The organism is Ewingella sp. S1.OA.A_B6, from assembly GCF_049889095.1.
In the GTDB taxonomy this organism is placed as follows: Bacteria; Pseudomonadota; Gammaproteobacteria; order Enterobacterales; family Enterobacteriaceae; genus Ewingella.
In genome coordinates this window covers 627,774-683,157 of the sequence record NZ_JBLJFK010000001.1, presented here as the reverse complement: position 1 = coordinate 683,157, position 55,384 = coordinate 627,774, and the positions used below count along the sequence as shown (strand labels likewise).

Genomic DNA, 55,384 nt, shown 5'->3' with positions numbered 1-55,384 from the left:
CGGGCGCTGTTGAAGTCGAATCACTGGAAGATTTGTTTGAAGGCGCGCAAAAAGCGCTGACGGCCGAAGGCTATCTGCATGTATTCCCACAGGTGTATGACAGTGAGGGTTTTTTTGTAGCGCGGCTACGTAAAACAGCATCGATAGAGCGCCTGCCAACCCCAGGCTATAAAGTCGGTAGGTTTCCCTTCTCTCCAATGTCGCGTAAAGACAGCGCTGAAGTTATTGTCGCTGCCAAAGCGTCGGGTATTGTCTGGCCAGAAAAAACCATGCTGCTGTGGCAACGGGATAAAGAGCTGTGGTTGTTTCCCGCCATGCTCGAACCGTTATTTGGGAAAGTGCGCTTTTCCCGGATTGGCATAAAACTGGCGGAACGTTTTTCCAAAGGTTTCCGCTGGCAACATGAAGCCATCGTGGTGTTCGCATCCACAGCGGGCAGTAATCATTTCGCGATTGATGATGAGCTGGCGCAGGCATGGTTCCGTGGAGTCGATATCTATCCGCCGCAAATGCCGGAGACCGATGAATGCACCGTCGTCTGGCAACAGCAACCGATTGGGCTGGCGAAACGTATTGGTAGCAGAATCAAGAACAGCTTGCCGCGCGAGCTGGTCAGAGACGGCGCTGTTCGCCCGCAAAGTCAGAGTACTGACTGATCTACACACTCTTAATGACAAAATGTATGATAACCACTGTGAATATTTCCTAATAAATATTCACAGGTTCATTTTATCTATAGATATTCTACGCTGATCACGTAAATAATATTTTATGCTGACAATTCATCATATTCCTCTATAAACGCTGCCATCCAGACTCGAATTACTACTAGGAATAATCCTAAGCAGACATGTATTATTGCGTACATGAATGCAACGTTGGGAATTAAAGCATATAACACGTTGTTGAGTATCGTCTTGCCAGTCGGAGAAGTATCATGTTGGATGACATTCAGTACCCCTCACCGGAGAGTGACCTACTTCGAGAAGTGGCCAGTCTACGGGATATCATCGATAATAATTCTGACTGGATTTGGGAAATTGATGCACAGGGACGCTACGTCTTTTCGTCCAATAAATGTCTTGAATTTCTTGGCGTTCCACCAGAACAGGTGCTCGGGAAAACCGCTTTAGATTTCATGCCAGCAGATGAAGCTGAGCGTGTTAGCGCACAGTTTGCCGCTATTATTGAGCGACGAGCTCCATTTGGCGGATTGCTCAATCGAAGCCTTCGTGCGGATGGAACTGAGATCATTATCGAAAGCAGCGGTATACCGCTTTTTGGTCCTGACGGTGAATTTCGGGGTTACCGGGGCATTGACCGTAATCTGTCCAATCTCGACCAAGCCCCCGGCCAGCGTCTTTTCCAGTTGGAGACCATTTACTCCAATGCCCCGGTGGGATTGTGTTTTATCGATCTGCGCATGTGCTATGTCACTGTTAACGATGCAATGGCCAACATTATTGGCTTGCAGCCTTATGAAACTATTGGCCGTAAAGTCAGCGCATTTCTGCCCGGCCTCTCTCCCCTGCTCGCGAATGCACTCGAGCTGGCGCAGCGAAACCAAGCGACACCAGACAAAGAGTTTTCACTCCCGGATAATAGTCAGACTTTCTTCGTACGTATTAAAACAGCTTTTGATGCGCAAAATCAGCTGACGGGTTTATCTGTGGCAATGACTGACATTACCAGTCTGAAACGCATGGAGCGTGCATTGCGTGAAAGCCAGGAACACTACCGCAATATGGTTGAGCTGAACCCGCAGATCCCATGGACAGCGGATGCAAAAGGCATGCTCAATGATGTCAGTTCACGCTTTCAACGAATTACTGGCATGACCCGCCAGGATATTCTGGGTGATAAATGGATCCAGAGTATGCACATGGAAGACAAACGTAGTGCAGTTCAAACCTGGCAACAGTGCTTAAAAACCGGTGCCCCGCTGGATATTGAGGTGCGTTTTTGTCATGTCGATCGTGGCTGGAATTGGATGCGTATTCGCGCGGCAGCAAGTTACGCACCTGATGGCTCGATTCAACGCTGGTATGGTACTGCAGAAGATGTACACGAGCGGAAACTGCTGGAATTAAAACTGGTTAAGGCCAACCGCCGTCTCGAGATCCAGGCTCGTACCGACTCACTGACCAAATTGCCCAATCGCCGCGAATTTAAAAAAGTGCTCAACCATGAGTACATGCGCGCAAAGCGTAACCATTCACCATTATCTATCATAATGATTGATATAGATTATTTTAAACATTTTAACGACCACTACGGTCATCTGTCAGGGGATGCCTGTTTGCGTCTGGTTGCCAGAACGCTGCGCAGGGCTCTCAAGCGCAATACCGATATCGTCACGAGATTCGGTGGGGAAGAATTTGCGGCAATCCTGCCAGATACCGATCAAGAAGGAGCCTGGATAGTTGCGCGCCATATCATGGAGTCGATCGAGAGTCTGGGCATCAAGCACAGCTTTAGCGAATTCAACATGGTCACTATTAGCCAGGGGATCGCAACCTACTCACCCGCACATGATCCGGAACTTGCCGATCAGTCAGACATCGTCAGTGCTGCCGACGAAGCGCTGTATCTGTCGAAAAATCATGGGCGTAATCAGATCAATGCTATGCCGGTCTCTGCCCGTCACAATCAGCTATAGCATTCACCTTGTCCTTAATTACATGAAAACTATCAACTGCGATGAGATATTGACGTCAAAAAATGGACCATTGCCTGTGGTTGATCGCGAGCACACAGGCAAGGTGGGTCAGAAGGTTTCGAGTAGAACAAACTTCATTAACAGCAGCGGCATATTGGGGGAGAACATCTCATACTCTTCAAAGAACCGCTGATGTTCTGTGCGCCATGACGCAAGGGTTCTGTCGCCTTCCCCCTCTTCCCATGCATGTTGTTCAGTGACCAAATCAAACGGCACCTGTTTCACTTCTGTCAATTTTACCGCACAAACTGGATTGTTACGACCATCGACCACGACGAAAATTTCGCCAGGTTCAGGCTCACCTTCGTCATCAAGATTAGCGCACGTTGCCGTTTTAGTACCGTCAATAACGCATTTGGCAAGCTCATCCGCTTGCGCCTCGTTGTCTCCAAAAGACCAACGCTCTGTGGCTCTGTACTTTTGCGGGATTTGAGGGATCATGATTTATCCTTTTAATTAATCGGTATTTATTATTTGCTAACTGCCTGGGGAGTTGAACAGTGCTCAGGCATTTTCTGTGGCCATTGACGGGTACTTCCTACTCCATACAATACCTGAATACCGCACTCGTTATCGACACGTGCCAGTGGCTTACCTGTCGTATCAATTAACATCGACGTGTTGTCGGTTGAAACAACACTGACATTGCTGTCAAAAGGCGATACCGCATTGAATACTGGAGGAACAACGAAACTTCCCTGCGCATTAATAAATCCGTAACGATTATCTACTTCAGCAAAAGCCAGCCCATCAGACAGCAAGCCCAGATCCGAATAGTTAACATTTGGCACGATATTACCTTGCGCATCGATCCAAACCTTAGAGGCATCATCACGTGTCAATACCGCACGCCCGTTGATCATCTGACTGCCTTTACCTTGAACGGATAATACCGGCTTACCCGTGGCATCGACATAACGGGTCGTCGCGACATCGTCCTGCGGATCATAGGAAATTGACATTTCACTGGCAAGTGGCAAGTACCATTGACCTGGCGGCATGGAAGCTATACGTACACCCTTGCCATCAATTAACTCAGTGCCCTGCCCGGTAGCCCGTAATGCACGGTCTTTTGCAAAAGCGGAGCTTTGAACCGCAATAACCGGTGCGATTTGCCAGGTACCCTGCGCCGACAAATAGCCTTCCTGCGGCTGACGTGACAGTTTTATCCAGTCGCCCACGGCACTAATTTTGGTCTGTTGCTCATGGAGCTGGATGTTACCCTGGGGGTCCAGTAACCAGGACTGACCACCCGCTGACGTCGCCAGAATACGGCCATCGTTGAATTGCGTCACATGAAGACCGGCGGTAGAAGCAATGCGCAGTTTGGCATCCGTTCCAATAACTTCGGCCAATACTGAAGACTCAGGCGCATCTGCAACAGCGGGTTGCGTCAGTAACCAAAGTACTCCATTGATACGTTTAACTCTGCCGTATTTAATCTCTACCTGTGTTTTGCCAGTCTGATCAACAATTCCCCATAAATTATTGGGAAGTTGAACATCGGCCTGAGCACCAGAATAGAGTCCGACTGACTGATAGACTGGCTGGGAGATGACTTTTTGAGCCACTACATCATAAATCCCCCACAGCGCGCCTTCTGTCGCCGTTTCGCGATAGCGGAACCAGCCATGTCCCAACGATTTGAATTCGAAGGCATCAGGTAAATTATAATGCTTACCGCTGATATCAATAGCGGTGAGCTTGCCATTCAGATAATCGAGCGCATAGCCCTGCACAAACGGAGAGATATTATCTTCAGTCAGTGGAATAAGAATTTTACCCTGTTCATCCACCACGCCGGTACCCTGCGCGGTTTTAACGATGTAATGATTTTTCACACCGTCGTCAGACTCATCACTGTCGGCCGCAGGCTGAATGTCCAGCCACTTGTTGTCAAGCTGAAGGCTACCCTCAGCGCGAACAAAACCCGCCCCTGATTTTGACGTTGAGTCAGTCGGACGAACCAAAGCCACGGGCAAAGACGCTGGCGCATCTGCGACAGCATTTTTCACCGGGTCAATGCGATAACCTTCAAGCATTGTCATGCTTTTCTGAGTGAGTAGCGCTTTACCGTTTTGATCAACAATATTGACCGTGATCCCCTGAGAATTGCGCAACCACAAACGCCCGTCGATCACTTCAGCATCAGCGACCTGAGCAAGCCAGCCTACAGCTTGGGCACCACCAATCACTCCACCTGATGGCGAAACAATAGCGTTAACTTTTTGCTGGTCGCCTTTTGTCGTGATCAGAAAACGGCCTGTGTCCTGCTGAAAAGCCTGACTGCCAGCAGGCAAAGATAAGGGTTGTTTGCGCCCCGGTACATAGACTACGACCTGCTCTTTTGATTTCTTATCAAGTGCGTAATCTCCCTGATAACCTAATGCGCTCGCGGTTTCGACGTCGAACAGTGCAACCACCGCACCGTTGTTATCGAGCAATTTCAACGCATCCTCGCTTTTAGCCAACCAGAACTGCGGGGTGACGGCTTTAACTGACTCGTATTTTTGTGGGTCAAGAGAACCATCGGCACGAATAAGGGTAATTCCATCTTCAGTGGTTGCTAAAGCGAGTTGATGGTTATGTTCGTCAAGCAAAATACGCTTGAACTGCGGAGCTACACGCCAGGCCAGGTTTTGATCTGCAATGCCATAACCTTTGTCCGCATCACGGGCGATGAATAGCCCACTATTTCCGAAAGGTTGCAAGATTTCCATTTTGTCACTGGCGACGTGACGCGCGCCATCTGGCGAGAGCAAAACGGTTTTGTGATCCAGCCTGAGAAGCGCTGGCTCCCCATCGCTTAACGTCGCGGAATCGACCAGTTCATCTAGCGGCTCGCCGGCCTGTACACCTTTACGATCGATAATTTGTACTTTGCCATTTTGTTTCACGACGGCGAGGCCAGACTGCGTAAAATTCTGCACCTCATCGAAAGTCGGTTGGATAAGCCAGTTGCCGGTAGGATCGATGTAACCCCACTTATCCTTCTGTCTTGCCGCTGCAGCACCGAAGTGGTAGTCGCCCACTGCGTCAAAGATAGGCTTAATCACCAGTTGGCCTTGAGCATCCAGGAAACCCCAGCGATGTCCGCTCAAGCCCTTTTCTGCGGCTACCTCATCAACCGTACGACTGGCATCAGGTAATAACACCGCAGCGCGACCTTCATGCACGTTACGAATGCATAGGTTCTGCATCAGTGGCAATGCCTGCATGGTTTGCTGCTCATCTGATTTCTGCTGCAAAGGGGCAAAACATTCGGTGGCTTGCTCTGCAAGGGCAGGTTGCGCTATTGCCAGTAGCGCCATGGCGCTACCAGAACGCAGGGCCAACACTATTGCGTGCTGCAACGAAACGTTTTTTTTTGGTTTGGTCATTGCGATCCACCATTAGCACAGGTGACGGGCTTGGCTGGCCAGAACTGATGGCCTTTCGTGTCAGCGATAATCCGCTGGTTGCAGCGAACCTGCAGTTGCACTACCACGCCGCCGTTGGTGTTCAGCAGTTGTGCCTGACCTTTCATGCCTGCCCAGACGCGCTTTTCACTGAAATCGCCCGCCCATTCGAAGGCAGGAACCATAGCAAAGCGTCCGCCAAGATTGATGAAGCCATAGTTCGAACCGTAAGTGGATTGCTTCACGGCTTTTGCCAGACCATCTTTAACCGGGCCAACTTTATCAAAATAAGGGCCGATGATTTTTTTACCACTGGCGTCAATGAATCCATAAAGCCCCTTGCTATCGCGTAAGGGTACGGTGCCTTCGCTGGCATTGTTCACTTGCAAACTGTCAGCTCCGGCATAACGCTGCATTTCGTGCCCAGCATTGTCAAAAAGGATCGTCTCACCCGTATTGGTATCGTTGAGCACCAGACGTGCCATTGAAGTCAGAGGTTCTGCGTTCTCAAATCCCACCAGAGGCTCGCCGCCCGCAGAATCAATGAGCGTTACATGACTGTCACTTACTGCGCTAGCCCAACCAAGAGGTTGTACAAAATTCAGCGCCGCTGAATAAAGAGGTTGTATCTGCCACTCCCCCTTAGCATCAATAGCGCCAAAGCGTGGGCCAAACCCGAGCAATACCCACTCACCGTCGATATCGGTAGAGGAAGGCACGATAGCTTTACTGACAGCAGCACGACCGTCATTGTCGATCAGGGCAACACCACCGTCTGCCGGTTGCACCAGCCAATGTTCCTTTCCGACATTCATTGGTTTATTAAGCAAATCTGTTGCGACTTTCTGACCATTCACCGCATTGAACAGGCTGAAATGATTGGCTCCGCCATCATGTTCACCGGGCTGTTCGTTATCCGCCATGATGAACATTGAATCACCAATATACTGCGGTTTACCATTCAGCCCCGTATCTGGCGCAATTGCCCATTTGCCACTCAGCCCAACAACTCCCCAGCCGTTATCGGCCTTAGCGAGTGCATAACCTTCGTGGAAATCTTCAAGTTCATTAAATTGAGGCGCTGCCAGGATGCTTTTACTTTGAATGTCCCACAAGCCCCAGCGACGATCCTTGCCATCACCTTGCACCGTCAGCAAAATTCCCGCGCTGATGCGCTGGCTGCCCTGCAAGATGGGTGCAGGTACATCAATCAGGTTACCAGCACGGTCAATAAGGTGTTTTTCCTCAGCATTTTTGTCACCGCTGAACGCCCAGGTGTACTCTCCGTCAAATGGCGTGATTCGGTTAAACGTAGGTTGAATGACCCATTTACCACTGGCATCAATAGCGCCCATTTGGTTATTTTCAGTGTGAACCAATAACGGAGTTTGATGAAGATCGCTGTCAAAAGTCGCCCATTGAGGGTCGGAGAGCACTTCACCATGAGAGGTCAATATTGCAGCAGGATTTTTGTTGTCATTGGGCTTGAGAAGCGCCCAGGGCAAGTTGTGTGAAGCATCACCGTCTTCTGCAAGAGGTGTGACACTGTTTTCACCCAGCATTGTGGTGCCAATAGGTTGCACCTGATAGTCACGTAATGCACTCAATGTAGGGGCAGCCAATAAAGCAACGCCGTTATTATCATAAATCTGGATAACCTGTGCCGACTTCCCATCGGTTTGCATCACCCAAAGCCACGGGCCTTGCTGCAAGAGCTGAGGTTTATTGGCCTTAACATTGATGATCTGATTCTGCGGGCCAATCAGGTTGACACCCTTCGCTCCTTTGGTGATCGTCCAGTCACCCCAGACGAAGGACTCCCCGGACTGATCGGCCGTAATATCTTTCAGCTTTTCAAGTTTATTATCCAGTAATTGCAGGGCATTATTAGAGTCTGCCACCAGCCAACTCCCAGACTTAAGCGCAGAGACAGATTTGTATTGCTCTTTGCTCAGCGCAACGCCCTGCTTGTCGAAGAAGCCCCACTCTGTTTTGCCTTTTACTGCGATCGTGTCGCCATTTAATAAAGGAACATTGCGGGTTTTTAACGTCATGGGATCAATAGCCCATTCGCCATTCTGATCAAGGAAGCCCCAGTCACCACTGTCTGCACCATCACGCTTTTGCGCAGGGATCAGGCCTGACTGAGGTTTACCCAACCCCATGACGTCATCAGGTAGCGCCAATGACCTGCCGGTTTCGGCATTCCATAACGCCGGGGATACCTGAACCTGAACACTGGCTAAAGGCTGGCCTTTAACAAACCCCTCACTGTTGAGATAGGCGGCAAAAGGCAGGGTTTTAACCACCGCACCTTTACGGTCAATCAATGCAAGGCGGCCATCGGTAACCACTAATGCAGTACCCTGAGCGTTAAAATCTGTCGCATGGGTAAAGCGCGGTTCTATCGCCCAGTGGCCTTTTTTATCTAAATAACCGAACTGTTCATCTTTTCGTGCAACAGCCAAATCATTCGCAAAACCGCGAACGTCACGATAGGCGGGTTGGATAGCCATATGACCCGTAGGATCAACATATCCCCATAGTCCCGTGGCATCTTGTGCTGAGCCCATTAATACCGGTGCCAACCCTTGCTGAAAAGGCATCTGGCAGTTTTCAGCCGTTTTGGCGTTGATGCATGCACGCAGCCACGCATCTTCTGCGTGAGCCGGTAAACTAAATGTAGCATTCAGAACTAGCGCTAAGGCGCTAAAATTTCTGAGATGTTTAAATGTGTCGGAGTAAGTCATCCGATTCCCTTATGGCCTGATGATGAGAAAGTTTAGCGCACAAACTCTGATGATATCCGCTGAAGCCGCGTTAAACGGTAGAATTCCGATAATAATCAAGTTCAATGACACTGATACGCTACTGCATACAGGGTGTCAGCTTGTGAGAGAAAAAGCAGCTAATTTATTGACCTGTAACTAATGAGTACACTCTATAACGACACTTTTGCGTAAAAACTCCACGTTAATTTTTACATTACTTGCTGCACACCTTTTTTGTTACTGAAAGGTTCAATTTTCTGGGCTGCTAATCGTGTGTAAAGACACAGGATGCTGGCGCGGCCTTCCCACTCTGGACGGTGCTCTCGCCCCACTAAAAGTGCTGTTTAACGGCAAAAACCAAACCAGCGCATCCCAAAATGAAAATGATTGGCATGGGCTACGTTGTAATCAGGTCCAATAGAATTGCCAAAATAGGAACAACTCTCTTTAAAAATGGCGCGTATATAACTCCCACGAGGTTTTTGTTCTTTCCAACCTTTGAGTACCGTTACGTCAGTGCCATCAGCAAGATGAAAACCAGCAACATCCAAAGCCTCAGCGGTGGCGTGTTCACTTAACTTTCCTTCAGCGCGGTTATATAGGTTACGGCACACATAACTGCCAAGGTGATCGATACGGATCAGATCGGACCCCAGTTGAGCCTGTGCCTGAGGTTTTACCACCTGAGAAATAAACATCGCGCTGCTTAATGCAAGTCTGCAACTGGCCAGAAAACTGGAACTTAATGCAACGGAGCCAAATCTCTGTACGCGTACAGGCGAAGAGAGTGGGCAGGTTCCGCCCGTATCACCGATGGTAATAAACGAGATAGCCCCCGCGTCTCTGGCTCTTTCGAGCGCAGCAAAACAGGCTTGAGGGTTTTTATCCAGACGCCGCAGTTTAAATTGGGTGATGAAATTCGGCGGATCGCTTATCAACAATGGAGAAAATGGATTGTACTGAGGCGGTAAAATACGGCTAATCCATGGGGCGGAGTAAAGCAAAACAACCAATAAAATGAGAGTAACGATAATGAATCGCATAAGCGCCAGCCTTATCACCGTAAGGTTCCATCACTTACAGCTGTCAATTTCAGAGGATAATTATCAGCTTAGTATAGTAGTCAAGTGTTGGAGCATTCCCGCACAGATTTTACAACTGTACGGCTGAGCCACCCCTACACTGCACTTAGTCGTTTTAATATACAGAGAAGCAATGTTGCGTGCTGCTGTCGATAAAACCCTCTTTGGTACGAGCTATTTTCAGAAAGATAGCGATCTCATCCTGTTAACAACCAAAGTTTCGAGTTATTGAATTAAGCAACGCTGTCAGCTGTAATTTATTTATTCTATTAACTCAGAAACAGCTCAAGATAAAATCTCAAGCGCCGATGTTAGTAATTAGAATGAGATGTAAAACAATCTACTTACATACTTTACAAATTGTTTCGCATGCTCATCAATTTTATTGCAAGGCATTTTTTCCATTTCTGACATCAAGGGTTTATAAAATGAGATTTATAAGAAACATTAAAATAAGAACGGCGCTCATACTCATTCTCATTACGTTTTCTTTATTATGGGCTGGGGCATCAGGCTTTGCCTTATATTCACTTAAGGAGTTAAAACAAGAGCTCGGGGTGACCAATGTTCAACAACAAAATGGCGACATCATCAATGGTGCCAATGCACAATACTACCGTGTGGTGACAGCGCTGGAGCGCGCCATAGTTGGTTTTGGAAAAAATGACAGTGGTATTTACGACCTTGAAATGAAGGCAACACTTATCGAGATAGAGAGTCTTAAAATTGGACTCAGCCAATTTAAAGCGATTGACCATGGAAACCTCGACTCAACAACCGTGGATGACATTTATAACAGTTCTTTTACTCTCTACAACAATTCCGTGTTACCGATGTTCAAAGCAGCAACAGAAAAAAATATAAATGATTTTGATAAAATAAAAACCGATAAATACCTTCCTCTTAGACGCGACTTTAGTGCTGCAATAGATAAATACAACGCAAAAATAGCATCCCTAAATAGTGAAGCAAATATGAGAATTAACCAGTGGGTGGCATGGTGCCAGTATATTCTCATTAGTGCGCTATCAATCAGTGTGCTGATCATGCTGGTGACCGACCGCTATTTAGCAAACTTTCTCGTTAAGCCGTTGAACATAGTGAAGGCTTATCTTGAATCCCTCGCAGTAGGCGTGCTTGACAATAAGATTATTGACCAAGGTAAAAACTGTGTTGGGCAGTTAATCCCGTATATCGACAAAATGCAGGGGAACTGGGCCAAAACTGTGCATGAAATCCGCAACAGTGCAGATTCAATTTATAAAGGTTCTAGTGAGATATCGATCGGCAATACCGATCTGTCCTCCAGGACGGAAGAACAGGCGTCAGCACTGGAAGAGACAGCCGCCAGTATGGAAGAACTCGGTTCAACCGTGCGTCAGAATGCCGATAATGCCAGTCAGGCAAGCACACTGGCAGACCAGGCGACTCGGGAAGCGCAACAGGGAGGGAGCATTGTCAACGGCGTCATCGCCACCATGACCAAAATTACCAGCAGCTCACATAAAATCGTCGATATCATTGGCGTCATCGACAGTATTGCGTTTCAAACCAATATTCTTGCCTTAAACGCCGCCGTCGAAGCGGCACGTGCCGGAGAGCAAGGCCGCGGGTTTGCCGTCGTTGCCAGCGAAGTAAGAAGTTTGGCGCAACGCAGCGCACAGGCCGCAAAAGAGATTGGCGTACTGATTAATGAATCGGTAGAAAACATTAAATCGGGATCTGAGCAGGTGACGAACGCAGGTGATGCGATGGAAAAAATCGTCAGTTCAGTCAGCCATGTCAATGACATTATGAGTGAGATAGCGGCGGCATCGACTGAACAAAGCAAAGGGATCAGCCAGATTGGTACTGCAGTGGTTCAAATGGACAGCGTGACGCAGCAAAATGCCGCATTAGTACAAGAATCTGCGGCCGCCGCTGCCTCGCTGGAAGAGCAGGCCCGTCAACTCACAGAAATTGTCTCTGTGTTTAAAATCGAAGGAAAGGAACCGCAATCTTCAACCGGTCCCCTTCTCCGGCCGAATACGCGGTCCAATAGCACCGAGTTAGTCAAACAACAGGGCGGATGGACGAAGTTTTAATATTGCAGCCTCTCTCAGCCTGTCTGAGAGAGGCGCATGACATCCGTTGTTAGTAAGCGCCCTCCTCTTCATCAATGTTTTGACTGCATATTATTGGAAATACTGACAAGGAAGTGATAATGCTTATGAAGAACATCCAGGGCATTGATTTTATTACATTGGCTGGATTAATAGTGAAATTGATAAACACCACTTCCAATGTTAATAAATTAGCCAATATTAAATATTTTATCTCGAGTGGGATTCAGATCGGTAACAGGTGGTGGAGTTGGTGCATAGCGATTACTGATAAAAACATCTACAATCTTTGAACCGTTTCCCACTTGGTGGCATCATTTCAAATGACCTTTGCGCAACATAACTATCTATGTCCTCACACAAAATTCTTTTTTTTCACGAAGTTCTCTCATTGCAGCTTGCTCAAATGACTCGTCTGGTTCAAGCCCGCCACCGGGGTGTTGCCCAGTAATACTTCCCTAAAAGCGCATCTGCATTATGGGTAAAGCGAAAAAGCAATATTTGATTGGACTGATCAATTATCAATAACCCTGATGCTGCTCTTGTTCGCATAATCGCCCTCGCTGATTGGTTTGGTAAGCAAACCCGCCGCATTGAACATGAACTATACCGTGTAAACCGTGTAAGATTTTTAGCTAAAAAAAAGACCGAATACTTATTCAGTCTTTTATAATCAATGAGTTACATGATTATTTGGCTGTATTTTGGCGACAAGAAAACAAGGGTAGTAAAGTTATTCTTGTTTTTCGACTCAGACTTTTGGACGTGTAAACATTACAAACAAACCAAGAATGATATCGCCGATGACCCAGAGACCGAAAAGCATCACCATTCCGATTCCTGTCCCCACAGCTGCGCCCGCATGCTCTGCTCCTGATAGTTTATCCATATTTTCCGTAGCAGTATTATAACCACCGACGATCCAGATAAGCATCAAAATATTGAATGCTATAAAGACGAATTTGATCAATTTTCCAAAAAAACTACGCTTAGGTTTTCTCAACTGAACAGCACAAGCGGGGCATTTAATTGCACTATCGCTAACTTTTGCCGAACATTCTGGACAACTAATTAAGGCCATATAAAGTATCCTTTTAAATTGATTTTATAGAATTAAATCTAAATAAAAATTCCGGTTCTGATAATGAACCATTAATAGTTATGCTTTTTTCTTTAACTGTATCCTGACTGGATGGAAAAAATGCACCTGAGAACATAACCTTCTGTCCGACACTCATATTCAACAACGCATTGTATAATTCGGAACCCTTATCAATTAGCGTATCATCTTGCATATCAGAAAACGTATTATTCCAGGTTGCAAGTGTGAGATTTGGCGAAAGTTTAATTACTAAAATACCATTGCCATCTGTATTCGTATCGAGTTTAGAGATTGTCCCAATCCAGTTTGTGGCCTTTGTCAGCCCAATGTTTCCGAGTTGAATTTTCCTTTCGTCTCTCAATACGGATTTTTGAAGTTCATTTTTTACCGAACCGTATTTATCCCTTATCATCTCAGAAAGTGATATTAGTCTAATTTCAGCCTCTGGAGGTTCTGGAATAGATAATTTCTGAGCAACACTGGAAACAGAACCGGATGACTCCTTAGAATGATTATCGTAAGATGAAATAAACAAAAGTAGAAAAAATGCCAGCAGACCTATAGAAAAATATATTTTCCCTCTCGATCTCTTTAATTTACAGCCACACTTAGAGCAGAAATTTAAATTCTTGTTGTTTATAGTGCCACATGATTCACATTTAATAAAAAGACTATCACTATTCATATTGTCTGGAATTCCCTTAATCCAACACATTGAATCAAAAAAAATGATATTTAAGAATTATCTTATTGTACGTAAATGTATGGAAATGTCAATTTCTTTGGATTGATGCTAACTCCATGATTATAATATAGATGATAACATTCGTCACATCTATTTTCCTTGTTAATGGGACGGAGATCATCATATAACTCCCGTCTAACCACATGTTTTTAATCAGCTAACATAGTTGCCCATTGGTAAGGGTCAAGTAACTCACCTGTTGTTCTAATTATAATGTCGCCTTCAATTCGATTAAGAATAAACGTCCTTAACTGCCTGGAAAGATGACAATAACCCTCTAAGTAATGACCATCGTAACTTTTGATATCAACATCTCTAAACGTCTCTTCTCCTTTAGAGTTAACATAGTGAAAAGCAACTTTAGTTAACTCAGTATCAGTGAATTTACTTGTAAACTTAGTCTCTCGATAAGTTCTTTTTTTAGTTATTTCACCTTCAAACTCAAAGCTTTTAAGTGCTTCTCTGTGTTCGCGAAAGATATCATCATTTGAGGATGTTTTTTTAGTATTCTGATGGTTTGAATAAGCAATAATAGCAATGCCTATCACTAGTATAATTATGCTGATACTTGATGCTTCAGGTGTAGTTGCTGCACTACCGACTCCAGCGAAAAACCAACCGGCTAAAATAGATTTCCATAGTTTTTTAGTTTTGCTTTGGTTTTTTGAGCAAATACTGCTAATTGCCCAAGCAGCAACAATAAGGGAAACAATAATAATAGCTTCCATGCTTTTTCCTTCTAAAAGTTATATTCCATTGTCACAACGATTTTTCCAGAGGCTGTGACTTCATTAATCCCGCAAGTAAAGGTTAAGCCTTTACTTGTGACATTGATCTTTTTGCCAGGTAAGAGAACGACATCATAGATATCATATTTACCATCTATCCCAAGAATCCACCGACCATTGCTGATATCAGTAGTACCAAAGTCAGCGATCCAAGAACCAGAGTTACTATGAACGAAAACGGGTTTGACTACTTCATGTGGTATAAAATCCACATCTGATTCCCAATCGCCAGAATTTTCTATAGTGCCAGCATTTAAACATTTCTTGGGAATTAATATATTACTGTTATTTCGTGGAACTTTTGCTCCCTTCCCTGTCGCAAGCCACGCCAATGAAACGCCAGTATCGAGTGAGCATGCTATCACCACATCACCAGGAAAAAATTCTCTGCGTATCCATGTACTGATCGTGGCAGCTGATATCAATAGATAATCACTTAGTTCCTTTTGAGTCTTAAATCTGTATGCATCCATAATCCTTTGCAGGACAGGGCGTCCACCAGTTGAAAGCATAATTTCGATTAGTGCTTTGCCCTTCACCCGACTCACTGATCTATCTAAACATGACGGTTCGGCATTAATACTTTCATTTGCAAACACGCCATTCACTAGCCATTGAACATCTGCTCCTGTATCCAGTGCGCACTGAACCAGAACGTTGCCAGGAACTTGCCCACGCTGCATCCAACTTGCAACATTGCTTTTAGCAATACCAAGCTTATCACTCAGTTCTTTTTGCATAGTAAAGCCATATGCAGAAAGGATTCTTTCTAGCACATCAGCAGCTACGGCATTTTCTAAACGCATTTTTTTTACCAACAAATCGCCAAAAGAGATTTACAGTTCAAATAAAGCGATCTAAAGTGCCTACACACCACATGTAACACCATAGAACTCAAACGACTGAATAGGGATTTTGCTTTATGTCTCGCCGGAATGCAATTAGCACAAAACTAAAGAAAAGAGCTGCTTCTAAACAGTTCATAGGTTCATTAATTTCTCAGCTACTACCCGCCTTAGAGTCAGCCATTTCTGCAACTATTGTTAACACGGTAAGTTTGCAACTGACCACTCTGGCAACATCTCCGACTATATCGAAGAAAGATTTCGCTTCTATCAATGGAATCAGCGGTGCGGTTCTCGAAAAGTGGATCGCCAATGGTGTTGTCCTGCTCGCCCCTACCCCATCAAGTACTGTTACCCAGAACCGTATATCCAGAGAAACGGGTCAAAAGCAAACTATCGTAATGGAGCGTCACGGTAATGCGTTGATCAATCTCGAAGCATGGCGCGAGAAAAACCGTCAGCAAGCCATCAAGTGCCGCTACATAAAGCCTTGAGCCAGATTATTCAAACGAGCAGAGACTAACAATGTTTGATTATCGCGTTTCTAAACAAAATCACTTTGACGAAGCCTGTAAGGCATTTGTGAATCGTCACAATATCGCTGAACTGGCGGCTGATATGGGAACTAAACCCCAAATCCTGCGGAATAAGTTCAACCCGGAGCAACCTCACAAACTGACCTGTGAAGAAGTGCTGCTGATCACTGACCTGACAGAAGACGCTGCCCTGCTCGACGGCATGCTGGCACAGATTAACTGCCTGCCATCAGTGCCTGTGAACGAGCTGGCAACCTTAAACCTTTCAACCTACGCACTTCAGGCAACCGCCGCCGTGGGTTCTATTGCAGCAGATGCCGTTCGCGGCGGTAATGTCACCTCACAGCGTCGGATGTCGTTACTTGATGGCGTGAATGCTGGGATCCGACACCTTTCCCTGATCGGCTTGATTGTTCAGGGCCGCGTTCAGGCTTCACCGGCACTTGCTTCCGCCGTTGGCACTATAGCCAGCATCACCACTAACGGGATGGTGTAACCATGGCTATCTCTATCGCTCCGCTGTTAAAGCAACAATCGCCGGCGCGTCATTTCGGCCATGGCTGGATTGAATTACCGAGTGGTAAGTGCTGGAACCCCGCACCGCGTCAGGCTGCTTTTAGCTCCGCGCCAACTCCAGCGAAAAGAAAGCCGCTATTTAAGCGCTTATTTAGTTGAGGTCCCCATGTTATTAGCAAACGAAAAGCAAAGAGAAATCGGAATTAAACATCTTTCTCGTATTAAAGAAATGTTTCCGTTCCGAAAGAATGCAGCGCAGGAAGCATTTGACGCCAGTCCGCCGCATATGCGTAAAACGATTTGCTTCCATGCTGGTTTAAAAACTCGTCATGTTGAAATGAAGTTCTCGGAATTGACATACGCCGAACGTAAGCAAGTGGTTGCCGCACTGAATTCTTTAATTGACCTTGCTGACTCACTGCCAAGATTTATCAGTGAAGATGATTGCGCATTAAATACTAGTCACTAATAGAAATTAATTTAATAGGCGTTCAACTCGCCGGGCATTCTTTTGCCTAAAAACAGGAATATCACAATGAATTTAAGCCAGCAGAAAGCAACGGATATTGCCGTTGACCGAGCAAAGTCCGGTAGTGAACACACCGCCGCCGTTCTTATCCTTTTGAACAACGCACGTGACGATCAGCGCCGCAATGATGCAGAAGTCTTTTCCAACCGTCTTGAAGTACTGGCGTCTTATGTCGTTAAGCATGACATGACCACCGCCGAAGCGGTTGAAGCACTGCGAGTTGAAGCAGAGCGCATTCGTAATGCAGCCGGAGAAATTCACTGATGCCGGATTTACTCGATTCAATTACCGAGCGCCAGGCTGAAATCCTTGATGCTCAAATCAACGCCGCCCGCCAGTCAGTGACCGGCGTCTCTGCAATGTTCTGCATCGACTGTGACCGCCCTATCCCCGAAACCCGCCGCGCTGCTTTGCCGGGCGTTGAATTATGCGTGACCTGTAAGGAATTGCAGGAACAAAGAGATCGGCTTTATCGGAGGCGCGCATGATTGCTTTCTACGTTCTGGTGGGTGTTTTGGCCGTTATCGCCAGCGGTTTCCTCGCTGCGGATATCAGTGATGCAGATTTTAAAAAACGGCCTGAAAACCGTAATTACGATTAAGGGATCAACGTGAGAACTATTTTAAAATGGGCGGGTTCTAAATCCCGGGTGATGGAAACCCTTAAGCAGCATCTGCCAGCCGGTGATCGACTGGTTGAGCCGTTTGCTGGTTCTTGTGCGGTAATGATAAATAATGATTATCCGGCCTATTTAGTCGCAGATATCAATTTGGATTTGATTAATCTGTATAAGCAAATTGCAAAAGATGTCGACGCAGTAATTGGATTAGCGAAAGCTTTCTTCACGGACCACAACACTGATGTGCAATATTATAAAATCCGCGATGCATTTAACTCCAGGTTCGGTGACCAATTAATTAGAAGTACGATGTTCCTCTATTTAAATCGTCACTGTTTTAACGGACTGTGCCGTTATAACCAGTCTGGCGGCTTTAACGTTCCCTATGGCAAGTATAAAGCGCCATATTTTCCCGAAGATGAGATCCGTGCTTTTGCAGTGAAGGCAAAGCGCGCCACTTTCGTTTGCTGCTCGTTCGAAGAAACTTTGCGCATGGTTGTCCCCGGCGATGTGGTGTATTGCGATCCGCCCTATTTATCTGGCACGAAAGAAAAGAACTTCACCAATTATCACACCGCTGGTTTCAATGATGACGATCAGTGTCGCCTTGCCTTACTTCTTCAACGTCTGTCAGAAAGAAGCTATCCGGTCATCGCGTCAAATGCTGACGTGCCTGCTGCCCGTTCGATTTACAGCGCTTTCAACATCACTGAGCTGAGTGCGCGGCGTTCCGTTGGTGCTTCCGCCGGCTGCGCGAAATCGGCCCCTGAGATCATCGCCAAAATCACACCAAAGCAACCGCAGTATCTGCCGCCCGATCCCGCTGTCGACTCTCTGCTGATGGCTGGTTTTCCTGAGCGTGAAGAGGAAACAGTATGATGACGATCGACAGCCGCTGTTTTGCATGGGGAACGCTGAACGCTATTACTGTTTCAGGCGGTAAGGACTCACTGGCTCAGTGGCTTTTAGCACGCGAAGCAGGCGTGTTGTATATGACCGTTTTTGCCGACACTGGTCATGAACACCCTCAGACGCTTGAATACTTATCTTATCTTGAGAGCAAGCTGGGAACGGTGAAAAGAGTTAAAGCCGACTTCACTGAACGCATGACTAATAAGCGAAAGTTTATTTCAGAAAAATGGCCTGAATCCCTTACTACTGAATGTGGCTTTACCGCGAAGCAGGCTGAGAAAATTATCCAGACTGCTCTTAAAACACTTCACCCAACAGGCATACCATTTCTGGATTTGTGCATGTGGAAAGGGCGCTTCCCTTCCACAAAGGGCCGTTTTTGTTCTACGGAATTAAAGAGTGCGCCGGTCCGCGATCAGTTTATAAATCCATTGCTCACTAAATTTGATCAGGTTGTCACATGGCAGGGCGTGCGCGCACAGGAATCACCGCAGCGCGCTCTGTTGAGTGAGTGGGAATCTGGTTTTGATCTCGGTAAAGGTTTAAATATTTATCGCCCAATTCTCAATTGGACGCATGACGAAGTATTTGCACTGGCGAAACGGCACGGTATTAAACCCAATCCGCTTTATGAGCAAGGTTGTCATCGTGTTGGTTGTATGCCTTGCGTCAATGTTGTTAAGGCCGAGTTGGGACAAATCTTTAAGCGTTGGCCTGATGAGGTTAAGCGCCTTTCTGAATGGGAAGGAATCGTTGCAGCCTGTTCGCGTCGTGGGAATGCTGTTTTCTTCCATTCTGGGCATGACCCTAAAAAGGCAACGAAAAACAGCGCTGAAATTAGCCTTTCGTCTCATGGAATAAAAACCTATAGAGATTGGGCGCTAACAACTCGCGGGGGCAACCAATTCGATTTACTCATGGCTTCGACAGATCAATCTGTCTGTAACAGCGTTTATGCTGGCGTTTGCGAATGATGTTTGCTGTTACCGAATGGGCTTACCCCTGGAACGCACCACGCCCGGCAATTGCCGGGCAGTATGAAAGACCGCTTACCCGTGACGAATTCCGTCAGGGGCAAGTCGTTTTAGATAAAGTAAAAACGCTATCCCACGATCTCTATGAAACCTTCACCAGTCGCCATAAGTACCTGCTGAAAGAAAAAGGTCTGCACGCCGCAAACAAATACCTCGTTTTCACGCTGGGCCGCAATATCCTGCCGCGCGTTGATTCCGTAAATGCCGCCCATGCTATGGATCTGAATGCGTCGCTGCGTTTTGTCTCAGAGTCCGATACCTATCACCGTTTGCCGAATCTGAAAGATAAAGGCTTGCGCATACTGGCGCAGGACATTGCCGCGCAGCTCAAGGCCATTTATGAAACGCGCTGCGATGAGCTGCTCGCAGAAAACGACGGTGACAGCGCCGTGCTGTTTGAAAACGACACCCAGGCTGAGCTTTATGGTCAGCTTGCCGGCATGGCCCGCGCTTTCAATGTTTTCCCGATGCACTGGCAGAAATACCGCAAAGGTGGTCTTGATGCCCGTTCAGCCATCGCCAGCCTGTCGCGCCTGGTTAATCCCGACTGCTGGGTCCGCCAGTTAAAAGCACAGCGCACCCGCTGGCGCGAAGCGTTACTGATCGCTATCGGCAACGTTAATCGCAGTAAATCCCCCTATGCCAGTAAGCAGGCAATCCGCGAAGTGAAAGCGCGCCGCCAGTCAAATATCGACTACCTCAAAAGCTGCGATATTGAAAACGTCGAAACCGGTGAGCGTTTCAGCCTGATCGATAAGGTGATGGCGAGCATTTCAAACCCTGAGATCCGCCGTATGGAACTCATGAGCACAATTGCCGGGATTGAAGGCTATGCGGCACAGGCCGGTGATGTGGGTATGTTTATCACTATCACCACGCCTTCAAAATTTCACCCAACCCGGACCGTCGGCAAAGGCAAAGATAAACGGGTGCAGTTCAACCGGACGTGGGACAAAGAAGTCTATACGCCGAAAGATGGACAGCGCTATCTGTGCAATGTGTGGAGCAAGATCCGCACCGCGTTTAAAGATGATGGCCTGCAGGTTTACGGCATGCGCGTTGTTGAGCCTCACCACGATGCGACGCCGCACTGGCACATGATGCTTTTCACCAAGCCTGCCCAGCGCTTACGCGTGATCGACATCATGCGTAAGCGCGCCATGAAGGAAGACGGCGACGAACGTGGGGCAGCAAAGAATCGCTTTGACTGTAAGCACATGAACCGTGGCGGCGCGGCGGGTTACATCGCTAAATACATTGCGAAGAATATCGATGGCTACGCACTGGAAGGCGAGCGCGACCACGAAACCGGCGAGCTGCTTACCGACTCTGCTGCTGCGGTTACCGCATGGGCCGCTACGTGGCGTATACCGCAATTTCACCCGATTGGCTTACCCACGATGGGCGCGTATCGCGAGTGCCGACGCATTCGGTCTATTAGCTTGGCTGACACGTTTGACGACGAAGTTGAAGCCGTGCGTGCCGCTGCTGATGCCGGTGATTTTGCTTCCTACATTGCCGCACAGGGTGGCGCTAACGTTTCGCGTGAAGACCAGACCGTGCGTGTCGCGCGTCGCGTTGCTGATGAGCTGAATGCGTATGATGAAGACGTGCAAAAGGTCGTGGGTATTTTCGCGCCTCACCTCGGCGATGCTAACGTTTATGAAACCCGCACAACTCAATGGAGGATCGTGGCGTCTGCCGTTGACGTTAATTCTTTGACTTTAAAAAGCGCCTCTGGCGCGCCTCGGAGTCCTGTCAATAACTGTGGGTTGGCCGGAAGTCCTGCCGGGACAAATCGGCAGAAAAGCCAAAATAACCGGCCTGAATCACACACAGTGACCGCCGAAAACGATACGGGATCGGCGATTGACTGGAACGACATAGCCGCCGTGAGGGCGATTGTGGCGCGTATCCGTCAAGACAACCCACGGATTAGCAAAGCGCAGCGAGGTTATGACCCAACCAAGGCCCGCGATATAGCTCCGTCAGCCAGATTGACGCCCTCAGAACGTGCCAGGTTGCCGATGATATCGAGTGAATTAGCAAAAAACGGCATTGTCGCGGAACGCTGGGAGCTGGAAGCGTTAACGCGCGGTGCTCGTATGAGGTTCGGTGATATCAATATGCACTTTAAGGCACTGGAGGATTGGGCGGAATTCAACTAGTTTGGAGAGGTGAGAGACGGCGGAATGAAAATGTAGGAAAGAGTTCTCCCTCGTAATATATCCCGGTGAAAGGCGCCAACTCAACGAGGAGGCGCCCCAGGAAGACTTACCTGTACTGCAGATATCAAAGTTCTATCGGGAGAGAGTGGCGATAATGTGCCAAAGAAAGTTAATAATGTTATTCGCCCTTCTCTTACAGGCTGAGAAGGGCTGCAACATTAAAATTTTTCCCATCCGCCCTGTTCTTTGACTAACGCGATGCTATTGGACCGCGTATTCGGCCGGAGAAGGGGACCGGTTGAAGATTGCGGTTCCTTTCCTTCGATTTTAAACACAGAGACAATTTCCGTGAGTTGACGGGCCTGTTCTTCCAGCGAGGCAGCGGCGGCCGCAGATTCTTGCACTAATGCGGCATTTTGCTGCGTCACGCTGTCCATTTGAACCACTGCGGTACCAATCTGGCTGATCCCTTTGCTTTGTTCAGTCGATGCCGCCGCTATCTCACTCATAATGTCATTGACATGGCTGACTGAACTGACGATTTTTTCCATCGCATCACCTGCGTTCGTCACCTGCTCAGATCCCGATTTAATGTTTTCTACCGATTCCTTAATCAGTACGCTAATCTCTTTTGCGGCCTGTGCGCTGCGCTGCGCCAAACTTCTTACTTCGCTGGCAACGACGGCAAACCCGCGGCCTTGCTCTCCGGCACGTGCCGCTTCGACGGCGGCGTTTAAGGCAAGAATGTTGGTTTGAAACGCAATACTGTCGATGACGCCAATGATATCGACGATTTTATGTGAGCTGCTGGTAATTTTGGTCATGGTGGCGATGACGCCGTTGACAATGCTCCCTCCCTGTTGTGCTTCCCGAGTCGCCTGGTCTGCCAGTGTGCTTGCCTGACTGGCATTATCGGCATTCTGCCGCACGGTTGAACCGAGTTCTTCCATACTGGCGGCTGTCTCTTCCAGTGCTGACGCCTGTTCTTCCGTCCTGGAGGACAGGTCGGTATTGCCGATCGATATCTCACTAGAACCTTTATAAATTGAATCTGCACTGTTGCGGATTTCATGGACAGTTTTGGCCCAGTTCCCCTGCATTTTGTCGATATACGGGATTAACTGCCCAACACAGTTTTTACCTTGGTCAATAATCTTATTGTCGAGCACGCCTACTGCGAGGGATTCAAGATAAGCCTTCACTATGTTCAACGGCTTAACGAGAAAGTTAGCTAAATAACGGTCGGTCGCCAGCATGATCAGCAGACTGATTGATAGCGCACTAATGAGAATATACTGACACCATGCCACCCACTGGTTAATCCTAAAATTTGCTTCACTATTTAGTGAGGTTATCTTTGCGTTGTATTTGTCTATTGCAACACTAAAGTCACTCCTAAGAGGAAGATATTTATCGGCTTTTATTTTATCAAAATCATTTATATTCTTTTCTGTTGCTGATTTAAACATCGGTAATACAGCATTATTGTAGAGAGTAAATGAACTGTTATAAATATCATCCACGGTCGCTGAGTCGAGGTTTCCATGATCAATCGCTTTAAATTGGCTGAGTCCATTTTTAAGACTGTCTAATTCGATAAGCGTTGCCTTCATTTCAAGGTCGTAAACTCCACTATCATTTCTTTCTAAGCCAGTCATAGCACGTTCAAGCGCTGTCACCGCAAGGTAGTATTGCGCATTGGCGCCATTGATGATGTCGCCATTTTGTTGTTGAACATTGGTCACCCCAAGCTCTTGTTTTAACTCCTTAAGTGAATATAAGGCAAAGCCTGATGCCCCAGCCCATAATAAAGAAAACGTAATGAGAATGAGTATGAGCGCCGTTCTTATTTTAATGTTTCTTATAAAACTCATTTTATTATCCCTTAATGTAAAAATGACAACGATTCTTTGTAATACAATTGATGAGCATGTGAAACAATTTGTAAAACATGTAATTTAAATATTTTACATCTCACTCTAATTAGTAACATCGGCCATTGAGATTTTATCTTGAGTTGTTTCCGAGTTGATAGAATAAATAAATAACTGATGATTTAGTTGCTTTATTGAATAAATAAGATTAGATAGAATATTTCCCCGGCCAGCCACTTAGTCAGGCAACTTGCGTACTTTCTGGCATGCCTGCCAGCGTAATTTATCTAATGCACGGAGCACCGCCATCGCTTCTCCAACCTGAGCATCGTAGTCACACAGCGTTAGATAAACACCGAACACCGGATATAGGCTGTTTTCAATTTCCGGCATACATTGCTCCCCGCAAAAACTGATTCGCCGCCGGCTGATTTCGGTCGGCGTACTCTCCTCAGGCCAGTAAATTACTCCGCGCTGAGTGAGGCGGAGCAGCTTTCCGTAAAGAGAAACCAGAGATAATCAATAGCACAACGAAATTATGAACCAACAAAATGGAGTGGCGCTGCTCAGTCAGCCAGATTGACGCCTGCAGAACGTGCCAGGTGCAGATGATATCCAGTGAATTAGCAAAACATGGTATTGCCCCGGAACGCTGGGAGTTGGAAGCCTTAACGCGTGGGGCAAAATCACCTTTGGTGATGTCGTCATTCATCTCCCACCACTTCAGGGCTGGGCCGATTTCTATGGGGATCAGCCGCATTAAAGTCCTCATTCGAGAGATTGCTCAAATAATAACAGTCAGTTTTTTATGGAAATTGTGAAGAAGTTTTTATACTATACTGTATAAATAAACAGTGCATTGGAGTGGGTGATGGAATCCTCGCATAAGCTCAAGATAGCTTTGATTAAAATCCGGCTTATGGCTGATATCTCGCAGTCAGCTCAGTGCAAGAAAGATGAGTACGCACTGGTGATGGAAATGATCTCTGACCTGGCTGATAACGTGCTGGATGAAGACGGTGCGCCCTCTCTCCACTTCGCCGTTTATGACGATGATGAATAGCCTGGCACAACTGATGTTCCTGCCAATGCCTTATGCATGCATAGAGTCCATAATTTCGCTTGGTGATCGCCCCGCCATTTACTATCTTCAACACAGCACTTGATGAGAGTACACTGAATCGCGCAATTGCATTAAAGCGATCTACGAAGCAGGAAGGCGTGGCGAGGATAGCATTACGTAGGGTATGGCAACGTGTCTATGGAATATATCTTGACTTAATAGATGAGTAATATTTAATTAATTTTTCTACATTCTTTTGGTAATTTAATTACGAAAAACATCATAAAAACCTAATAAAAGGATTATGTATGGCCCAGAAAATTGGTACTATGGGGGAAAGTTATTCAACTTCTTATGCGCCTCTGAAAATATAAATTGTAATAAATCCGAAGAAGACATGGCTGGCTGGGACTACATATTAGACTTCCCGTTTGAAAGTGGTTGCGCTAGTTCTGATACAGCACAGGGACCAATTGAAAGTAAAGTACAAATTAAATCCACAACTAAAAACAGAAGATTTTCTCCAGTAAAATTATCGAATCTCTTAAGATTCTGTAAATCCCCTCTACCAACATTTTTCCTTTTCATGGAATTTGGTACAAGCAAAAATCCTCAAGATTTATTTTTAGTGCATTTTGATAACGCACTAATCAAGGAATCATTAACCAAAATCAGACAAGCTGAACAAGGAGGGGGCAAGAAAAAACTTAATAATTCATCCATGAGAATTAGCTATAATGACAGCCATAAACTTAACAGTATCTCAGGATTAGATTTAAAAAAAATGATTGAGAAATACATTCCTAAAGGTATGAGCGATTATTCTCTAGAAAAAATAAAATTTACTGAAAGTGTTGGCTTCGAATCAGGATCTGGAGTGATTAAGTTTTCAACGGCAGATGAAAAATCAGTTATTGGCATGATTGAAGCATGTTTAGGTTATGATAAAGAAGTTGAAGTTATCGACGTAATAATTAATGAGGAAAGATTTGGGATTGAACTAGCATCACCTTTACACAAAGCACCAAAAGCAACTTTAAAAATTTCACCCACTGATAGTTCGATGAGTGTGAACGTTAAATTTAGAGAGGATAAATATAGTGCTTCAATTGATTTCCCTGCAAAAATATATATACCCCCAATACCCAACCTGCCAGAAAAATTTTTTAGAATTCGTCTTAAGACAGCATTTTTGGATATAATGATTGGTATGGGTGAAAGAGCCTCGACCTATCAATTAACTATGGGGCCAGAAAAACATTTACTTCAAGACTTATACAACCAAGCAAAACTTTTAAGTTGGATATGTATCGAAAAAAGAGAAATATTAGTAGATATCCAATTAGAAAACAAACCTGAAGTTAGCGCTACCTTTCTTATTACTCCAACTAAAGATGGCGAACCTTCAGGCAGCGACGAATGGAGGAATGAAGTTGATAATATAGAAAGAATAGTCTGGATTGCATCAAAAATTAAAATTAGCAGTAATTTGAGAATTAGCATCAGTGAAGCTCATGCAAATAGAGAGCATGTGTTAAAGTTTTATTATTTGTATCACACAAGACTTGATGAGATTATTTTTAAATTTTCAGTAGACGGCGGATATAAAGAATTGGATGCCAAAAAAAAGCATAGCACAACATACACTTTCGGGCTTAAGTTAGGAGGAGTCCTTATGGTGACAATCGTAACCCTACAAGGTTTTGCAAAAGAAGTAGAAAGCAATGGCTACAGTTTAGTTATTGATAAGAAAATAATTGAGAAAGAACTAGTATGTTTCGATGATGAAACGGAATTCAAAGAACACATAAAAAATGAAGTTTATTTGATTAATAAAAAATATCACGATCTGGATTTTTTAATTGTAAATAACCAATCCAACTGAAATTTAATTAATGGTCTATAAAAGAGATTGTTTCCCCACCTAACCAGTAGTTAACCGCCATACTCTCTCTTCCAGCAGAATCAACCCATTTCTCATAAATAACTGCGCCGCATTATCATGATCGCCATCATCTGCGGCGGAACACGGTGTGCGCTCACTAGATCACCACAGCTGGACTTCTTGATGTTGAAGAAATCATCCTTGGCTGCGACCTCGCTCAGAAGCAAAATCTGAATCTCGTCTTTCTTCCCGTTCTGCGTAGTGTAAGGCCCATGAATTTGATCAGGTGATGGCGATGATTTCAGACCTTCCAGATGATAATTTTGACGCAAATTATCCCTCCCCCACTGACTCAGCAAACAATGAAACAGGAAATATTTGCTCTGCATGCATAACCCGCATGCTTTTGCATGATCCAAAAAGAACACGTAACGCCACAAAGCCCGCTCTGGCAGGGCTTTCGATGGAACGTGTTAGTGCATTAAAACCGATCACTAAAGTCACAGCGGGCAGGCGGGTAACATTGCGCGCAGGGCACCTTTACTTGAGGAGACCGTTGAGCCTATGACTCAAGTTGATGTGTCAGGGTCATATAAGTTAATTTGTTAGAGAGCTATCTATTCTATGTAGATTCAGAGGGGGCGGAAAGTGTGGTTTGCTTTTAGCTTCGATTGAAGCCAGTATTGACAGACCCAAGTTGGCTGATTTCAACAAGGAGATTAAATGGTCTTTAAAACTGATAGTGGTGGGTTTGCATTCAAATGTGATGATGCGAAATTTTCCATATCTGCAAGCACATGGAGTACGCGACTATCGCAGATTGGGACGGCGGAAGGAACTATACGCATAGTAACTAACAAACTTTCCAATATAGGATACATTGAAAAAATATTAGATAAGCGGCCTTATGACATTCATATAATTGCGCATACGGATGCTAGGGAGAACGCAGTTCATTTAAAAAAAATATTCCCTGAAATAAAAATTGCCCTACACAATAAAATTAATGCCAAGGTGGTTTTTATTGAGCCTAATATCATATGGCTAGCAAGCTCGGATTTTGGTGAAAGCAAAATGATTGAATCTGCCATTGGTCTACACTCTCTTGATGCACACCAGCAAGGCATAGAAAATTACTTCGAAAAGCTTTGGTACGATGCAGAAGAGTTATGAATGCAAATAAATTCAATGCACTTCAGTAATCCATGCTCAAAGTTTAGTATCTTCTTAAGCTACCTTCGAGCATGAAGGCAGCTGGTTTCATATTTAATCTTGTGTAGTTAATTCGTAAGGCTTGAACCGGATCACCTCTTTGCCTATCCAGTCATTCAGCTCTTTGATTCTTTCCTGTAACGGCGTCAGTTCATTCCTGACGAACACCTGCGCCGCCTTCTGCACATCACCAAACCCTCCTGCATTATCTGGAATGATCCCCATCATCTGCGGCGGAACGCGGTGCGCGCTCAGCAGGTCGTCGCGCGTGGCTTTCTTGATGTTAAAGAAATCATCTTTGGTCGCCACTTCGCTGAGCGGGATGATCTGAATGCCGTCCTTCTTACCGTTCGGCGCGTACATAAACAGGTTGCGAAAATTCCCCAGCCCTTTGGTATCGCGCATCGCTTTGCGCATCTGCTCAATGTCGCTGCTGCTCTGCGCGGCGTCGGTCATATACATGATGTAGCCCGCGTGCGCACCGTTCTGGTAGTACTTGCGGCGGAACAGCGTCGCGGCCTCATTGAGCCACGCCGAGTTAAGCGCGCTCAGGTATTCCGGCAGGCCGTACAGCTCCTGATTGATATCCGGCTCGATAAGGTGGAACACGCTACCGGCCGTAAACTCATGAGCCTCTTTCCAGTACTGCACAAACCAGTACTTATCCTGCTCAACGCCCCGCCGCGTATATTTGGCCGGGCTGCACGCCAGGCGGATTGGCTCGCCTAAATGGTTGGGGATCTGCTCTAAGAACGCATTGCCAAAGATAATATAGTCCAGGGCGAACCGGCTGAACTCCTGCTGTGACAGCAACGGATGCGGCACGAAGGTGGACGCCAGAATGTTACGCTTAACGAACATCGGTGAACTGTGATGCACCGCCGCCCGCGCGCTGCGCGCCAGCCCTTCAAAGCTGATCGGCGGCTCATACCAGCGCCCGTTACCGGTGCTCTCGATGTAGTCCAGAATTTCACGGCGGTCTAAAACGGGGGTCGGTTCGCCAAAGCTGAACGCCTCGGCCCCGGCCTGCTGTGCCGGTGCGGCAGCGGGGGCTGACTTGCGAAATTTGCGCTTACTCATAATTAGTAAAACTCCAGAATATTGGGACTGTGTCCGCCGTTGGCAGCGGTCAGCGGTTCGTTTAACAGGGCGTGCATGGTGGCCCACGCGACGTCGGCGTGGCTGGCCTCTTCGCTGCGGCTGGCCTCGTAGGTCGAGCGGTTGCCGCTGGCGGTCATGGTCTTGCGGATCGCCATAAAGCTGGCGGTGATATCGGTGTGGCCGGTGTCGTACTCCAGCCGCCCGGATGAAATGGTGTCTTTGGCTTTCAGCACCATCGCCGTCTTCACTTCGGGCGTGTAGCGAATTTCTCGCGCCGCCGGGAAGAACTGCTGCACTAACTGGAACACGCCCTGACCGATGCCGGTCGCATCAATCCCGATGTACTCGACCACGTAGCGGGCCGTCAGGGCTTTGATGCTCTCCGCCTGGGCGGCGAAGTCCATGCCCTTCCACTGGTGGCGCTCCAGTATGCGGAACTTGCCGCCCGGCACGGCGGGCGGTGCCAGAACGACACAACCGGCGCTGTCACCGGTGTGCGACGGGTCATAACCAATCCAGACGGGACGAAAACCAAACGGGCGGATCAGATACGGGTCGAAGTCCTCCCACTCCTCCAGGCTGTCCACCATGCAGCCCTGCAGCTCGGCGAACGGGAAGACGGACGCCTTATCGTCAACAAATTCGCACATCAGCAGGTTGTCGTATTCCGCCGGGCCGTACTCCATCGCTAACTGGTCAAGGTCGAACAGGTCACAGCCGCCGGTCAGTGCGTCTTCTACCGTGACAATCTGCCGCCACTGCCCGTCGGCGCACAGCGCGCCTTTCGCCAGGTGGCTGTGCGACAGGTCAAGGTCAATGCGGTCGGACTTGCTGCGTCGGCCCTTGTTGAACAGCTCGCCCGACCAGAACGGATAGGCGCTGTGCGCCAGGCTGGACGGCGTTGAAAAGTAGGTGCTGCGCCATTTCTTGTGCAGCGACATGCCGGACGCCACTTTGCGCAGCTCCTGAAACTTCGGGATCCAAAAGTATTCGTCCAGATACAGGTTGCCGGTGTAGCTCTGCGCGGTGCGCACGTTGGTGCCTAAGAAAATCAGCCGTGCGCCGTTCGGCAGCACAATCGGGTCGCCTTTCAAATCGACGTCAACCTGCCGGGCAAAGTCGATAATGTAGTTTTTGAACACGTGCGCCTGCGCCTTGCTGGCGGACAGGAATATCTGATTACGCCCGGTGGTCAGCGCGTCGATCATCGCTTCGCGGGCAAAGTAGAAGGTTGCGCCAATCTGGCGCGATTTGAGGATGTTACGAATGCGGTGCTGCATCCCGGCGCGGTGCCAGCCGCGTTGATATTCGAAGGACTCACCCATGAAAATATCGCCGAGCTTGCCGATAGCCTCGTCGCTAAACACGTTCTTCTCCGGCGCTTTCCTGTCCCCTTTGTTGCGGTTGGCCACGTTCGGATTCAGGTCGGCTTCGCTGCCGGTCAGGCTGTAGCGGTTAACCCGCGCCAGCCGTTCAATCTGTCGGCCCAGCAGGTCGATTTCTTTGTAGTCACTTCCTCCTTTCACGTCTTTCAGTACGAGCTGGATCAGCCGCGCTTCCATGCTGGCTTCCACGCGGGAAATGGGCGCAATGGCCTCCCATTTATCGCGCGTTTTCCAGCTCTGCACGGTGGGCGTTTTCTGGTTCAGCGTTTCCCCAATCTGGCGCACAGAAAAACCCTGCCAGTAAAGCAGTGCCGCCTGTCGCCGTGGGTCGCTGAGTATGGTGCTGTTGGTTGTGATCATGCCGCCACGTTACCGACTGACCTGCCTTTCTTCGCGCTGTCCCCGTTGTGCCATCGAGCATCAAGCCGCGCCCGCTGGCGGCTGGCCGTCACTCTGGTGACACTGGCCCTCTCGAAACATCCACCGACCGGAGTCAGAAAGATGGCAACAAAAGCAAAGCGTTTTCGTATCTGCGTGGAGGGCGCGACCACCGACGGCCGCGCCATCACGCGTGAATGGATCTCGCAAATGGCATCGGGTTATGACCCGAAAGTGTACGGTGCGCGAATTAATCTGGAGCACATCAAAAGCGTATTGCCGGAAAGTTCATTCCGCGCTTATGGCGACGTAACGGCCTGCTACGCCGAAGAAATTACCGAAGGCGCACTGGCGGGGAAACTGGCGCTGTTTGCGGAAATCGACCCGACGCCGGATCTGGTCGCTATGAATAAAGCCCGTCAGAAGGTGTACACCTCCGTGGAGGTTAACCCGAAGTTTGCCAACACCGGCGCGGCCTATCTGGTCGGTCTGGCGGTAACGGACAGCCCGGCCAGCCTTGGCACGGAGTACCTCAAATTTAGCGCCACCGCCGAGCAGAACCCCCTGGCTAACCGCAAGCTGTCGCCGGAAAACCTGTTTACCGCCGCCGAAGAAACGCTGATCGAGTTCGAAGAAATCGACACCCGCCCCTCTCTGGTTGACCGCATTAAACAGACCTTCTCCCGCAAGCAGGTCAGCGACGACGCCCGCTTTACCGAGGTTCACGACGCCGTAACAGAAGTCGCCGAACACGCGCAGACCGGTCTGGAAGCGCAGGACCTCAAGCTTTCCGCGCTGGAAACCACGCTGAATAAACGCCTCGACGCACTGGAAACGTCCACAGCAAAAGACAGCGCCGCATTCAGCGCGCTGAAAAACAAGCTGGAAAAAACCCAGCCGTTGAGCTTCACGCAGCGCCCTGCGGCCAGCGGCAACGGTGGCAAAGACGCCGTGATGACCGACTGCTGATCGCCTTCACCGGTTGACTATCCCCTTAGATTTTAGGAAAAAAAATGCGCCAGACTACCCGAATTAAATTTAATGCCTACATGTGCCGCGTCGCCGAACTGAGCGGCGTGGACGTGGGTGACCTGAACAAGAAATTCAGCGTTGAGCCGTCCGTCACCCAGACCCTGATGACCCGCGTGCAGGAGTCCTCCGAGTTCCTGCAGAAAATCAACATCGTCCCGGTTGAGGAAATGAAGGGCGAGAAAGTCGGCGTGGGCGTGGCGGGGACTATCGCCAGCACGGCCGACACCAGCGGCACCGGCGAGCGCCAGACCGCAGATTTCTCCAGCCTGACGTCTGACAACTACGAGTGTCAGCAGGTGAACTATGATTTCCACTTCCGTTACGCGCAGCTTGACCTGTGGGCGCGCTATCAGGACTTCCAGACCCGCCTGCGTGATTCCATCATCAAACGCCAGGCGCTGGACCGCATCATGATCGGCTTCAACGGCGTGAAGCGCGCCGCCACGTCTGACCGCGCTAAAAACCCACTGTTGCAGGACGTGGGCGTGGGCTGGTTGCAGAAATACCGTGAGAACGCCCCGGCCCGCGTGATGATCAATATCACCGACAAAGACACGGGCGCGGTCATTTCAGAAAAAATCCGCATCGGTGAAAACGGCGACTATGCCAACCTCGACGCGCTGGTGATGGACGCCACCAACAACCTGATCGACCCGATTTATCAGGACGACACCGATCTGGTGGTGATTTGCGGCCGTCAGATGCTGGCGGATAAGTATTTCCCTATCGTCAATCAGGCGCAGCCGAACACCGAAACGCTGGCAGCGGATTTGATCATCAGCCAGAAGCGTCTCGGCAACCTGCCCGCCGTGCGCGTGCCGAGCTTCCCGGCCAACGCCATCATGATCACCCGCCTGGACAACCTGTCTATCTACTGGCAGGACGGCACGCACCGCCGCCACATTGACGAAGTGCCGAAGCGTGACCGCGTGGAAAACTACGAATCCATTAACGAGGATTACGTGGTGGAAGATTACGCCTGCGGCTGTCTGGTGGAGAACATCCAGATCGGCACATTTGAAGCACCGGCAAAACCGGAAGCCGATAAGGAGTAAGTCATGGTCAGCCCTGCCCGTAGTCACTTTTTGCGGCAGTCAGCTATCGAGGCCGCGCAGCAGGATACCCACCTGCTGCGCCATGCGACCGGCTATGAACTGCAACTCAGAAAGCTCAATGAAGATAAAGCCCGGCTAAAACAGGTCAAGTCGAACGAAACCAAAGCCGCGCTAAAACGCAGCATGCTGCCGGATTATGTCCCCTGGGTGTCCGGTGTTCTGGCCGAGGGTAACGGCGCGCAGGACGCCATTCTCATGACCGTCATGGTCTGGCGTCTGGATGCCGGTGATATTCCCGGCGCGCTGGATATCGCGCGTTACGCCCTCAAGCATAAGCTTGCCACGCCTGACGACTTCACCCGCCCGGCGGGCTATTTGCTGGCGGAGGAAGTCACGCTGATCGCCCTGCGCGACATGGCTGCAGGCGAGACGGTCGAGATTGAGCCGCTGCTGAACACGCTGGAACTGACTGACGGTGAAGATATGCCGGACCTTGTGCGCGCTAAGTTGCACAAGGTGATCGGCACAGTCTACCGCGCAACGGGCAGGGCTGGCCTCGCGTTGCAACACATGAAACGCGCCATGCAGTTGGATATCAACAGCGGCGTCAAAAAAGCCATTGAGCAGTTGGAACGCGACATTAAAAAAGCGTCCATCGGCTAACAGAATGCGCCCCGCGCAGGGCGGCACGCCAGCCGCGACAGGTCAGTGACCGGGTTCAACGCTGGCGTCCACCGCCCCCCATTTAGAGGTATTTATGTCACTCGTTATTAGCGAGCCAAACCCGCCGGCAGCGGCGGAACCCACGATCGGTAATTCCTTTTTCTGGCCCGCCATCAGCCCCGCCGACCTGCGCGACACGCTGCGACTCGAAGGCACCGTCACGCCGAAGCGGCTGCGCGCGGTGGCCGTGCGTGCCATGACCGAGGTTAACGCCGAACTGCATGACTACCGCGCCGCACAAATGGCCTGCGGATTTAACACCCTGGCTGACGTCCCCGCCGACGACATTGACGGTGAAAGCGTGAAAACCGGTGCCTACTTTAACGCCGTGGCCTCCATGACGGCGGCGAATCTGGCGGAGCGCTATCCCGGTAACGACACCACCGACAAGGGCAGTCAAAAGGCCGAAATTGTAGAGCGCACCGTGGATGAACTGTGGCGCGATGCCCGTAATGCTATCCACGACGTCGCCGGTGTGGCGCACGCCATCATCGGGCTTATCTGATGCAGGTATTCGCCCAACAGGGCGACACCGTGGACGCGCTGTGTTGGCGGCACTACGGGCGCACGGCCTCGGTGGTTGAGCAGGTTTACGCGGCTAACGTTGGGTTAGCCGATTTAGGGGCCGAGCTGCCCCACGGTTACGCGGTTGAACTGCCGGACGTGGCGCAGGCCACGGTCAGTGAAACCGTCTCACTTTGGGAGTGATGGCCATGGAGCGCATCAGCACGTTTCTCTGCTACTGCATTGCGGCTTTTTTGGCGTGGCTGGGCGGACTCTCGCCGCAGGATATTGCCTTCCTGGTCGGCGCAGTCATGGGCGTCTGCACCTTTTTTGTGAACTGGTACTACCGTCGCAAGACGTTTCGCCTGTTGCAAAACATGGGAATAGACCGGGGGATGAATGACGCCATCAATCGTTAAGCGCTGCCTGGTGGCCGTGATACTCGGCCTCGTTGCGCTGCTGCCACAAACCACCGGGCTACATACATCGGAACAGGGATTGCGTCTGATCGCCGACTTTGAAGGGTGCCGCCTGTCAGCCTATCAGTGCAGCGCGAATGTCTGGACGATTGGCATTGGTCACACCGAGGGCGTCACCGCCAGGACTCAGATCACCGAGTATCAGGCGGCGGTTAATCTGGTGGCGGACGTTCAGCGCGTTGAGCGCGGGATCGCCCGCTGCATGGCGATTAGCATGCCGCAGGCAGTGTATGACGCCGTGGTGTCCTTCGCCTTTAACGTTGGCATAAAAGCCGCGTGTGACTCAACGCTGGCGTTTTTTATCAACAAAGGCGAATGGCGTAAAGCCTGCGAGCAGTTGCCGCGCTGGGTGTTTGTGAAAGGCGTGCGCTCTGCCGGGCTGGAACGCCGCCGCGCCAATGAGCGGGCTTACTGCCTGAAAGGGGCCTGATATGCGCGTGCTGATGGGGATTATGGCGGCATTACTGATCGCGGCCTTTGCGGCGGTCGGTGTTCAGCGGTATCAGTTGACCAGCCTGAAAGCAGATATTGCCGCTAATGAACGGGTGATAGGCACGCTGTCGGCGGGTATTGAAAGCCGGGATCGGGCCATCACCCGGATGAAATCGGAAGCCGACGAACTTGAACAACAAAGCCGCAGCCTGCGCGACGCGCTGACCGGTGCGGGGCAGCAGGCGCGGGAACAGGAATACGGCATACAGAGGTTACTCAATGAAAATAAAGTGCTGCGTGACTGGTTTGCTGCTGCTTTGCCTGACGATGTTATCCGGCTGCAACAGCGCCCGGCCTTTGCCACCCCCGGAGATTATTTACGTTGGCTGTCCCGCCGTCAGCAGTTGCCCGATCCCGGCCAGTCAGCCCAAAACTAACGGCGACTTAAGCAGTGATGTCAGAAATCTGGAGGCCGCACTGGTGGCCTGTGGCCTCCAGATTGAAACGGTTAAACAATGCCAGGAGAAACACCGTGCTAAAACCTTTGCAGTTACGCGACTATCTGACGGCCCGCGTGCCAGTACTCAAAACCAGCCCTGAGCAGCTCCGCGTTTTTATTGATCATGCTCGTATCGTGTCGACGCTTGCCACCTCGCTGTCGTTCGAATATCAGTATCAGCTCAACCTGCTGATCACCGACTTCACCCAGGACGCCGACCTGCTGATCGTGCCGACTCTGGCATGGCTGCGTGAGCATCAGCCGGACATTATGGCGACAGCGGCAAAGCAGCAGGAGGGCTTTACCTTCCGTGCGGATATGAACAATGACAATAGTTTTGATATCAGCATCAATTTGCAGCTGACCGAGATGGTTATCGTTAAGCAGGAAGGCGGCGCGCTGCGGGTGACTCACCGGCCAGAGCCACTGTTACCGGCAGACATCGACAGGCCCCGCGAACTGTATTTACAAGGCAAGCTGGTGAGTGCGTGGGATGAGTGAGCTAACCGCGTTCGACAGTCGGCTGGCAGCGCTGATCGCCGCTCTGTCCCCGCAAAGCCGTAAAGCCATGGCGGCGACCATAGCGAAGCGCCTGCGCAAAAACCAACAGGAGCGGATAAAGCGGCAGGTTGGCCCGGACGGTCAACCCTATACGCCGCGCCTGGCGCAGCCGTTGCGCCGTAAGAAAGGCCGTATTAAGCGGGAAATGTTCAGCAAGCTGCGTACCAATAAATACATGAAGGCCAAAGGCACCGGTAATGACGCGGTGGTGGAGTTCACCGGCCAAGTTCAGCGCATGGCAAAGGTGCATCATTACGGCCTGCGTGATCGGCCCTCGCTCAAGGCGGGAGAGATGAAGTATGAAGCGCGTCCGTTGTTGGGGCTGGATGCGGAAGATTTGAAAATTGTGGAAGATGAAATGCTAATTTGTATTAGCACAGGCTTGACCTGACACAACTACCGCACAGAGCCAAACCTAATCTGATAGGTAGCTCGGTGCCAAAAATGGAAGTTGCTAGAGTGTTTTGTACTAGTCATTAGATGTAGGATCAAAACAGGTTAACTAATCTTCTTTTTTCACACTTTGCTTAACCACTAAAAACATGCAACTAATCACTTCAACAATGAGATTGAGAGATATCACTACGGCAAATAGCTCTGCCGCGGTAAACAACTTCGCTTTAGAAGGAATCAACTCATGATTGGGATAACTTATTAGAGGTAAGTCATAATTTCGGAAGTATGGCAAGAAAATTGTTGCGCCTAAACAGAACACAAGTAATTTCAGGTCAGCCTCTAAACTTTCCAAATAATCTGCAAAATTTGAGCATTTTTGATCCTTATTGATAACCGCCAAAATGCCGAAAATTACAGATATTCCCGCAGTGATCCCTCCGAGTATTGAGCCAATCACCCCTGCCGATGCCTGCTCAAGCAGGGTATAAACCTGCTTATCAGTAGACGATAACGCTAAGCATAATATGAATAGAACTATAGCTTTAATCCAGACGCCTAGATTCTTCATTTTTATACGTGTACCTTTTTTGATGTAATACTATGATTTCCTTGAGATCGCTTGGCGAGTAACCATCTAGTTGAATTTCTGAGATCTCACCTTCAATAAGCACTATCTTGGCCGTTTGATTACTGGACACAGTTGTAGATTTTGACTTAAGTGTTTTTCGTCCTTTAATTAGCCAAGAACCACCACCGTCTTTTACCCAGTCGACAAGAACAGATGCCCAATGAGAGCTTTTAAGTTTTAAATTACCATCTTTATTTTCAAATGTTGTGGTTACAGCGTTTGCATTAGTATCTGCCTCAATCTTCCGCAAATCGTCAGTTAAGGCTTGCTTACTACTTCCGAAAATATTCGGGGTAATCAACGTAAAACTAACTTTGTCGATAAACTGAAGTCTATGGTATTCCGACCAAAAATCCTCGATTTCAAGACAAGGTTCTATAAAGATTCTAAGTCCCAATTGAGCCAAGTAGTCGTTGTTGGCAAGATCCTCGAATGCCTTAGCAACTTGATGTGCATCCTTGAATACCACGGTTTTCTTCTCGACCAATAACACTTGCTCTTCTCTGTCCCAAATCCATACGATAGGTGGATAATTGTCTACATCGAACTCAAGAAAATCCTTATCATGCCCCCTAATTTTTTGTTGTTTTGATATGATCCCAGCCATGACGCCTTCAGTGGGTTTCATACTCAACTTCAACGTGTAACTAGTTTTCTTATAAACAGATGGTGTTGATGAAGCCAGATGTAACTTTTGTGCGGTGGCTACTATGGCATTTTCAAAATGCACAATGTCTTTTTGAACAGACCCTTTGGAAAAAAGATCAGGGTCGCGTGGTCTCATCAACACACGTAATGCGTACAATTGCATAAGAAAACTCCTGTAAATTATTTGGGTTTATTATTCCATAAATCCAAGCACCTACAAGAGATTAAAATCATCTTTAGCTGTATGCATATACAGTATCATTGGGTGGATTAAAATTCAAACCTTGATTTTCGCCTAGTCTTTACCATAGTCATCGTGGTGCTAGCTGTCTGATTAGGGGATTTATGCCCCAAAATTTTCTGGGTATCAACACTTTGGCTCTACTGAAGAGCGTTGTTGGTGGCCTGCCATCCCCCTTTTTTAAGAAGGGCGTTGCGTCGACCCGTTGAACTCACAACTCAAACCAAACTGTCAGATTTAATGATGTTCTACCTACGAAATGTGTCAGCTCAAGTTTGAGCTAATACTCCTCATTCAGTGATCCCCACGTTGTGCCAACTGCCATCAACCCTTCTCAAATTGTATGCCGCCTAACTGGGCGGCATTCTTCTTTACATGAATACATCCCCCAATCAAAACGACGTCCTGCGCCTGCTGCGCAATCTGATCCGCATTGGCACCGTTGCCGAGGTGGACTTAGTCGAAGGCACCTGCCGCGTCGATACCGCCGGTAATAAAACCGACTGGCTGCACTGGCTTACGGCCCGCGCTGGCCGCGCGCGTGTCTGGTGGTCGCCCTCCGTGGGTGAGCAGGTTTTGTTGCTGTCCCTCGGCGGCGAACTGGATACCGCCTTTGTGCTGCCAGGCGTTTTCTCTGACGACTTCCCTGCGCCGTCCGCCTCGGCTGACGCGGTGCATATCGCTTTCCCGGACGGTGCGGTGATCGAGTACGAGCCGGACACCGGCGCGCTGCTGGCGACCGGCATTAAGTCCGCCACGGTCAACGCCTCTGAAAAAGTGGCGGTGACGTCGCCGCTGATCACCTGCGTAGCCACCACCCGCATCACGCTCGACGCCCCGGAGGTGGTGTGCACCAACAAACTGACCACCTCAACCATCGACATTAAGAAAGGCGGTGTCATGACCGGCTCCCTCACGCATTCGGGCGGCAGCATCACCTCCAACGGCGTCGTGCTGCATGCCCATAAGCACGGCGGCGTGCAGACCGGCGGCGGCAATACCTCCACGCCATCATAATGTTAATAAGGAGTAATCAGATGAGTTTAAAAATGTTCCTGACCATTTTCACCGCCTGTGTTTCGGGCGTCATGCTGGCTAAAGGCGTTCATGGTTGGTGGCTGGTCGCGGGTATTGGCCTCTACTGCCTGTATACCGATGGCAAGCGCTAAATACATCGGCATGAGCCGTGGCAATGGGCGCAGCGTCGAAGACCTCGACCATATTCAGCAGTCTATCGCTGACATTCTGGCGACGCCGGTCGGCAGTCGCGTCATGCGCCGTGATTACGGTTCGCTGCTGTCTGAGCTGCTTGACCGCCCGCAGAACGCCGCGCTGCGCCTGCAAATTATGGCCGCGTGCTATGGCGCGATCCTCAAGTGGGAACCGCGCGTAAAACTGACCGGCATCACCTTCGAGACGACGGCTGACGGAAAAATGGTGGTTGATATCACCGGCACCCGCAGCGACACGTCGGATGATGTTTCCCTTACCGTTCCTGTGAGCTAACCCTATGGCAACGATTGACCTCAGCCAGTTACCCGCGCCGGGCGTGGTGGAAGAACTGGATTACGAAACCCTGCTAACCGAGCGCAAAGCCACGCTGATCTCACTTTTCCCGCCAGAGCAGCAGGCCGCTGTCGCCCGCACGCTGACGCTCGAATCTGAACCCATCGTGAAGCTGCTGCAGGAAAACACCTACCGCGAAGTGATCTTACGCCAGCGGGTGAACGAAGCCGCGCAGGCGGTGATGGTGGCTTATGCCGTGGGCGCTGACCTCGACCAGCTCGGCGCAAACCTTAACGTGCCGCGTCTGGTTATGGTCGAGGCGGATACCTCTGCTATCCCGCCGGTATCGGCGGTGATGGAGTCAGACAGCGACTACCGCCGCCGCATCCCGCAGGCGTTTGAAGGGCTGAGCGTGGCGGGGCCAACCGGCGCATATGAGTACCATGCGCGCAGCGCAGACGGGCGCGTGGCCGACGCGTCGGCGATCAGCCCCTCACCGGCCAACGTCACCATTACCGTGCTGTCGCGTGAGAATAACGGCGAGGCCAGCGCCGACCTGCTGGCGAGGGTGGACGCCGCGCTGAACGATGAGGACGTGCGCCCGGTGGCTGACCGCGTCACGGTCCAGTCCGCCTCCATCGTGGATTACGCCATTAACGCCGTGCTGTACCTGTATCCGGGGCCGGAAGCGGAACCCATTCGCGCCGCCGCTGAGGCAAAGCTCGCCGCCTACGTCAGCGCACAAAACCGGCTAGGTCGTGACATTCGCCAGTCAGCTATTTATGCCGCGCTGCACGTTGAAGGGGTGCAGCGGGTTGAGCTGGCCTCACCCCTTGCCGACGTGGTGCTGGACAAAACGCAGGCCGCCTTCTGCACCGGCTATCAGATAACGGTCGGGGGTTCGGATGAGTAGCCGGCTGCTGCCGGTGGGGTCGTCACCGCTGGAAGTTGCCGCCGCCAAAGCCTGCGCAGAGATTGAGGCGCTGCCGGTGCCGCTGCGCAAGTTGTGGAACGCTGACACCTGCCCGCTTTCGCTGCTGCCCTATCTGGCGTGGGCGTGGTCGGTGGACCGCTGGGATGAAAGCTGGCCCGAAGCTACAAAACGGTCAGTGGTGCGGGCCGCGTACTTTGTTCACCGCCACAAGGGCACCCTCGGTTCACTGCGCCGCGTGGTCGAGCCGCTCGGCTACCTCATCAAGGTTATCGAGTGGTGGAAAACCAACGAGACACCCGGCACCTTTCGCCTTGATGTCGGCGTGCTGGACACCGGCATCACGGATGAAATGTATCAGGAGCTGGAGCGGCTAATAGACGACGCGAAGCCGTGCAGCCGCCACCTGATTGGCTTGTCCATCAACCTCGACGTCAGCGGCGGGGTGCCGGTTGCCGTGGCGAGCTACGGCGGCGACCTGCTGACCGTTTACCCCTACACCCCTGAAATCATCACCGTCTCCGGGCCGGGCTATACCGGCGCGGCCATTCACATCATCGACACAGTGAGAATAAACGCATGACCGCAAAATTCTTCGCCCTGCTGACCCATCAGGGAGCCGCTGCGCTTTCGAACGCCGCTGCGCTGGGGACCAAGGTCCAGATAACGCAGATGGGCGTCGGCGACGGCGGCGGCACGCTGCCTACCCCGACCGGTACGCAGACCGCGCTGGTGAACGAAAAGCGCCGCGCCGTGCTCAACGGGCTGAGCGTGGACGCTGCCAACAGCAGTCAGATCATTGCCGAACAAATCATTCCCGAAAACGAGGGCGGATTTTGGATCCGCGAAATTGGCCTGTACGACAGCGACAACACGCTGATTGCCGTGGCGAACTGTCCGGAAACCTATAAGCCGATGCTGGCCGAGGGCAGCGGCCGCACGCAGACCGTGCGCATGATTTTAATCATCAACAGCACCGACGCGGTGACGCTAAAAATCGACCCGTCGGTGGTGCTGGCCACGCGCCAGTACGTGGATGACAAGGCGATTGAGGTGAAAACCTATGCAGATGACCTGATGGCTAAACATCTTGGCGCTGCAAATCCTCATAGCCAATATGCGCCCAAGGTCAGTCCGGCACTTACCGGCACGCCGACCGCGCCGACGGCGGTGAAGGGAGCTAGCTCAACGCAGATTGCCTCGACCGCATTTGTTCAAACAGCGCTGTCACCACTGGCAGATGCTGCGCTGCCCGTTGGGGTACCCGTACCCTGGCCGCTGGCAACCGCGCCAGCCGGTTGGCTGAAATGCAACGGTGCCACGTTTGATAAAACGAAATACTCAGTGCTTGCGGCGGTATTTCCGTCCGGTAATTTACCTGATTTGCGGGGCGTGTTTATTCGTGGCTGGGATGATGGTCGGGGGCTGGATAGCGGGCGCGCAGTGTTGTCCTACGCCACGGATAAAATGAGGAAGCATACCCATGCTTTTTTGTTTGGTAATGGCACGGGTCCCCATACACCGGCCGTTTATGAAGGGTCTCGACAATCCACTGACTCACTTTATTACGCGACTGCCGGGAGCGATGGCCTTTACATCTCCGAAGAGGGCCAGAATGAAACGGCACCTTGTAACATCGCATTTAACTATATTGTGAGGGCGGCATAATGGTTCAGGCTGTTTTAAACAAAGCGCAGATTGCTACTGTGGCGGGTGATATCACGGTATTTAACTACGATAGCGTGACCCATGAGTATCTCTCCTCATCGGTTGAGCTTTTGCCCGTTGGTGTGGGTGTCCCGGCTAACGCCTGCACAGATGCACCGGGTGAGCGCAAGCCGGGGTTTGCCCTTTGCCGAAAGGCTGATGCCTCAGGCTGGGAGTACGTTGTCGACCATCGTGGTGAAACGGTTTATAGCACCGAGAATGGCAAATCTCAGGCGGTCATGGCACTGGGCCATTATCCTGAAGGGACAACCGTTGTGAAACCGGCCAGCCCGTTTGATCAATGGGACGGAGAACGATGGGTCACGGACAGCGTTGCGCAGGAGGCCGCTGCGGTGACGGTGGCAGAAAATGAAAAACGCCGCTTGCAGTCAGAGGCGGAACGCATTATTTCCCCGCTCAGCACGGCGGTTAAGTACCAGATGGCCACCGAGGCCGAGGCGATAACGCTGTCTGACTGGGAAAAATATACGGTGCTGTTAAGCCGTGTCGATACCCGACTCGCCCCCGCGATTAGCTGGCCCAAACCCCCCGCCTGACCCCAGCCCCGCAAGGGGCTTTTTTGTTGGTATCGAACACCGTCAATGCCGCCGGTGCTGCAGCTCCGTTGTGCTATCCCTCCCACACCCTCCCCGCCGTGCCTGCTCTCTCACAACGCGCGATGATTGACGCCTCACTTATCATCGAGAGAACAACATGGCTGATTACCACCACGGCGTCCGGGTTGTCGAAATCAACGACGGCACCCGCGTCATTTCCACCGTTTCAACGGCGATCATCGGCATGGTCTGCACCGCCGAAGATGCTGATCCGACAGTCTTCCCCCTCGACACGCCGGTTTTAATCACTAACGTGTTGACCGCCGCAGGCAAGGCGGGCAAGCAAGGCACGCTGTCCGCGTCACTGCTGGCGATTGCCAATCAGTCGAAGCCGGTTGTGGTGGTGGTGCGCGTTAAAGAAGGTGAAGACGACGCCGCCACGACCACCAACCTCATCGGCGGCACCGACGCCACCGGCATGTATACCGGCATGAAAGCGCTGTTAGGCGCGCAGGCCGAGCTGGGCGTAAAACCGCGCATCCTCGGCGTGCCTGGGTTAGATAACCTGGCCGTGGCGACGGCGCTGGCGGCTATCTGCCAGCAGCTGCGCGCTTTTGGTTACATCAGCGCCTACGGCTGTAAAACCGTGCCTGACGTCCTCAAATATCGCGAGAATTTCAGCCAGCGTGAACTGATGCTGATCTGGCCTGACTTTGTGGCGTGGAACAGCGTAACCAGCGCCAGCGACACCGCTGCGGCCACCGCCTACGCGCTGGGCCTGCGCGCCAAAATTGATAACGACACCGGCTGGCATAAAACCCTGTCCAACGTCGGCGTCAACGGCGTCACCGGCCTGTCTGCCAGCGTCTACTGGGATTTGCAGACCACCGGCACCGACGCGGACCTGCTCAACGAGGCCGGCGTGACCACGCTCATTCGCAAAGAAGGCTTTAAGTTCTGGGGTAACCGCACCTGTACTGACGATCCGCTGTTTGCCTTCGAGAACTACACCCGCACCGCGCAGGTATTGGCGGACACCCTGGCCGAGGCGCACCTGTGGGCGGTGGACCGGCCCATGACCCCGACGCTTATCCGCGACATGATCGCAGGCATCAACGCCAAATTCCGCGAAATGAAATCGGCGGGCTACCTCATTGACGGCAGTTGTTGGTATGACACCGACGCCAACACCGTCGACACCCTCAAGGCCGGTAAGCTGTTCGTGGATTACGACTTTACGCCGGTCCCGCCGCTGGAAGATCTGACCCTGCGCCAGCGCATCACTGATAAATATCTGGCGACGTTCGCCACGGCCATTAACGGCTAAGGAACCCTCATGGCTCTGCCTAAAAAACTGAAATACCTCAACCTGTTCAACGACGGCAACAGCTATCTGGGCGTGGTGTCCTCGCTGACCCTGCCCAAGCTGACCCGCAAGCTGGAGAACTATCGCGGCGGCGGCATGAACGGCGCGGCCGCGATTGATTTCGGGCTGGACGACGACGCGCTGGCGCTGGAATGGACCATTGGCGGTCTGGATGAACTGGTGCTGCAACAGTGGGGCAGCACCTCGGACATTCCGCTGCGCTTTGCCGGTTCGTTCCAGCGTGACGACACCGGCGACGTCTCCGCCGTCGAGGTACAGATGCGCGGGCGGCACAAAGAGTTTGATTTTGGTGAGTACAAACAGGGCGAAGACACGGAAACCAAAGTGTCCACGCAATGCACCTATTTCAAACTGACCATTGACGGCAAAGACCTGATCGAAGTCGACGTCGTCAACATGGTCGAGATCGTCAACGGCGTTGACCGCCTTGAGCAGCACCGCAAAGCCATCGGCCTGGTGTAACCCGACATAACTGTCGGCATCGTGTCCCGCTGCCGACCCTTTCCAGCACAATAAAGAGACTAGCAACCGTGAAAAATACCCCAGCCGTAAACGACAACATCGTGATTTTGGATGAACCTATCAAGCGCGGCGACCAGCTGATCGAGCAGGTCGAGGTCATCAAGCCCAACGCCGGACACCTGCGCGGCATCGGCCTTGCCTCGCTGGCCAATGCCGATGTGGATACGCTGACGGTGGTGCTGCCGCGCATCACGCTGCCCGCGTTGACTACCCAGGACTGTAAAACCCTGAGCCTGCCGGACCTGATTGCACTGGCGGGCAAGGTGGTCGGTTTTTTGTCGCCGAAATCGGCACAGTAAAACTTCCGTCCTCTTTGGGCGTTGATGACCTGATGGCGGATATTGCGGTGATTTTTCACTGGCCTCCGTCAGAAATGAACGGCATGACGCTGACCGAGCTGTGTGGCTGGCGTCAAAAAGCCTTAACGCGCAGCGGGGCCACCGGTGAGTAATTTAAAATTAGAGGTGCTGTTAAAGGCGGTTGACCAGGCTACGCGTCCGTTCAAAGCCGTCCAGGCGGCGAGTAAAGCGCTGTCTGCAGATATTCACCGTTCTCAGGCCGCGCTCAAAGATCTGAACGGGCAGGCCGGGCGCATTGACGGATTCAGAAAATCCAGTGCGCAACTCGCCGTAACGGCTCAGAAACTCAAGGATGCCAAAGCGGAAGCGCAGGCGCTGGCGATCCAGTTTAGAAATACGGCCAACCCGACCCGCGCACAAGCGCAAGCAATGGAGTCCGCCAGGCGCGCCGCCTCGACGTTGCAGACCCAATTTAACGGCCTGCGGCAATCCGTGCAGCGTCAACGCACCGAACTGTCTCAGGCCGGTATCAGTACCCGCAATCTGTCGGAGTCTGAGCGCCGACTGAGAACCTCCATCAGTGAAACCACGGCTCAACTTAACCGTCAACGTGAATCTCTGGCGCGCGTGAGCGCACAGCAGGCCAGGCTGAATGCGGTGAGGGGCCGTTATCAGGCAGGCAAACAACTTGCCGGAAGCGTTACCGCCGCCGGTGCTGCGGGTCTGGGTATTGCGGCAGCAGGAACCGCGGCGGGGGCGGGCATGCTTAAGCCGGGTTATGACTTTGCCCTGAAAAACTCTGAACTCCAGGCAACGCTGGGGCTTTCCAAAGACTCGGCGGACATGCTGGCATTACGCACCCAAGCGCGTCAGCTCGGGGACAATACCGCTGCATCAGCCGATGATGCCGCCGCCGCACAAATCATCGTCGCGAAATCCGGCGCGGACAAAGACGGGATCCTGGCGGCGACGCCGACTATCTTGAGCCTTTCTCTGGCAAACAAACGCACCATGGAGGAAAACGCCACCCTGCTGATGGGGGTGAAATCCGCGTTTGGTATGACAAACGACACGGTGGCACACATCGGTGATGTGCTTTCCACGGCGATGAATAAATCCGCCGCCACCTTTGAAGGGCTGTCTGACACCATGACCTACGCCGCGCCGGTGGCAAAGCAGGCCGGGATCAGCGTGGAAGAAACCGCCGCGATGGCGGCGGCACTGGCGGACGCCAAAATTACCGGCTCCATGGCCGGCACCGGCGCTCGCGCTGTGATCACTCGCTTGCAGGCACCCACCGGCACGGCCGGTGCCGCGCTCGGCGAACTCGGGGTAAAAACAGCAGACCGCAAAGGTAATATGCGCCCGCTGTTCACCATCCTGAAAGAAATGCAAAAGAGTTTTGAGAAAAACAAACTCGGTTCGTCCCAGCGTGCGCAGTACATGAAAGCCATCTTTGGTGAGGAAGCCAGTTCGGCAGCGGCGGTGCTGATGGGGGATGCCTCATCCGGCAAGCTGGATAAACTCAGCCAGGCGCTTAAAACCTCGGACGGGAAAACTGAGGAACTGGTGACGGTGATGCAGGACAACCTCGGCGGTGACTTTAAAGAGTTTCAGTCAGCCTATGAGGCGGTGGGTACTGACCTGTTTGATCAGCAGGATTCATCACTGCGCAAACTGGTTCAAACCGCCACCGGCTATGTCCTCAAACTGGATAAGTGGATTGTGAATAATAAAGCCCTGGCAACCACCCTCGGCAAGATTGCCGGGGGTGCGCTGCTGGTTATTGGTGCTCTTGGCATTTTCGGCTTAGTTGCTGGTCCGGTTATTGGCGGTCTCAACCTGATCATTGCCGCTGCCAGTATGCTCTGGACCCTCCTTGGCACGGTGGGCGGCACACTTGCCACGGTGATCGGTGGCCTCACGTGGCCGATTGTGGCCGTAGGTGTTGCGATTGTCGCCGGTGCGCTGCTTATCCGCAAATACTGGGAGCCGATCAGCGCCTTCTTTGCAGGCGTTATTGAAGGTCTGGGCATTGCCTTTGCGCCGATAAAAGAATTGTTTGCGCCTCTCCAGCCGGTTTTTGACTGGCTCGGTGATAAGTTAAAAAGGGTCTGGCAATGGTTCAAAGACCTGATTGAGCCGGTGAAATCCACCCAGGACACGCTGAACAACTGTAAGGACGCGGGTGTGATGTTCGGGCAGGCCATTGCAAACGCGCTGACCATGCCGTTACAGGCATTCAACAAACTTCGCCAGGGCGTTGACTGGCTGCTGGAAAAACTCGGCATCATTAAGGATGAATCAGCGGACATTGATAAGAACGCGGATAAAGCCGATCAGCGGTCAAGGTCAGGGGCTAATGCCGACTCTGCGGATCCTTCTCAGGATAATCCCGGTCTAATCAGTCCGCCTGCCGGGGGGCTGCTTGGTGGTGGCTACGCCCCCGTGTCAGTGGGTGGCGGGCGCAGTTACATCGACCGGAGCACGCACAGTTATCAGATCTCGGCGGGTGCCGGTTTGGGTGGTCAAGACACCAGCCGCCAAATCCGCCTCGCGCTGGAAGCCCGCGACCGCGCACGCGCCGCGCAGCAGCGTTCTCGTATGGACAATGATTAAGGAGATAGTTGGCATGATGTTAACACTCGGGCTGTTTGTGTTTCAGTTGCAGACCCTTCCTTACCAAAGCTTGCAGCGTGACGTCGATTATCGCTGGCCCACGAATAACCGTATTGGCTTGCGTCCTCTGCCGCAGTTCCTCGGTGTGAATGAGGAGAAAGTGACGCTGTCAGGCGTGCTGATGCCTGAGATCACGGGCGGACGTCTGTCCCTGATGGCTCTGAATCTGATGGCGGATCAGGGAAAGGCGTGGCCTTTGCTGGAAGGCAGCGGCACCATTTATGGGATGTTTGTGGTCAACAGCATTAGCGAAACGCGTACGGAGTTTTTCTCCAGTGGCGCGCCGCGCAAGATTGAATTTACGCTGACGCTGACCCGCGTTGATGAGTCTCTGGCATCCATGTTCGGGGATATGAAAACTCAGGCCGACGGATTGCTGGATCAGGTCGGTGGTTTAACCGGTCAGTTGGGGGGCTTGTTGTCATGATCACTGATATGCCTATCGGAGCCGGAGCGCAGCTTGCGCCGGACTTTACTGTGACCGTTAGCGGGAAAGACATTACGCAAGATGTTAGTCGGCGTCTGATTGCCATGACGCTGACCGATAACCGGGGGTTTGACGCTGACCAGCTCGACATTGAGCTGAGTGATGCTGATGGCCTTTTGGATATGCCGCCGCGAGGTGCTGTGATCAATATTGCGCTCGGCTGGAAAGGTCAGCCGTTGACGAACAAAGGCGATTTCACGGTGGATGAAGTCGAGCACCGAGGTGTGCCGGATACACTGACCCTTCGCGCCCGCAGCGCAGATTATCGCGGCTCCCTGAATTCACGCCGCGACAACTCCTATCACGCCACCACGCTGGAGGCTATTGTCTCCGCCGTGGCATTGCGCAATAACCTTAAACCCGTGCTGGCTCAGCCATTCAAAGGTGTGGCGGTATCCCATATCGACCAAACCCAGGAATCGGATACGAAATTCATCACCCGCCTTGCTGAGCTGAATGGCGCAGTGGTGGCTATCAAGGCCGGTAATATGCTGTTCATCAAGCCAGGTGCGGCGGTGACTGCCAGCGGGAAGCCCATTGCGAAAATAACGATCACTCGCAGCGACGGTGACGGTCATACATTTAATATTGCTGACCGGGGCGCTTACACCGGCGTGTCGGCAAGCTGGTTACACACCAAAGACCCAAAGCCGAAAAAGGTTAAGCTACAGCGCAAGCCGAAGTTTAAGCAGTTGCGCGCGCTGCAACATCCGGCGGCGAAAAAAGTGAAAGCCAAAGTCCAGAAAGCGCCGGAAGATAAAGCCGGTGACTATCTGGCGGGCAGTGAAGACAACGTGTTTTCGATAACCACGGTTTATGCCACGAAGAAAGCCGCGATGCGTGCCGCACAATCTAAGTGGGAGAAGTTGCAGCGTGGTGTCGCCGAGTTCTCGATCTCCCTGGCGCGTGGCCGTGCCGACCTGTTCCCCGAAACGCCGATAGCGGTATCCGGGTTTAAATCCGTGATCGACGCGCAGCCGTGGATAATCAGCAAAGTGACGCACAACCTAAATAACAGCGGATACACCACCGGCCTTGAACTGGAGGTGCTGCTGTCAGATGTGAGTTACGAAGCAACAGAGGCGGATGTGTAAAAGACTGTAATGCCAGATGTATGTTTTCAGGTTTGGCATACAATGCGCGAAAATGACTACTCTGACACCATGGTGATTAAAATGATGCACTGCCCGAAATGCCAGCAAGCCGCTCATGCCCGTTCAAGCCGTTACCTGAGTCTTAGCACCAAAGAACGCTATCACCAGTGTCAGAATATCAATTGCAGCTGTACATTCAAAACCTATGAGTCCATCGACAGCATCATTGTTGAGCCGGGCGCCATTCACGCCGTCGCGATCCACCCGGACAAAAACAATCAGCAATCCTTCCAGATGCACTGAAAACCAAACTCGCGAAAGCGGGTTTTTCTTTTATTGATTCAACGTATTACCCCCCTTCCATGTATACGAAATACTAAATCATACGTTTACACTGGTTTTATATACAGTTAAATTCCTCCATTCAGCAATGGAGGATGTGATGAGTGTTCGTAAACTGCCAACAGGCAAATGGTTATGTGAGTGCTATCCGAACGGACGCGAAGGCAAGCGCTGCCGCAAACAGTTTGATTCCAAAGGTGAAGCGATCTCTTTTGAGACTTACACAATGGAACAGGCGAAAAATAAGCCCTGGCTGGGTGAAAAGGAAGACCGCCGTAAACTCAGCGAGTTAGTCGATCTCTGGTACAACCTGCACGGCTGTTCTCTGAATGATAAAAAGGGACGGCTAGGTAAGTTGAAAATCATCAGCAAGGGAATGGGTGATCCCATTGCCAGCGCGATTACACCGAGAGACTGGGCGCATTATCGCGATCAGCGATTGCGGGGTGAGATTGATAACGGCTATAGCACCAGCCTCGCTACCAGAAAAGTATCTACCGGGACTATCAACTGCGAGCATGCTTTTTTACGTGCGGTATTCAACGAACTGAAACGCCTGGGAGAATGGTCACTTCCCAATCCTATCGAAAATATCAGGGAATTTGATCAGCCAGAACGCGAAATGGCATGGCTTAGCCAGGAGCAAATTTTGCGGCTGATGGCGGCCTGTGAAAAACATGGAAATCCAGAGTTAACGCTGATAGTTAAAGTCTGCCTTTCAACCGGTTCACGCTGGAATGAAGCCGCAAAACTAAAAGGCTCACAGATATCGCCGTATAAACTCACGTTCATCAACACCAAAGGTAAGAAAAACCGCACGGTTCCCCTTGCCCGCCCTCTTTATGACGAACTCATTGCACGTGAAGGCGCGCCCTTCTCGCCTTGCTACAAACAATTTTATCGGGTGATCAAGCTGGCGGGTATTCAACTGCCCGAAGGTCAGATGACGCACGTTCTGCGCCACACGTTCGCCAGCCACTTTATGATGGGCGGCGGTAATATCATTGTTTTGCAGCGCATCCTGGGACATTCGGACATCAGGGTTACCATGCGTTATGCGCATTTCGCTCCCGATCACCTGGAAGACGCGATTCATCTGAATCCATTGGCTCGTTTCATTGGCGGCAAAGTGGCGGCAGAAAGTCCTAATCAGTAGAACTCTGTATAACTGAGGGGGATGTAACTACTTGTTTTATCGGTAAGTTGCTGTTTTTAAAGCTGTGCAAAAAAAAGACCGAATACGATTCCTATATTCGGTCTAGGGAAATGGCTCTTGGGAGAGAGCCGTGCGCTAAAAGTTGGCATTGATACAGGCGGTTAAGCCGTACAACTTAAAGCGTAGTTGAGTGCTGGTTATTTTCCAGCCAACTTGCAACTAAGTGATAATAACAACGCTAAATTAATGTCACTTTGTGATAGCAATCTCATAGCACTGCATTAACAACAAAGCATCAGGCGTCGTTTGTCTTTTAACAGAGCGTTTCAGCTTTAGCGATAAAAGGTGAGATGTTCATCTTCTGCCCTGGATTTTTCGGGTCATCAAGCAAAATTTTCTCCAGCGGAACGGCCTGAACCTGTCCGGCTTTCACTTGCGCTCTCGCCACATCATTCAACGGATACTGAGCCAGCGTGCTGTCATTAATGACAAACAGTGCTTTGCCTGACCGACATTGCAGCATGACTTCTTCACGGGTGAATGCCCAGTCTTTGCCATATTGCAAACGGGTAACCGTTGCCAGTTCTGGTGCAGCCAAGCTGCTGGCGGAGAGTGCCATAAGCAGACAGGCAAGGAGTGACTTCCTCATGATTATTCCTTAATTTTCTTCTCAAAATTACGGGTAAAAATTTGTCAGGTCTTAACGCGGTGCCAACGTGGCAAACCAGCTAACCAGCAACAAGACAATCAGTGACAACCCTATCTCAATCCAGGTCGCTGCAACCAGGCGTCGGTGTGCAAGCTGCGGATTCACCGTCATCAGCGGTACGAGCCTGTATCGGTTGTAAAGTGCCACGCCCACCATACAGGCCACCAGCGCGGTTTTCCCCAATAGTAGCATCTGATAGAGAGATGAAAAATCCGTCGGCCAGCGCTGCAATATAATCGCACCGTTAAGTACACCGGTTATAATAACTACCCCCACAGCAACGTGCCCGCAGGTCGAAAATCGGATCAGCGTAGTGACCGCATAGGGACGCATCTCCTGGTGCTCAACGTGATGTAAACACCACAACAGCGGTATCAGGCTGCCAAACCAATAAGCGGCACTGAGCAAATGAACGGCATGGTTGCTTCGCTGGATAATGCCCAGCAGGCCTCCGTGCATTGCCGCGTGTCCAACTAATGCCAGGCTTAATACAAGCACTATGCTAGCCAGCATGAGCATTACCGCACGTCCGGGTAGCCAGCCCATCAAGCAAACCAGCAGCGTCACAGCCGTCAGTAACAGATGCCAACGCCAAACCTCACCGAAGGTCGTGGTAAGCACCAGCAACCAGACATTGAGATTCAGGCAGTCTTGCCAGCCGTTGCCCATCAGGCCCGCCTGAATGGACAACATGCCAATCGATGTCAGCGCAGCTACACCGGCGGAGAACGTGAGCAGGCGTTCATTCTGGCAAAGTAATCCTGCAGCAAAAGCGCGAGGTGCGAGTAATGTCACCATGACGCTGATGCCAAAAATCTGCATCAGCGAAGCAAAATGAACAAAACGGCACAGGATAAACAGAGTGGCAAGCGTCATCGCTTACTTCACTGTGAAACTGTACTGCCCTTCCGTTTTATGACCATCGACGGAAACGACATGCCATGAAACATTGTATTTGCCAACACTGAGTGTTGAGGTCAGTGGCACGATAGCCTGCGTATTGTCATTGGCAGCCAGTGCCAGTGCGCCGGTCGACACCGTTTTTTTATCCGGGCCAGTTATCGTGACTTGACTGAAATTAGGCTCGATCCCCTCACTGAATCCTAAAGAGAGCTCAGTAGGCGCAGTTTTGAGGGTGGTATCAGCGGCAGGCGTCTCAGTTTTTAAATGCGCATGAGCGAAGGCCTGTTGCGATATCAGCCCTGTAACAAGAATGGCGGTGGTTGCCAGAACACGGCACAGAGATGAGGATTTTTTCGACATGACTTTTCCTTAGCTTTCTGGTTGAGGGATTTTATCGCCGCAACTTTAGCGCAAAGTAGCCTTGTGAGTCTGTCAAATTTAAGCGGTTGGGAGGGATGATCTGAATGCGTGCCGCGTTTAGCACCTTTTAGCACAAAAAAACCGCAGCCATCTGGCGTTTATCATGCCAGACACACTGCGGTTTACTCTTCAACTCAGGTTATCAGACAACGGGCATCTGGGCGGCCATGGTTTTAAGATCTTTATCCACGAAGAATAGACCGTTGCCGGTATTGCTGACCAGACCGAGTTTATCCAGTACGGATTTGAACAGCGTTTCCTCTTCATGTTGCTCTGCCACATACCACTGCAGGAAGTTGAAGGAAGAATAATCTTTCATGGTCATCGCCAGATCGGCAAGTTCGTTGATTTTATTGGTGATGTGTTGCTCATGTTCATAAGTCTGCTGGAATAAGTCAGACAGAGAATCGAACTCGACTGGCGGTGCAGAAATGGCACCCAGCAACGGCAACGCACCGGTATCGCTGACATATTTAAACAGGCGGTGCATGTGGCCCATCTCTTCCTGCGAGTGTTTCATCAGGAATGCAGCAGCACCTTCGAACCCCTTATCACTGCACCATGCACTCATTTGCAGATATAAGTTGGCAGAATAAAACTCAAGGTTCAGCTGTTCGTTAAGCTGATCGATCATTTCTTTTTTAAGCATGGTAGCTCCATGAAATTGGCGTGATAGCAGGATGAATTAATTATTTTAAGCATTATGCCGCTCATCCAACAAAATAAAAACAGCCGTTTCACATATATACCCAATTCAATAACAATTAATTTTAACTTATTGTTTTTATTGAGTTTAAATATTCACTTCAAATCTTATTGAGAAGTATTTACAGGAGATTAAATATTAAAGAGAATCATTATTATTCTTTGTATTGTTTATTATCATGTGATTTTATGAAAATTAATCCACTATTATTTTGGAATGGTTATCATTATCAAAATAAATTATTTCTCATCCCGCAATACTTATTGCGAATGAGATTGGCTATGTCCGCAGCGTCATGAGCGTAAAAGTCCAGCCTGAGCATTCACCCGGACCACAGGGTCGGGTACAATACACGCGTATCCGGTACACACGTAACAGAGACTTCAGGAAAGTATAATGAGCAGTAATCTGGCAGAGCTAACCAAAGAAGAGATGGACAAGATTAACATCGATCTTGCAGCTTCCGGCGTGGCATTTAAAGAGCGCTACAATATGCCCGTGGTGGCAGAAATGACCGAACGCGAGCAGCCTGAACCTCTGCGGGCCTATTTCCGTGAGCGTGTGGCGCATTACCGCGCGCTATCCCACCAGTTCTCCCGGCTGCCGTACGAACCTAAACAAAAATAATCTGCGTTTCGCCGACAGACGTAAAGCCTGCATTACCTAGCCGCGGGCAAACCGCTGATTGGCACAGATAAGCTGATCGAGGATCCCCGGCTCATCGAACGAGTGCCCCGCACCTTCGATGATATGCAATTCTGCTTCGGGCCATGCCTGCGCCAGGTCCCAGGCATTTTGTACCTGACAGGCCATATCGTAGCGCCCATGGACAATCACCGCTGGAATATGGCGGATGCGCGTAACGTTCTGCAACAACTGGTCATCGCTGTCCATAAAGCCCATATGCGTGAAGTAATGATTTTCGATGCGCGCAAAAGCCAATGCAAATTCATCCTCACCGAATGAAGCGGCCTCCTCGGTCGGTAACAATGTCACCGTCTCCCCTTCCCATAAACTCCATATTTTTGCCGCTTGTAACTGAACAGCACGGTCTGGTGAAGTGAGACGCATGCGGTAGGCCGCCATGACGTCCTGGCGCTCTTGATCAGACAGGATCGATATCATGCGCTGCCACTTGTCAGGAAAGAAACGTGATGCGCCTTCCTGATAATACCAGTCCAGCTCCTGCTTTCTCAGCGTGAAAATGCCACGCAATACCATTTCGCTGACGTGTTCAGGATGCGTTTGTGCATAGGCAAGCGCTAATGTAGCCCCCCACGAACCGCCAAATACCAGCCACTTTTCCGCCCCAACGATCTGACGCAGTCGTTCAATATCCTCGACCAGATGCCACGTTGTGTTGTTGTCCAGACTGGCGTGAGGCTTAGAACGCCCGCAACCACGCTGGTCAAATAGCATAACGTCATAATCATTCGGGTCAAACAGCTGACGGTGTACCGCCGAACAGCCACCGCCCGGTCCGCCATGAATAAAAACAGCCGGTTTTCCCTGCGGGTTTCCGCTGCGTTCCCAATAAATTTGATGACCGTCGCCGGTATCCAACATCCCGCTAGCGTAAGCGACTCTCGGAGGATATAACCCTTTGAATTTCGTCATTGTGCTTCCTGTTCTATATTTTTTAGAGTATCAACGATGTTCTTAGCCTATAGCCATAACAGCGCATAGTAAGGAAGCGGTCAACCAACAACAGGTTGTTAACACTAAAAAAAAGGCTTTTTTCGATTGCTGGTGCAGTAATTGTGCAACCTGTACAATGGGCGTACAGTACACGCTGAAAAACACGTCGATAAAAGGCACGCTCTGGACAATAACTTTAATATAAACAGTTAGTTGAGCGAAAGTCATTCCGCATCTCTTGCATGTTGGCGGAAATTAGCAGTAAATAGGTGAGCAACCCAATCCACTGGTTTTAGAGAGGCGATCATGAGTAAAGGAATGGATAGCAAAAAGAATGCGAAGAAGAAGCCGCTGAAAACTCCAGCCGAGAAAAAAGCTG

Annotated in this window: 64 protein-coding genes and 1 pseudogene (1 of these 65 running past the window's edge); 43 read left to right on the top strand and 22 right to left on the bottom strand. The window is 50.4% G+C overall.

From position 1 onward, the window contains the following. Positions 1-656 carry the 3' end of a 16S rRNA (cytosine(1407)-C(5))-methyltransferase RsmF gene (rsmF, locus tag ACMV8I_RS03370; RefSeq protein ID WP_498863793.1) on the top strand. Its footprint begins 814 nt before the window's first position, so only the last 656 of its 1,470 coding nucleotides appear in the window; the start codon falls outside the window, past its left edge; its stop codon occupies positions 654-656. Between the two features lie 281 nt (positions 657-937). Then, the gene (locus ACMV8I_RS03365) at positions 938-2,659 is read left to right on the top strand and encodes a sensor domain-containing diguanylate cyclase (protein WP_498863792.1); all 1,722 of its coding nucleotides are present in this window, start codon (positions 938-940) and stop codon (positions 2,657-2,659) included. A gap of 108 nt (positions 2,660-2,767) precedes the next feature. On the opposite strand, the gene ACMV8I_RS03360 is transcribed toward ACMV8I_RS03365, so the two are convergent. From ACMV8I_RS03360 to ACMV8I_RS03345, 4 genes are all read right to left on the bottom strand, one after another. Beyond that, a complete protein-coding gene (locus tag ACMV8I_RS03360; protein ID WP_498864705.1) occupies positions 2,768-3,157 on the bottom strand; it encodes an ASCH domain-containing protein in 390 nt (129 codons plus the stop codon). 32 nt (positions 3,158-3,189) lie between these two features. After that, positions 3,190-6,099 (bottom strand): WG repeat-containing protein, encoded by a 2,910-nt coding sequence (locus tag ACMV8I_RS03355; RefSeq protein ID WP_498863791.1) that lies wholly within the window; start codon positions 6,097-6,099, stop codon positions 3,190-3,192. After that, the gene (locus tag ACMV8I_RS03350) at positions 6,096-8,867 is read right to left on the bottom strand and encodes a WG repeat-containing protein (RefSeq protein ID WP_498863790.1); all 2,772 of its coding nucleotides are present in this window, start codon (positions 8,865-8,867) and stop codon (positions 6,096-6,098) included. The genes ACMV8I_RS03355 and ACMV8I_RS03350 overlap by 4 nt, the downstream gene beginning before the upstream one ends. A 365-nt stretch (positions 8,868-9,232) precedes the next feature. After that, positions 9,233-9,931 carry an extensin-like domain-containing protein gene (locus ACMV8I_RS03345; protein WP_498864704.1) on the bottom strand — a complete coding sequence of 233 codons (699 nt, stop codon included), beginning with the start codon at positions 9,929-9,931 and terminating at the stop codon, positions 9,233-9,235. 467 nt (positions 9,932-10,398) lie between these two features. On the opposite strand from ACMV8I_RS03345, the gene ACMV8I_RS03340 reads away from it, so the two are divergent. After that, positions 10,399-12,054 (top strand): methyl-accepting chemotaxis protein, encoded by a 1,656-nt coding sequence (locus tag ACMV8I_RS03340; protein ID WP_498863789.1) that lies wholly within the window; start codon positions 10,399-10,401, stop codon positions 12,052-12,054. A 365-nt stretch (positions 12,055-12,419) separates the two neighbouring features. On the opposite strand, the gene ACMV8I_RS03335 is transcribed toward ACMV8I_RS03340, so the two are convergent. From ACMV8I_RS03335 to ACMV8I_RS03315, 5 genes are all read right to left on the bottom strand, one after another. Next, positions 12,420-12,524 (bottom strand): NUDIX domain-containing protein, encoded by a 105-nt coding sequence (locus ACMV8I_RS03335; protein ID WP_498864703.1) that lies wholly within the window; start codon positions 12,522-12,524, stop codon positions 12,420-12,422. A gap of 299 nt (positions 12,525-12,823) precedes the next feature. Further along, positions 12,824-13,153, bottom strand: a complete 330-nt coding sequence (locus ACMV8I_RS03330) for a zinc ribbon domain-containing protein (RefSeq protein WP_498863788.1) — start codon at positions 13,151-13,153, stop codon at positions 12,824-12,826. A 13-nt stretch (positions 13,154-13,166) separates the two neighbouring features. Then, positions 13,167-13,859, bottom strand: coding sequence for a hypothetical protein (locus ACMV8I_RS03325; protein WP_498863787.1), 693 nt, complete (start codon positions 13,857-13,859; stop codon positions 13,167-13,169). Positions 13,860-14,068: 209 nt separating this feature from the next. Beyond that, positions 14,069-14,647, bottom strand: coding sequence for a WYL domain-containing protein (locus tag ACMV8I_RS03320; RefSeq protein ID WP_498863786.1), 579 nt, complete (start codon positions 14,645-14,647; stop codon positions 14,069-14,071). 11 nt (positions 14,648-14,658) lie between these two features. Further along, positions 14,659-15,513 carry a phage repressor protein CI gene (locus tag ACMV8I_RS03315; RefSeq protein WP_498863785.1) on the bottom strand — a complete coding sequence of 285 codons (855 nt, stop codon included), beginning with the start codon at positions 15,511-15,513 and terminating at the stop codon, positions 14,659-14,661. Between the two features lie 116 nt (positions 15,514-15,629). On the opposite strand from ACMV8I_RS03315, the gene ACMV8I_RS03310 reads away from it, so the two are divergent. The 9 genes from ACMV8I_RS03310 (at position 15,630) to ACMV8I_RS03270 (ending at position 21,866) form a co-directional block, all read left to right on the top strand. Beyond that, positions 15,630-16,046 (top strand): hypothetical protein, encoded by a 417-nt coding sequence (locus ACMV8I_RS03310; protein ID WP_498863784.1) that lies wholly within the window; start codon positions 15,630-15,632, stop codon positions 16,044-16,046. A 31-nt stretch (positions 16,047-16,077) separates the two neighbouring features. Beyond that, positions 16,078-16,584: a phage regulatory CII family protein gene (locus ACMV8I_RS03305; RefSeq protein WP_498863783.1), complete on the top strand. Its 507-nt coding sequence runs from the start codon at positions 16,078-16,080 to the stop codon at positions 16,582-16,584. 2 nt (positions 16,585-16,586) lie between these two features. Further along, positions 16,587-16,763, top strand: coding sequence for a phage filamentation protein Fil family protein (locus ACMV8I_RS03300; RefSeq protein ID WP_498863782.1), 177 nt, complete (start codon positions 16,587-16,589; stop codon positions 16,761-16,763). Between the two features lie 7 nt (positions 16,764-16,770). Next, the gene (repB, locus tag ACMV8I_RS03295) at positions 16,771-17,073 is read left to right on the top strand and encodes a phage replication protein B (RefSeq protein WP_498863781.1); all 303 of its coding nucleotides are present in this window, start codon (positions 16,771-16,773) and stop codon (positions 17,071-17,073) included. A gap of 66 nt (positions 17,074-17,139) precedes the next feature. After that, entirely contained in the window at positions 17,140-17,397 is a 258-nt protein-coding gene (locus ACMV8I_RS03290; protein WP_498863780.1) for a DUF2732 family protein, read from the top strand. After that, positions 17,397-17,621 carry a TraR/DksA C4-type zinc finger protein gene (locus ACMV8I_RS03285; RefSeq protein WP_498863779.1) on the top strand — a complete coding sequence of 75 codons (225 nt, stop codon included), beginning with the start codon at positions 17,397-17,399 and terminating at the stop codon, positions 17,619-17,621. The genes ACMV8I_RS03290 and ACMV8I_RS03285 overlap by 1 nt, the downstream gene beginning before the upstream one ends. Before the next feature lie 122 nt (positions 17,622-17,743). Beyond that, complete coding sequence (locus tag ACMV8I_RS03280) at positions 17,744-18,631, top strand: Dam family site-specific DNA-(adenine-N6)-methyltransferase (RefSeq protein ID WP_498863778.1); 888 nt, start codon at positions 17,744-17,746, stop codon at positions 18,629-18,631. Then, positions 18,628-19,638: a phosphoadenosine phosphosulfate reductase domain-containing protein gene (locus ACMV8I_RS03275; protein ID WP_498863777.1), complete on the top strand. Its 1,011-nt coding sequence runs from the start codon at positions 18,628-18,630 to the stop codon at positions 19,636-19,638. The genes ACMV8I_RS03280 and ACMV8I_RS03275 overlap by 4 nt, the downstream gene beginning before the upstream one ends. Then, the gene (locus ACMV8I_RS03270) at positions 19,635-21,866 is read left to right on the top strand and encodes a replication endonuclease (RefSeq protein ID WP_498863776.1); all 2,232 of its coding nucleotides are present in this window, start codon (positions 19,635-19,637) and stop codon (positions 21,864-21,866) included. The genes ACMV8I_RS03275 and ACMV8I_RS03270 overlap by 4 nt, the downstream gene beginning before the upstream one ends. Positions 21,867-22,084: 218 nt before the next feature. On the opposite strand, the gene ACMV8I_RS03265 is transcribed toward ACMV8I_RS03270, so the two are convergent. The 3 genes and pseudogenes from ACMV8I_RS03265 to ACMV8I_RS03255 form a co-directional block, all read right to left on the bottom strand. Next, the gene (locus ACMV8I_RS03265; protein WP_498863775.1) at positions 22,085-23,740 is read right to left on the bottom strand and encodes a methyl-accepting chemotaxis protein; all 1,656 of its coding nucleotides are present in this window, start codon (positions 23,738-23,740) and stop codon (positions 22,085-22,087) included. A gap of 241 nt (positions 23,741-23,981) precedes the next feature. Beyond that, a pseudogene (locus ACMV8I_RS03260) lies at positions 23,982-24,091 on the bottom strand (IS5/IS1182 family transposase); the annotation flags it as partial. A gap of 100 nt (positions 24,092-24,191) precedes the next feature. Further along, positions 24,192-24,500 (bottom strand): hypothetical protein, encoded by a 309-nt coding sequence (locus ACMV8I_RS03255; protein WP_498863774.1) that lies wholly within the window; start codon positions 24,498-24,500, stop codon positions 24,192-24,194. Positions 24,501-24,611: 111 nt separating this feature from the next. Between ACMV8I_RS03255 and ACMV8I_RS03250 the strand changes: the two genes are divergently transcribed. Both ACMV8I_RS03250 and ACMV8I_RS03245 read left to right on the top strand, forming a co-directional pair. Then, complete coding sequence (locus ACMV8I_RS03250) at positions 24,612-24,803, top strand: hypothetical protein (protein ID WP_498863773.1); 192 nt, start codon at positions 24,612-24,614, stop codon at positions 24,801-24,803. A gap of 397 nt (positions 24,804-25,200) precedes the next feature. Then, complete coding sequence (locus ACMV8I_RS03245) at positions 25,201-26,688, top strand: hypothetical protein (RefSeq protein WP_498863772.1); 1,488 nt, start codon at positions 25,201-25,203, stop codon at positions 26,686-26,688. Between the two features lie 92 nt (positions 26,689-26,780). Here ACMV8I_RS03245 and ACMV8I_RS03240 read toward each other — a convergent pair whose 3' ends face one another. Then, positions 26,781-27,077, bottom strand: a complete 297-nt coding sequence (locus ACMV8I_RS03240) for a hypothetical protein (RefSeq protein ID WP_498863771.1) — start codon at positions 27,075-27,077, stop codon at positions 26,781-26,783. A 334-nt stretch (positions 27,078-27,411) separates the two neighbouring features. Between ACMV8I_RS03240 and ACMV8I_RS03235 the strand changes: the two genes are divergently transcribed. Continuing rightward, the gene (locus ACMV8I_RS03235; protein ID WP_498863770.1) at positions 27,412-27,861 is read left to right on the top strand and encodes a hypothetical protein; all 450 of its coding nucleotides are present in this window, start codon (positions 27,412-27,414) and stop codon (positions 27,859-27,861) included. A 93-nt stretch (positions 27,862-27,954) separates the two neighbouring features. On the opposite strand, the gene ACMV8I_RS03230 is transcribed toward ACMV8I_RS03235, so the two are convergent. Both ACMV8I_RS03230 and ACMV8I_RS03225 read right to left on the bottom strand, forming a co-directional pair. Beyond that, a complete protein-coding gene (locus ACMV8I_RS03230; protein WP_498863769.1) occupies positions 27,955-28,980 on the bottom strand; it encodes a phage portal protein in 1,026 nt (341 codons plus the stop codon). Between the two features lie 2 nt (positions 28,981-28,982). Then, positions 28,983-30,746: a terminase ATPase subunit family protein gene (locus ACMV8I_RS03225; RefSeq protein WP_498863768.1), complete on the bottom strand. Its 1,764-nt coding sequence runs from the start codon at positions 30,744-30,746 to the stop codon at positions 28,983-28,985. 141 nt (positions 30,747-30,887) lie between these two features. On the opposite strand from ACMV8I_RS03225, the gene ACMV8I_RS03220 reads away from it, so the two are divergent. The 11 genes from ACMV8I_RS03220 to ACMV8I_RS03170 all read left to right on the top strand — a co-directional run bounded on the left by ACMV8I_RS03220 (position 30,888) and on the right by ACMV8I_RS03170 (position 36,440). Continuing rightward, positions 30,888-31,733: a GPO family capsid scaffolding protein gene (locus tag ACMV8I_RS03220; RefSeq protein ID WP_498863767.1), complete on the top strand. Its 846-nt coding sequence runs from the start codon at positions 30,888-30,890 to the stop codon at positions 31,731-31,733. 44 nt (positions 31,734-31,777) lie between these two features. Then, entirely contained in the window at positions 31,778-32,851 is a 1,074-nt protein-coding gene (locus ACMV8I_RS03215; RefSeq protein WP_498863766.1) for a phage major capsid protein, P2 family, read from the top strand. A gap of 3 nt (positions 32,852-32,854) precedes the next feature. Then, positions 32,855-33,514 carry a phage terminase small subunit gene (gpM, locus tag ACMV8I_RS03210; protein ID WP_498863765.1) on the top strand — a complete coding sequence of 220 codons (660 nt, stop codon included), beginning with the start codon at positions 32,855-32,857 and terminating at the stop codon, positions 33,512-33,514. A 94-nt stretch (positions 33,515-33,608) separates the two neighbouring features. Next, positions 33,609-34,079 (top strand): head completion/stabilization protein, encoded by a 471-nt coding sequence (locus ACMV8I_RS03205; protein WP_498863764.1) that lies wholly within the window; start codon positions 33,609-33,611, stop codon positions 34,077-34,079. Beyond that, positions 34,079-34,282 carry a tail protein X gene (locus ACMV8I_RS03200; RefSeq protein ID WP_498863763.1) on the top strand — a complete coding sequence of 68 codons (204 nt, stop codon included), beginning with the start codon at positions 34,079-34,081 and terminating at the stop codon, positions 34,280-34,282. Before ACMV8I_RS03205 ends, ACMV8I_RS03200 begins: the two co-directional genes overlap by 1 nt. Before the next feature lie 5 nt (positions 34,283-34,287). Continuing rightward, positions 34,288-34,497: a phage holin gene (locus tag ACMV8I_RS03195; protein ID WP_498863762.1), complete on the top strand. Its 210-nt coding sequence runs from the start codon at positions 34,288-34,290 to the stop codon at positions 34,495-34,497. Further along, entirely contained in the window at positions 34,478-34,987 is a 510-nt protein-coding gene (locus ACMV8I_RS03190; RefSeq protein ID WP_498863761.1) for a lysozyme, read from the top strand. Before ACMV8I_RS03195 ends, ACMV8I_RS03190 begins: the two co-directional genes overlap by 20 nt. Before the next feature lies 1 nt (position 34,988). Next, positions 34,989-35,426, top strand: a complete 438-nt coding sequence (gene lysB / locus ACMV8I_RS03185) for an Rz-like lysis system protein LysB (protein WP_498863760.1) — start codon at positions 34,989-34,991, stop codon at positions 35,424-35,426. Continuing rightward, a complete protein-coding gene (gene lysC, locus ACMV8I_RS03180) occupies positions 35,317-35,589 on the top strand; it encodes an Rz1-like lysis system protein LysC (protein ID WP_498863759.1) in 273 nt (90 codons plus the stop codon). Before lysB ends, lysC begins: the two co-directional genes overlap by 110 nt. After that, positions 35,522-35,989, top strand: coding sequence for a phage tail protein (locus ACMV8I_RS03175; RefSeq protein ID WP_498863758.1), 468 nt, complete (start codon positions 35,522-35,524; stop codon positions 35,987-35,989). Before lysC ends, ACMV8I_RS03175 begins: the two co-directional genes overlap by 68 nt. Continuing rightward, on the top strand, positions 35,982-36,440 hold the full coding sequence (locus ACMV8I_RS03170; protein WP_498863757.1) for a phage virion morphogenesis protein: 459 nt from the start codon (positions 35,982-35,984) through the stop codon (positions 36,438-36,440). Before ACMV8I_RS03175 ends, ACMV8I_RS03170 begins: the two co-directional genes overlap by 8 nt. Before the next feature lie 111 nt (positions 36,441-36,551). On the opposite strand, the gene ACMV8I_RS03165 is transcribed toward ACMV8I_RS03170, so the two are convergent. After that, complete coding sequence (locus ACMV8I_RS03165; RefSeq protein ID WP_498863756.1) at positions 36,552-37,013, bottom strand: hypothetical protein; 462 nt, start codon at positions 37,011-37,013, stop codon at positions 36,552-36,554. After that, complete coding sequence (locus ACMV8I_RS03160) at positions 36,988-37,884, bottom strand: hypothetical protein (RefSeq protein ID WP_498863755.1); 897 nt, start codon at positions 37,882-37,884, stop codon at positions 36,988-36,990. Before ACMV8I_RS03160 ends, ACMV8I_RS03165 begins: the two co-directional genes overlap by 26 nt. A 453-nt stretch (positions 37,885-38,337) precedes the next feature. Here ACMV8I_RS03160 and ACMV8I_RS03155 point away from each other — a divergent pair, with 453 nt between their 5' ends. From ACMV8I_RS03155 to ACMV8I_RS03080, 16 genes are all read left to right on the top strand, one after another. Beyond that, on the top strand, positions 38,338-38,979 hold the full coding sequence (locus tag ACMV8I_RS03155) for a phage baseplate assembly protein V (RefSeq protein WP_498863754.1): 642 nt from the start codon (positions 38,338-38,340) through the stop codon (positions 38,977-38,979). 20 nt (positions 38,980-38,999) lie between these two features. Next, positions 39,000-39,131, top strand: coding sequence for a hypothetical protein (locus ACMV8I_RS03150; RefSeq protein WP_498863753.1), 132 nt, complete (start codon positions 39,000-39,002; stop codon positions 39,129-39,131). Further along, positions 39,118-39,468 carry a GPW/gp25 family protein gene (locus ACMV8I_RS03145; protein ID WP_498863752.1) on the top strand — a complete coding sequence of 117 codons (351 nt, stop codon included), beginning with the start codon at positions 39,118-39,120 and terminating at the stop codon, positions 39,466-39,468. Before ACMV8I_RS03150 ends, ACMV8I_RS03145 begins: the two co-directional genes overlap by 14 nt. Before the next feature lie 4 nt (positions 39,469-39,472). Next, entirely contained in the window at positions 39,473-40,381 is a 909-nt protein-coding gene (locus ACMV8I_RS03140) for a baseplate assembly protein (protein WP_498863751.1), read from the top strand. After that, on the top strand, positions 40,374-40,982 hold the full coding sequence (locus ACMV8I_RS03135; protein ID WP_498863750.1) for a phage tail protein I: 609 nt from the start codon (positions 40,374-40,376) through the stop codon (positions 40,980-40,982). Before ACMV8I_RS03140 ends, ACMV8I_RS03135 begins: the two co-directional genes overlap by 8 nt. Further along, positions 40,979-42,067: a phage tail-collar fiber domain-containing protein gene (locus ACMV8I_RS03130; RefSeq protein WP_498863749.1), complete on the top strand. Its 1,089-nt coding sequence runs from the start codon at positions 40,979-40,981 to the stop codon at positions 42,065-42,067. The genes ACMV8I_RS03135 and ACMV8I_RS03130 overlap by 4 nt, the downstream gene beginning before the upstream one ends. Next, the gene (locus ACMV8I_RS03125) at positions 42,067-42,663 is read left to right on the top strand and encodes a tail fiber assembly protein (RefSeq protein WP_498863748.1); all 597 of its coding nucleotides are present in this window, start codon (positions 42,067-42,069) and stop codon (positions 42,661-42,663) included. Before ACMV8I_RS03130 ends, ACMV8I_RS03125 begins: the two co-directional genes overlap by 1 nt. A gap of 157 nt (positions 42,664-42,820) precedes the next feature. Beyond that, positions 42,821-43,990 (top strand): phage tail sheath protein, encoded by a 1,170-nt coding sequence (locus ACMV8I_RS03120; protein WP_498863747.1) that lies wholly within the window; start codon positions 42,821-42,823, stop codon positions 43,988-43,990. A gap of 9 nt (positions 43,991-43,999) precedes the next feature. Then, entirely contained in the window at positions 44,000-44,512 is a 513-nt protein-coding gene (locus ACMV8I_RS03115; RefSeq protein WP_498863746.1) for a phage major tail tube protein, read from the top strand. A 68-nt stretch (positions 44,513-44,580) separates the two neighbouring features. Next, positions 44,581-44,871 (top strand): phage tail assembly protein, encoded by a 291-nt coding sequence (locus ACMV8I_RS03110; RefSeq protein WP_498863745.1) that lies wholly within the window; start codon positions 44,581-44,583, stop codon positions 44,869-44,871. A 32-nt stretch (positions 44,872-44,903) separates the two neighbouring features. Next, positions 44,904-45,023: a GpE family phage tail protein gene (locus ACMV8I_RS03105; protein WP_498863744.1), complete on the top strand. Its 120-nt coding sequence runs from the start codon at positions 44,904-44,906 to the stop codon at positions 45,021-45,023. Continuing rightward, positions 45,016-47,490: a phage tail tape measure protein gene (locus ACMV8I_RS03100; RefSeq protein WP_498863743.1), complete on the top strand. Its 2,475-nt coding sequence runs from the start codon at positions 45,016-45,018 to the stop codon at positions 47,488-47,490. Before ACMV8I_RS03105 ends, ACMV8I_RS03100 begins: the two co-directional genes overlap by 8 nt. A 13-nt stretch (positions 47,491-47,503) precedes the next feature. Then, the gene (locus ACMV8I_RS03095) at positions 47,504-47,977 is read left to right on the top strand and encodes a phage tail protein (protein WP_498863742.1); all 474 of its coding nucleotides are present in this window, start codon (positions 47,504-47,506) and stop codon (positions 47,975-47,977) included. Beyond that, complete coding sequence (locus ACMV8I_RS03090) at positions 47,974-49,131, top strand: phage late control D family protein (protein ID WP_498863741.1); 1,158 nt, start codon at positions 47,974-47,976, stop codon at positions 49,129-49,131. The genes ACMV8I_RS03095 and ACMV8I_RS03090 overlap by 4 nt, the downstream gene beginning before the upstream one ends. Before the next feature lie 81 nt (positions 49,132-49,212). Further along, positions 49,213-49,434, top strand: a complete 222-nt coding sequence (locus tag ACMV8I_RS03085) for a DNA-binding transcriptional regulator (protein WP_498864702.1) — start codon at positions 49,213-49,215, stop codon at positions 49,432-49,434. Positions 49,435-49,573: 139 nt separating this feature from the next. Continuing rightward, entirely contained in the window at positions 49,574-50,629 is a 1,056-nt protein-coding gene (locus ACMV8I_RS03080) for a phage integrase (protein ID WP_498863740.1), read from the top strand. 313 nt (positions 50,630-50,942) lie between these two features. On the opposite strand, the gene ACMV8I_RS03075 is transcribed toward ACMV8I_RS03080, so the two are convergent. From ACMV8I_RS03075 to ftnA, 4 genes are all read right to left on the bottom strand, one after another. Then, positions 50,943-51,278, bottom strand: coding sequence for a YebY family protein (locus ACMV8I_RS03075; RefSeq protein ID WP_498863739.1), 336 nt, complete (start codon positions 51,276-51,278; stop codon positions 50,943-50,945). 51 nt (positions 51,279-51,329) lie between these two features. Then, the gene (gene copD / locus ACMV8I_RS03070) at positions 51,330-52,214 is read right to left on the bottom strand and encodes a copper homeostasis membrane protein CopD (RefSeq protein ID WP_498863738.1); all 885 of its coding nucleotides are present in this window, start codon (positions 52,212-52,214) and stop codon (positions 51,330-51,332) included. 3 nt (positions 52,215-52,217) lie between these two features. After that, positions 52,218-52,601: a copper homeostasis periplasmic binding protein CopC gene (gene copC, locus ACMV8I_RS03065; RefSeq protein ID WP_498863737.1), complete on the bottom strand. Its 384-nt coding sequence runs from the start codon at positions 52,599-52,601 to the stop codon at positions 52,218-52,220. 202 nt (positions 52,602-52,803) lie between these two features. Further along, positions 52,804-53,310 carry a non-heme ferritin gene (gene ftnA, locus ACMV8I_RS03060; protein ID WP_498863736.1) on the bottom strand — a complete coding sequence of 169 codons (507 nt, stop codon included), beginning with the start codon at positions 53,308-53,310 and terminating at the stop codon, positions 52,804-52,806. A 453-nt stretch (positions 53,311-53,763) separates the two neighbouring features. Here ftnA and ACMV8I_RS03055 point away from each other — a divergent pair, with 453 nt between their 5' ends. After that, entirely contained in the window at positions 53,764-53,994 is a 231-nt protein-coding gene (locus ACMV8I_RS03055) for a DNA polymerase III subunit theta (RefSeq protein WP_498863735.1), read from the top strand. 36 nt (positions 53,995-54,030) lie between these two features. Here ACMV8I_RS03055 and pip read toward each other — a convergent pair whose 3' ends face one another. Beyond that, the gene (pip, locus tag ACMV8I_RS03050; protein WP_498863734.1) at positions 54,031-54,984 is read right to left on the bottom strand and encodes a prolyl aminopeptidase; all 954 of its coding nucleotides are present in this window, start codon (positions 54,982-54,984) and stop codon (positions 54,031-54,033) included. Positions 54,985-55,384: the final 400 nt, after the last annotated feature.

Bases quoted from the DNA above. Each gene is read 5' to 3' on its own strand.
- ACMV8I_RS03325 (WP_498863787.1), bottom strand. From the start codon at position 13,859: ATGAATAGTGATAGTCTTTTTATTAAATGTGAATCATGTGGCACTATA.
- ACMV8I_RS03090 (WP_498863741.1), top strand. From the start codon at position 47,974: ATGATCACTGATATGCCTATCGGAGCCGGAGCGCAGCTTGCGCCGGAC.
- copC (WP_498863737.1), bottom strand. From the start codon at position 52,601: ATGTCGAAAAAATCCTCATCTCTGTGCCGTGTTCTGGCAACCACCGCC.
- ACMV8I_RS03365 (WP_498863792.1), top strand. From the start codon at position 938: ATGTTGGATGACATTCAGTACCCCTCACCGGAGAGTGACCTACTTCGA.
- ACMV8I_RS03215 (WP_498863766.1), top strand. From the start codon at position 31,778: ATGCGCCAGACTACCCGAATTAAATTTAATGCCTACATGTGCCGCGTC.
- ACMV8I_RS03150 (WP_498863753.1), top strand. From the start codon at position 39,000: ATGAGTTTAAAAATGTTCCTGACCATTTTCACCGCCTGTGTTTCGGGC.
- ACMV8I_RS03310 (WP_498863784.1), top strand. From the start codon at position 15,630: ATGTCTCGCCGGAATGCAATTAGCACAAAACTAAAGAAAAGAGCTGCT.
- ACMV8I_RS03240 (WP_498863771.1), bottom strand. From the start codon at position 27,077: ATGCAGAGCAAATATTTCCTGTTTCATTGTTTGCTGAGTCAGTGGGGG.
- ACMV8I_RS03275 (WP_498863777.1), top strand. From the start codon at position 18,628: ATGATGACGATCGACAGCCGCTGTTTTGCATGGGGAACGCTGAACGCT.
- lysB (WP_498863760.1), top strand. From the start codon at position 34,989: ATGCGCGTGCTGATGGGGATTATGGCGGCATTACTGATCGCGGCCTTT.
- ACMV8I_RS03315 (WP_498863785.1), bottom strand. From the start codon at position 15,513: ATGCGTTTAGAAAATGCCGTAGCTGCTGATGTGCTAGAAAGAATCCTT.
- ACMV8I_RS03340 (WP_498863789.1), top strand. From the start codon at position 10,399: ATGAGATTTATAAGAAACATTAAAATAAGAACGGCGCTCATACTCATT.
- ACMV8I_RS03220 (WP_498863767.1), top strand. From the start codon at position 30,888: ATGGCAACAAAAGCAAAGCGTTTTCGTATCTGCGTGGAGGGCGCGACC.
- ACMV8I_RS03290 (WP_498863780.1), top strand. From the start codon at position 17,140: ATGAATTTAAGCCAGCAGAAAGCAACGGATATTGCCGTTGACCGAGCA.
- ACMV8I_RS03140 (WP_498863751.1), top strand. From the start codon at position 39,473: ATGGCAACGATTGACCTCAGCCAGTTACCCGCGCCGGGCGTGGTGGAA.
- ACMV8I_RS03345 (WP_498864704.1), bottom strand. From the start codon at position 9,931: ATGCGATTCATTATCGTTACTCTCATTTTATTGGTTGTTTTGCTTTAC.
- ACMV8I_RS03165 (WP_498863756.1), bottom strand. From the start codon at position 37,013: ATGAAGAATCTAGGCGTCTGGATTAAAGCTATAGTTCTATTCATATTA.
- ACMV8I_RS03305 (WP_498863783.1), top strand. From the start codon at position 16,078: ATGTTTGATTATCGCGTTTCTAAACAAAATCACTTTGACGAAGCCTGT.
- ACMV8I_RS03055 (WP_498863735.1), top strand. From the start codon at position 53,764: ATGAGCAGTAATCTGGCAGAGCTAACCAAAGAAGAGATGGACAAGATT.
- ACMV8I_RS03195 (WP_498863762.1), top strand. From the start codon at position 34,288: ATGGAGCGCATCAGCACGTTTCTCTGCTACTGCATTGCGGCTTTTTTG.
- ACMV8I_RS03355 (WP_498863791.1), bottom strand. From the start codon at position 6,099: ATGACCAAACCAAAAAAAAACGTTTCGTTGCAGCACGCAATAGTGTTG.
- ACMV8I_RS03285 (WP_498863779.1), top strand. From the start codon at position 17,397: ATGCCGGATTTACTCGATTCAATTACCGAGCGCCAGGCTGAAATCCTT.
- ACMV8I_RS03130 (WP_498863749.1), top strand. From the start codon at position 40,979: ATGACCGCAAAATTCTTCGCCCTGCTGACCCATCAGGGAGCCGCTGCG.
- ACMV8I_RS03225 (WP_498863768.1), bottom strand. From the start codon at position 30,746: ATGATCACAACCAACAGCACCATACTCAGCGACCCACGGCGACAGGCG.
- ACMV8I_RS03115 (WP_498863746.1), top strand. From the start codon at position 44,000: ATGGCTCTGCCTAAAAAACTGAAATACCTCAACCTGTTCAACGACGGC.
- ACMV8I_RS03245 (WP_498863772.1), top strand. From the start codon at position 25,201: ATGGCTGGCTGGGACTACATATTAGACTTCCCGTTTGAAAGTGGTTGC.
- ACMV8I_RS03155 (WP_498863754.1), top strand. From the start codon at position 38,338: ATGAATACATCCCCCAATCAAAACGACGTCCTGCGCCTGCTGCGCAAT.
- ACMV8I_RS03265 (WP_498863775.1), bottom strand. From the start codon at position 23,740: ATGAGTTTTATAAGAAACATTAAAATAAGAACGGCGCTCATACTCATT.
- ACMV8I_RS03270 (WP_498863776.1), top strand. From the start codon at position 19,635: ATGATGTTTGCTGTTACCGAATGGGCTTACCCCTGGAACGCACCACGC.
- pip (WP_498863734.1), bottom strand. From the start codon at position 54,984: ATGACGAAATTCAAAGGGTTATATCCTCCGAGAGTCGCTTACGCTAGC.
- ACMV8I_RS03085 (WP_498864702.1), top strand. From the start codon at position 49,213: ATGATGCACTGCCCGAAATGCCAGCAAGCCGCTCATGCCCGTTCAAGC.
- ACMV8I_RS03105 (WP_498863744.1), top strand. From the start codon at position 44,904: ATGGCGGATATTGCGGTGATTTTTCACTGGCCTCCGTCAGAAATGAAC.
- ACMV8I_RS03170 (WP_498863757.1), top strand. From the start codon at position 35,982: ATGAGTGAGCTAACCGCGTTCGACAGTCGGCTGGCAGCGCTGATCGCC.
- ACMV8I_RS03135 (WP_498863750.1), top strand. From the start codon at position 40,374: ATGAGTAGCCGGCTGCTGCCGGTGGGGTCGTCACCGCTGGAAGTTGCC.
- ACMV8I_RS03075 (WP_498863739.1), bottom strand. From the start codon at position 51,278: ATGAGGAAGTCACTCCTTGCCTGTCTGCTTATGGCACTCTCCGCCAGC.
- ACMV8I_RS03145 (WP_498863752.1), top strand. From the start codon at position 39,118: ATGGCAAGCGCTAAATACATCGGCATGAGCCGTGGCAATGGGCGCAGC.
- ACMV8I_RS03080 (WP_498863740.1), top strand. From the start codon at position 49,574: ATGAGTGTTCGTAAACTGCCAACAGGCAAATGGTTATGTGAGTGCTAT.
- ACMV8I_RS03120 (WP_498863747.1), top strand. From the start codon at position 42,821: ATGGCTGATTACCACCACGGCGTCCGGGTTGTCGAAATCAACGACGGC.
- copD (WP_498863738.1), bottom strand. From the start codon at position 52,214: ATGACGCTTGCCACTCTGTTTATCCTGTGCCGTTTTGTTCATTTTGCT.
- ACMV8I_RS03205 (WP_498863764.1), top strand. From the start codon at position 33,609: ATGTCACTCGTTATTAGCGAGCCAAACCCGCCGGCAGCGGCGGAACCC.
- ACMV8I_RS03095 (WP_498863742.1), top strand. From the start codon at position 47,504: ATGATGTTAACACTCGGGCTGTTTGTGTTTCAGTTGCAGACCCTTCCT.
- ACMV8I_RS03160 (WP_498863755.1), bottom strand. From the start codon at position 37,884: ATGCAATTGTACGCATTACGTGTGTTGATGAGACCACGCGACCCTGAT.
- ACMV8I_RS03320 (WP_498863786.1), bottom strand. From the start codon at position 14,647: ATGGAAGCTATTATTATTGTTTCCCTTATTGTTGCTGCTTGGGCAATT.
- ACMV8I_RS03235 (WP_498863770.1), top strand. From the start codon at position 27,412: ATGGTCTTTAAAACTGATAGTGGTGGGTTTGCATTCAAATGTGATGAT.
- lysC (WP_498863759.1), top strand. From the start codon at position 35,317: ATGTTATCCGGCTGCAACAGCGCCCGGCCTTTGCCACCCCCGGAGATT.
- ACMV8I_RS03350 (WP_498863790.1), bottom strand. From the start codon at position 8,867: ATGACTTACTCCGACACATTTAAACATCTCAGAAATTTTAGCGCCTTA.
- ACMV8I_RS03125 (WP_498863748.1), top strand. From the start codon at position 42,067: ATGGTTCAGGCTGTTTTAAACAAAGCGCAGATTGCTACTGTGGCGGGT.
- ACMV8I_RS03230 (WP_498863769.1), bottom strand. From the start codon at position 28,980: ATGAGTAAGCGCAAATTTCGCAAGTCAGCCCCCGCTGCCGCACCGGCA.
- ACMV8I_RS03200 (WP_498863763.1), top strand. From the start codon at position 34,079: ATGCAGGTATTCGCCCAACAGGGCGACACCGTGGACGCGCTGTGTTGG.
- repB (WP_498863781.1), top strand. From the start codon at position 16,771: ATGTTATTAGCAAACGAAAAGCAAAGAGAAATCGGAATTAAACATCTT.
- ACMV8I_RS03255 (WP_498863774.1), bottom strand. From the start codon at position 24,500: ATGCGGCTGATCCCCATAGAAATCGGCCCAGCCCTGAAGTGGTGGGAG.
- ACMV8I_RS03250 (WP_498863773.1), top strand. From the start codon at position 24,612: ATGGAATCCTCGCATAAGCTCAAGATAGCTTTGATTAAAATCCGGCTT.
- gpM (WP_498863765.1), top strand. From the start codon at position 32,855: ATGGTCAGCCCTGCCCGTAGTCACTTTTTGCGGCAGTCAGCTATCGAG.
- ACMV8I_RS03300 (WP_498863782.1), top strand. From the start codon at position 16,587: ATGGCTATCTCTATCGCTCCGCTGTTAAAGCAACAATCGCCGGCGCGT.
- ACMV8I_RS03190 (WP_498863761.1), top strand. From the start codon at position 34,478: ATGACGCCATCAATCGTTAAGCGCTGCCTGGTGGCCGTGATACTCGGC.
- ftnA (WP_498863736.1), bottom strand. From the start codon at position 53,310: ATGCTTAAAAAAGAAATGATCGATCAGCTTAACGAACAGCTGAACCTT.
- ACMV8I_RS03330 (WP_498863788.1), bottom strand. From the start codon at position 13,153: ATGGCCTTAATTAGTTGTCCAGAATGTTCGGCAAAAGTTAGCGATAGT.